Genomic DNA, 54744 nt, shown 5'->3' on the forward strand with positions numbered 1-54744 from the left:
CACTTCATCGTGGACGAGGCCAAGATGGCCCTGACCAACAATGGCGTGTTCTCGCACTGCCTGCCGCTGCGCCGCAACGTCAAGGCCACCGACGCGGTCATGGACTCGCCCCAGTGCATCGCCATCAACGAGGCCGAGAACCGGCTGCATGTGCAGAAGGCGATCATGGCCGCCCTGGTGGGCCAGGGCAGCCGGGATTCGTGATTCGGGATTGGGGATTCGCACTGGCGCATCCCGCTTCCACTCCTACTTAGTCAACCGCAGAGAGACACCCCCATGTCGCAGCAAACCGCTCCCACGAATCCCGACTCCCCAATCCCCAATTCCGGCACCAAGGACATCGTCCTCGCCTTCTCCGGCGGCCTGGACACCAGCTTCTGCATTCCCTATCTGCAGGAGAAGGGTTATGCCGTGCACACCGTGTTCGCCGATACCGGCGGCGTGGATGCGCAGGAACGCGATTTCATCGAGAAGCGCGCCGCCGAGCTGGGCGCGGCCAGCCACGTCACCGTCGATGGCGGCCCGGCGATCTGGAACGGCTTCGTCAAGCCCTTCGTCTGGGCCGGCGAGGGCTATCAGGGCCAGTATCCGCTGCTGGTCTCCGACCGCTACCTGATCGTCGATGCCGCGCTCAAGCGCGCCGCCGAGCTGGGCACCAAGGCGATCGCGCACGGCTGCACCGGCATGGGCAACGACCAGGTGCGCTTCGACCTGGCGGTCAAGGCGCTGGGCGATTACGAGATCGTCGCCCCGATCCGCGAGATCCAGAAGGAGCACACCCAGACCCGCGCCTACGAGCAGAAGTATCTGGAGGAGCGCGGCTTCGGCGTGCGCGCCAAGCAGCAGGCCTACACCATCAACGAGAACCTGCTCGGCCTGACCATGTCCGGCGGCGAGATCGATCGCTGGGAAGCCCCGGGCGAGGGCGCGCGCGGTTGGTGCGCGCCGCGCGCCGAGTGGCCGCAGGCGCCGCTGTCGGTGACCCTGACCTTCGTCGAGGGCGAGGCCGTCGCGCTGGATGGCGAAAAGCTGGCCGGCGAGAAGATCCTGGCCAAGCTCAACAAGCTCTTCGCCCCCTACGGCGTGGGCCGCGGCGTGTACACCGGCGACACCGTGATCGGCCTGAAGGGCCGCATCGTGTTCGAGGCGCCGGGCCTGGTGTCGCTGCTGGCCGCGCACCGCGCGCTGGAGGATGCCGTGCTGACCAAGCAGCAGAACCGCTTCAAGCCGGAAGTGGCGCGCAAGTGGGTCGAGCTGGTGTACGAAGGCTTCTACCACGACCCGCTCAAGACCGACATCGAGGCCTTCCTGAAGTCCTCGCAGGCCAAGGTCAACGGCGAGGTGGTGCTGCGCACCGACGGCGGCCGGGTCGAGGCCGTGGCGGTCAAGTCGCCGCACATCCTCAACGCCAAGGGCGCGACCTATGCGCAGTCGGCCGACTGGGGCGTGGAGGAGGCCGAAGGCTTCATCAAGCTGTTCGGCATGAGCTCGACGCTGTACGCGCAGGTCAACCCCTGAGTCGCGCCACGGGTGGCCGGGCTTCGGTCCGGTCATCCGTGGATGGATCGTCCGCACTCCACCTGGACCCTACCGCCATGTCCGCCGTGATCGATCCGGTCGCGCGGCAGTTCGAAGCCTACAACCGCCGCGACCTGACCGCCTTCCTTGCCTGCTTCGCCGAGGACTTCACGTCCTACCGGATGCCGGCTGTGTCGCCCGCTCTGCGGGGCAAGGACGCGCTCGCCGCGTTCTATGCCGAACATCGCTTCAACAACCCGGCCTTGCGGGCGGAGCTGGTGTCGCGAACGGTGCTGGGCCGGATGGTGTTCGATCACGAGCGGATCCACGGACTCGCTGCGCAGGCGCAGGTGACCATGGCGGTGTTCGAGGTCGAGGACAGCCTGATCCGTACGGCCTGGTTCTACGCCGCGTGAGCGGCGCCGGCCTGATCCCCACGCGTGTGGCAGCCGAGTCCATGCGCCCGATGCGTTCCATGAAGGATCCCGACACCATGCAGTCCCCATTGCGCATCAGCACCGACAAGGAGGAACTGGACGTGGCGCTGATCCACCGCTTCCTCTCGTCGGAGGCCTATTGGAGCCGGGACATCCCGCGCGACACCGTGCAACGCGCCATCGACGGGTCGCTGTGCTTCGGCGGCTATGTGGACGGGGCAGGGCAGGTGGCGTTCGCGCGGGTCATCACCGACGGTGCGACCTTCGCCTACCTGGCCGATGTGTTCGTGCTGGAAGACCAGCGCGGCAAGGGCTACAGCAAGCAGCTGATGCAGGCCGTCATGGCCCATCCGCGGCTGCAGGACCTGCGCCGCTTCATGCTGGCCACCTGGGATGCGCACGGCCTGTACGCCCAGTTCGGCTTCCAGCCGGCCGCCCGGCCGGACCGGCTGATGGAGAAGCTGGACATGGAGCTCTACAGCCGCAACGCCGCGCAGCTCGCCGCACCCTCACCTTGAGCCGAAGGGCAGGGCCGCGCGGCCCCGCTCACTCCTCACTTCTCGTCCCATCACTTACTGCCCGCCCCATGACGACCCTGCTCGAAACCACGCTGACGCATCTGGAGAAGCTGGTGTCCTTCGACACCCGCAACCCGCCGCGTGCGCTGACTACCGGCGGCATCTTCGACTACCTGCGCCAGCAGCTGCCGGGCTTCAAGGTCGAGGTGATCGATCACGGCGCCGGCGCGATCAGCTTCTACGCCGTGCGCGGGACGCCGAAGTACCTGTTCAACGTGCATCTGGACACCGTGCCGGATTCGCCGCACTGGAGCGCCGATCCGCACGTGATGCGGCGCCAGTCCGATCGCGTGATCGGTCTGGGCGTGTGCGACATCAAGGGCGCGGCGGCCGCGCTGGTCGCCGCGGCCAATGCCGGCGACGGCGACGCGGCCTTCCTGTTCTCCTCCGACGAGGAGGCCAACGACCCGCGCTGCATCGCCGCGTTCCTGGCCCGCCAGCTGCCCTACGAGGCGGTCCTGGTGGCCGAGCCGACCATGGGCGAGGCGGTGCTGGCCCATCGCGGCATCAGCTCGGTGCTGATGAAGTTCAGCGGCCGCGCCGGCCATGCCTCGGGCAAGCAGGATCCCTCGGCCAGCGCGCTGCACCAGGCCATGCGCTGGGGCGGCAGGGCGCTGGACCATGTCGAGTCGCTGGCCCACGCCCGCTTCGGCGGGCTGACCGGCCTGCGCTTCAACATCGGCCGGGTCGAGGGCGGCATCAAGGCCAACATGATCGCGCCGAGCGCCGAGCTGCGCTTCGGCTTCCGGCCGCTGCCCTCGATGGACATCGACGACCTGCTGTCCACGTTCGCCGGCTTCGCCGAGCCGGCCGCGGCGCACTTCGAGGAGACCTTCCGCGGCCCGAGCCTGCCTTCCGGCGATATCGCCCGCGCGGAGGAACGTCGCCTGGCCGCACGCGATGTCGCCGACGAACTCGGCCTGCCGATCGGCAATGCGGTGGACTTCTGGACCGAGGCCTCGCTGTTCTCCGCCGGCGGCTATACCGCGCTGGTCTTCGGGCCGGGCGACATCGCCCAGGCGCACACCGCCGACGAGTTCGTGACGCTGGAGCAGCTCGAGCGCTACGTGCAATCCGTCGATCGCATCATCAACGGCTGCTAACGCCGCGTCTTCTCCCTCCTTCCCAGACTTGCGCACACCGTGAACATCCCCGTCGCCAACGCCCAGACCCGCCAGACCATCGTGCGCCTGCTCTCCAGCATGGCCAGCGCGAAGGAGATCAGCCAGTACCTCAAGCGCTTCTCGCAGCTGGACGCCAAGCGCTTCGCGGTGGTGAAGGTCGGCGGCGCCGTCCTGCGCGACGAGCTGGACGACCTGACCTCCTCGCTGACCTTCCTGCAGGAGGTCGGCCTGACCCCGATCGTGCTGCACGGCGCCGGCCCGCAGCTGGACGCCGAGCTGGCCGCCGCCGGCATCGAGAAGCACACCATCAACGGCCTGCGCGTGACCTCGCCGCAGGGCCTGGCGATCGTGCGCCGCGTGTTCCAGGCCTCCAACCTCAAGCTGGTCGAGGCCCTGCAGGCCGCCGGCGCGCGGGCGACCTCCATCACCGGCGGCGTGTTCGAGGCCGATTACCTGGATCAGGCCACCTACGGCCTGGTGGGCGAGGTCAAGGCGGTGAACCTGGCGCCCATCGAGGCCAGCCTGCAGGCCGGCTCGATCCCGGTGATCACCAGCCTGGGCGAGACCCCGTCGGGCCAGATCCTCAACATCAACGCCGACTTCGCCGCCAACGAGCTGGTGCGCGAGCTGCAGCCGTACAAGATCATCTTCCTCACCGGCACCGGCGGGCTGCTGGACGAGCAGGGCAAGGTGATCGATTCGATCAACCTGTCCACCGAGTACGACCACCTGATCCAGCAGCCGTGGATCCATGGCGGCATGAAGGTCAAGATCGAGCAGATCAAGGACCTGCTGGACAAGCTGCCGCTGGAATCGTCGGTGTCGATCACCCGGCCGGCGGACCTGGCCAAGGAGCTGTTCACGCACAAGGGCTCTGGCACCCTGGTGCGCCGCGGTGAGCGCGTGCTCAAGGCCACCGGCTGGGACGAGCTGGACCTGCCGCGGCTGACCGCGCTGATCGAGTCCAGCTTCGGCCGCAAGCTGGTGCCGGATTACTACCGGAACACGCCGCTGCTGCGCGCCTACGTCAGCGAGAACTACCGCACCGCCATCCTGCTGACCGAAGGCGAGGGCATGGTCTACCTGGACAAGTTCGCCGTGTCCGACGATGCGCAGGGCGAGGGCCTGGGCCGCGCGGTGTGGAACGTGATGCGCGAGGAGACCCCGCAGCTGTTCTGGCGCTCGCGCCACAACAACCAGGTCAACATCTTCTACTACGCCGAGTCCGACGGCTGCTTCAAGCAGGAGAAGTGGAAGGTGTTCTGGTACGGCATGGACGACTTCGCCCAGATCCAGCGCTGCGTGGCCCACTGCGCCACGCGCCGGCCGACGCTGGAGGGCTGAGGACGATGCAGGCCGCAGCCAACCCCTGGCGGACCGTGCCGACCCTGCGCGGCGAACACGTCGCGCTGGAGCCGCTGTCGGGCGCGCATGCCGAGGGCCTGCGCGCGATCGTGGCCGACGGCGTGCTGCCGGCGCTGTGGTACACCGGCGTGCCCAAGGTCGAGGCGGTGGACGGCTATATCGCCGACGCGCTGGCGCAGCAGGCGCGCGGGGCGATGCTGTGCTTCGCCGTGCTGGACGCCCAGGGCAAGGTCGCCGGCAGCACGCGCTTCTACGATCTGGAGCCGGGCGTGCCTCGGCTGAGCATCGGCTACACCTGGTATGCGTCGCGCGCGCAGCGCACCGGCCTGAACACGCAGGCCAAGCAGCTGCTGCTGGGGCATGCGTTCGATGTGCTGGGCTGTGCCTCGGTGGTGTTCGAGACCAGCTGGTTCAACCATGCCTCGCGCGCGGCCATCGCGCGACTGGGCGCGCGCCAGGACGGCGTGCTGCGCAACCACAAGCGCCATGCCGACGGCACGCTGCGCGATACGGTGATCTTCTCCATCCTCGACCGCGAATGGCCCGCGGTCAGGGCTCATCTGCAGTTCCAGCTGGACAAACACGCATGACTTCCCCTGTTTTCACCGTCGGCATCGTCGGCGCCCGCGGGCATACCGGCACTGAGCTGATCAAGCTCATCGCCGCCCATCCGCAGCTGCGCCTGACCTTCGTGTCCTCGCGCGAGCTGGACGGCCAGCCGGTGCGCGAGCACAACGCCGCCTACGCCGGTGAGCTGCGCTTCGAGAACCTGGATGCCGACGCGGTCGCCGCCAAGGGCGCCGACGCGGTGATCCTGGCGCTGCCCAACGGCAAGGCGCAGGCCTATGCCGACGCGGTCGCCGCCGCGCGCCCCGAGACGGTGCTGGTCGACCTGTCGGCCGACTACCGCTTCGAGCCGAGCTGGTACTACGGCCTGCCCGAGCTGACCCGCGGCGCCTACGCCGGGCAGAAGCACATCAGCAATCCGGGTTGCTACGCCACCGCGATGCAGCTGGCGATCGCGCCACTGCTGGACCAGCTGGCCGGCCCGCCGCAGTGCTTCGGCGTGTCCGGCTATTCCGGCGCCGGCACCACGCCGTCGGACAAGAACAACCCGGCGCTGCTGGCCGACAACCTGATGCCGTACTCGCTGACCGACCACATGCACGAGCGCGAGGTGTCCGCGCATCTGGGCGTGCCGGTGGAGTTCATGCCGCATGTGGCGCCGCACTTCCGCGGCATCACCATGACAGTCAACCTGTGGCTGCAGCAGTCGATGACACGCGAGGCGGTCAAGGCCCGCTACCAGACGCGCTACGCCGGCGAACCGCTGATCGACGTGGTCGACGACGCGCCCTGGGTCAGCCGCATCGCGGGCCGGCATGGCGTGCAGATCGGCGGCTTCACCCTGGCGCCGGGCGGCAAGCGCGTGGTGGTGGTGTCCACCCTGGACAACCTGCTCAAGGGCGCGGCCACCCAGGCGATGCAGAACCTCAACCTGGCGCTCGGCCTGCCCGAACTCACCGCGATCCCGCACTGAGACCGCATTGTTGGTAGAGCGGAGCTTGCTCCGCTGCTTATCCCGGTGAAGCCCCAGCGGAGCGAGCTCCGCTCTACAAGGGGCCAAGCGCTAAAACCCAATCAAGGTCGGCTTGACCGCCGCCTTCGCAGGAGCAAGACCGATGACAGACCTGTTGTGGCAGAAACCCGGCGTTGCCGTCGATGCCAAGATCCAGACCTTCCTGGCCGGCGACGACGTCATCCTGGATCGCGAATTCTTCCTGCACGACATCGCCGCCAGCACGGCGCACGCCGAGGGCCTGCAGCACATCGGCATCCTCTCGGCCGAGGAGCTGGACGGACTCAAGCGCGAGCTGTCCGTCCTGGCCGACGACTTCCGCAGCGGCGCCTTCGTGCTGGACGCGCAGTACGAGGACGGGCACTCGGCCATCGAGGCGCGCCTGACCGAGCGCCTGGGCGATGCTGGCCGCCGCATCCACACCGGCCGCAGCCGCAACGACCAGATCCTGGTCGCCACGCGCCTGTGGCTGAAGGACAGGCTCGGCGCGCTGGCGCAGCTGAGCCGGCAGATCGCAGGCGTCGCCCTGGAGCGCGCGCAGGCCGAACAGGGCCTGCCGATCCCCGGCTATACCCACATCCAACGCGCCGTGGTGTCCTCGGCGGGCATGTGGTGGGCGGGCTGGGCCGAGGCCTTCATCGACGACGCGGTGCGCGCGGCCGATACGCTGAAGCTGATCGACGCCAATCCGCTGGGCACCGCCGCCGGTTATGGCGTCAACCTGCCGCTGGATCGCGCGCATACCACCGCCGCGCTGGGCTTCGCCCGCCTGCAGGTCTCGCCGATCTACGCGCAGCTCTCGCGCGGCAAGTTCGAACTGGCCGCGCTGGAGGCCCTGGGCAGCGCCACGCTTGACCTGCGCCGCATCGCCTGGGACTTGTCGCTGTTCACCAGCGGCGAGTTCGGCTTCGTCGCGCTGCCGGCGCAGTACACCACCGGCAGCTCGATCATGCCCAACAAGCGCAATCCGGACGTGATCGAGCTGATGCGCGCCACCCACGCCAGCGTCGCCGCGGCCCGCACCGAGATCGAGCAGCTGCTGTCGCTGCCGTCGGGCTACCACCGCGACCTTCAGGCCTCCAAGGGCGCGATCTTCCACGGCTTCGGTCGCGGTCTGGCCGCGCTGGAGCTGCTGCCGGCGCTGCTGGCCAATCTGGAATGGCGCGAGGACCGCATCCGCGCCGCGATCGATTCGGGCATGTACGCCACCGACGTGGCGGTGGAAGCCGCCGTGGCCGGCGTGCCGTTCCGCGAGGCCTACAAGGCCGCCGCGGCCAGCGCCGACACGGCCGGGCAGGGCCGCACGCCCGAAGGCAGCCTGGCCGCGCGCGTCTCGCCCGGCGCGGCGGCGGACCTGCAGCTGGAGGTGCTGCGCCAGCGCTGGGAGGCGCTGCGCGTTTGAAGGGCCGCCGCCTTTCCTGAAGAGGAGGGCGGCGTCAGTGCTCGCGATACGATCCGGCGATTGGATCGCGTTCCGATCACGAAGGGCGTCATCCCCGCGCAGGCGGGCATCCAGTGGCTTGCGCAGCGCACTCATCGCGCTCGGCCACGCAACGACAAGCAGGAGATGCATCGATGAAGTTGTATCTGGTGATGGCCATCCGCAAGGCCGACTTTCCCGCCGACGTGGTCGGCCCGCACAAGGACTGGCTGATCAATCTGAAGGTCGAAGGGCAGCTGCACATGGCCGGCGGCTTTACCGACGGCAGCGGCGGCGCCTACATCCTGAAGAACCTCGACAGCCTGGAGCAGGCCAAGGCCCTGGTCGCGACCGATCCGCTGGCGCTGCGCAACGCGTCCGAGCTGACCGTGTACGAGTGGAATACGCCCTAGCGCATCGTATGGATCCTGGGATGCGAGCAGCCACCAAAATCCGTCGTTCCGCGAAGGCGGGAATCCAAGGACGTTGGCCTTCACTCGCGAAGCCCCCTGGATTCCCGCCTTCGCGGGAATGACGATAGGGCGGGCGCCGCCGGCTTCGCCCCCCTCGCACGATCCACCACGCGCTCCAGCCCCTTCCATCCCCGAACCCCCATGAACGACGCCGCCACGACCACCGCCACCGCGTTCACCGAGCAGCTGCTGCCGCCGTGGCGTCGCGCGGTGCTCAAGGTGGGCAGCAGCCTGCTGGCCGCCGACGGGGGTGGTCTGTCGCCGAAGTTCGCGCTGGGGCTGGCGCAGTTCGTCTCGGCCAATGTGCTGGCCGGGCGCGAGGTGGTGATCGTGTCCTCCGGCGCAGTTGCCGCCGGGCGCGCGATCGTGCCGAAGGCGGCCGAGGCCGGGGCCGGCATCGCCGCGCGCCAGGCGCTGGCCGCGCTCGGCCAGGCGCAGCTGATCGGGCTGTGGCAGCGTTTCTTCGAGCGGCCGGTGGCGCAGGTGCTGCTGACCCATGACGACCTGCGCAACCGCCGCCGCTACCTCAATGCCCGCGCCACGCTGCTGGAGCTGCTGGCGCTGGGCACGCTGCCGGTGGTCAACGAGAACGACACCGTCTCCATCGACGAGCTCAAGCTCGGCGACAACGACAACCTGGCCGCGGTGGTGGCCGCGCTGGTCGACGCCGACGCCTTGTTCATCGCCACCGACATCGACGGCCTGTACACCGCCGACCCGCGCAGCGACCCGGCCGCACGCCCGCTGGACGAAGTCGCCGTGCTGACGCCGGAGGTGTTCGCCATGGCCGGCGGTAGCGGCAGCAGCGTGGGCACCGGCGGCATGCGCACCAAGCTGGAGGCGGCGGCCAAGGCCGGCGCGGCGGGCGTGGAGACCTACCTGTTCAACGGCCGCAGCGCCGAGGTCGTGCGCGGGCTGGCGCAGGACCGCCTGCGCGGCACGCGCCTGCATGCGGCGCAGACGCGCATCGCCGCGCGCAAGGGCTGGCTGCGGCACGCCCCGGTCGAACCCGGCGCGATCCTGGTCGATGCCGGCGCGGCTGGCGCCCTGGTCGAACGCGGCGCCTCGCTGCTGCCCGGCGGCGTGATCGGCGCCGAGGGCGACTTCCGCCGCGGCGACATGGTCGAGGTGCAGCTGCGCGGCGAGGACGGCCAGCGCCGGCTGGCGCGCGGCATCGCCCAGTATTCGGCCGCCGACATCCGCCGCATCGCCCACCGGCACTCGCGCGACATCGAGGCCGTGCTGGGGTATAGCTATGGCGAGAACGTGATCCACCGCGACGACCTGGTGCTGCTGTGACCCCCGTTTGTTGTCTCTTCCGCTCGCATCGTGGCCTCCCTGTAGAGCGGAGCTTGCTCCGCTGGGGCATTCCCCACGAACCGAACGAAGCGCAGCGGAGCAAGCTCCGCTCTACAGGGGGAGGCGCCCGTCCAATGGTGGCTTCCACCAGAACCCTCTTCATTCGAGTTGAGTCCCTGCCATGACCGACGACATCAAGACCCAGGCGCTGGCCTGCCGCGACGCCGCCCAGGTGCTGGCGCAGCTGTCTAGCGCGGACAAGGCCGCGCTGCTGGAGGCCATGGCCCAGGGCCTGCTGGACCACGCGCCGGAGATCCTGGAGGCCAACGCCAAGGACCTCGACGCGGCGCGCGCCAAGGGGATCGGTAGCGCCATGCTCGACCGGCTCACGCTCAACCCCGAGCGCATCGCCGGCATCGCCGCCGCGGTGCGCGAGGTGGCCGCGCTTCCCGATCCGGTCGGCCAGGTCACCCGCACCGACACGCGTCCCAACGGCATCCGCGTCAGCAAGGTGCGCGTGCCGCTGGGCGTGATCGCGATGATCTACGAGGCCCGTCCCAACGTCACCGCCGACGCGGCCGCGCTGTGCATCAAGGCCGGCAACGGCGTGATCCTGCGCGGCGGCTCGGAGGCCATCCACTCCAACACCGCCATCGCCACCGTGCTGCAGGCCGCGCTGGAGGCCGCGCACGTGCCGGCCGCCGCGCTGACCCTGGTCACCGACCTGCGCCGCGAGACCATGCTGGCGCTGCTGCAGCTGAGCGACATCGTCGACCTGGCCATCCCGCGCGGCGGCGAGGGCCTGATCCGCTTCGTCGCCGAGCACGCGCGCGTGCCGGTGATCAAGCACTACAAGGGCGTGTGCCACCTGTTCGTGGACGACAGTGCGGACCTGGACCTGGCGCTGAAGCTGCTGGTGGACGGCAAGGTCTCGCGGCCCAGCGCCTGCAATGCGCTGGAGACCCTGCTGGTCCACCGCGACATCGCCGACGCCTTCCTGCCCGCCGCGGCCAAGGCACTGCTCGCGCGCGGGGTGGAGCTGCGCGGCGACGAGGCCACGCGCATCCTGGTTGCCGAGGCCAAGCCGGCTTCGGACGAGGACTACGCCGCCGAATTCCTCGACCTGGTGCTGGCCGTGCGCGTGGTCGACGGGCTGGAGCCGGCCATCGCCCATATCCGTCACTACGGCTCGGACCACACCGAGGTCATCGCCACCGGCGATGAGGCGCATGCGACCGCCTTCGTGGCGGCGCTGCGCGCGGCGGTGGTGATGGTCAATGCGTCCTCGCGCTTCTCCGACGGCGGCGAGCTGGGTCTGGGCGCCGAGATCGGCATCTCGACCACGCGCCTGCATTCCTACGGCCCGATGGGGCTGGAAGCGCTGACGGTGGAGCGCTTCGTGGTGCAGGGCGAAGGGCAGACGCGGGTCCCGATCGCGATCGATTGAGGTCGTCGGGCATCCACACACGACCACCCCGACGCGGTGGCCATCAGCACCCAGGCCGGCAGCTGAGTGGGGAGTTGTTGGGAGCAACTGTCTCTCGGATCGCGTCGCAGCCTCCCTGTAGAGCGGAGCTTGCTCCGCTGCGTTTCGGCCGGATCATCGGCAAGCCCCAGCGGAGCAAGCTCCGCTCTACAGGGGGGAGATGCCCATGCGGCCTTCACAGCAGGCAAGCACGCTAGCCGTCGACGCGACGCGGGGCCCCACTGAGGTCGGGCGAGCGCTGAGGCGCAGCAGAAACTAAAGCGGGAGGTCAGGCGCGTGGCGTGGGCTCTATGCCATCAGTCACGGTGCCTTGTGGGTCGGCGCGCCCATAGACTGTCCGTTCAGTCACCCCGCCTGGAGCCCCACGATGCGCATCGCCGCGTTGCGTCCGACCCTGCTGTCCCTGCTCATGGCCGCCGCGCTGCCCGCGCTGGCCCAGACCTCGCCCATGACGCCGGACATCACCGGCAAGCCCTTCGTCGCACCGGACGCGGCCAACGACTACATCAAGCGCGTCGTGGAAATTCCCATGCGCGACGGGGTCAAGCTGCACACCGTCATCGTCATCCCCAAGGGCGCGCACAACGCGCCGATGCTGCTGACGCGCACGCCGTACAACGCCGATGGCCGCACCTCGCGCCTGGATTCGCCGCATATGCGCGATCTGCTAGGGCAGGGCGATGAGGTGTTCGTCGATGCCGGCTACATCCGCGTGATCCAGGACGTGCGCGGCAAGTACGGCTCGGAAGGCGACTACGTGATGACCCGGCCGCTGCGCGGTCCGCTCAACGACACCGCCGTGGATCACGCTACCGACGCCTGGGACACCATCGACTGGCTGGTCAAGAACGTGCACGAGTCCAACGGCAAGGTCGGCATGCTCGGCTCGTCCTACGAGGGCTTCACCGTGGTCATGGCGCTGACCAACCCGCATCCGGCGCTGAAGGTGGCCAACCCGATGAGCCCGATGGTCGATGGCTGGATGGGCGACGACTGGTTCAGCTATGGCGCGTTCCGCCAGGTCAACTTCGACTACTTCACCGGCCAGCTGAGCAAGCGCGGCAAGGGCAGCGCGATCGCGCGCGAGGGCTTCGACGACTACAGCAACTTCCTGCGCGCCGGCTCGGCCGGCGACTACGCAAAGGCCGCCGGCTTGGATCAGCTGCCGTGGTGGCACAAGCTGACCGAGCACCCAGCCTACGACGCCTTCTGGCAGGAGCAGGCGCTGGACAAGGTCATGGCCAAGACCCCGATCAAGGTGCCGACCATGTGGCTGCAGGGCCTGTGGGACCAGGAGGACATGTGGGGCGCCAACCACAGCTACGAGGCGATGGAGGCGCGCGACACCGGCAACGACAAGAACTACCTGGTGATGGGCCCGTGGCGCCACAGCCAGGTCAACTACGACGGCAGCAACCTGGGCGCGCTGCAGTGGGATGGCGACACCGCGCTGCAGTTCCGCCGCGACGTGCTGCTGCCGTTCTTCAACCAGTACCTCAAGGACGGCGCGCCCAAGGCCGACACCCCGCCGGTGCTGATCTACGACACCGGCGCCAACCACTGGGACCGCTACAAGGCCTGGCCGCAGGTGTGCGAGCAGGGCTGCAAGGCCAAGCCCAAGGCGCTGTACCTGCTGGCCGGCGGCAAGCTGGGCTTCCAGGCGCCGGCCGCGGAGGGCGCGCAGTACGACGAGTACGTGTCCGACCCGGCCAAGCCGGTGCCGTTCGTGCCGCGCCCGGTGGACTTCTCCGATCGCCAGATGTGGACCACCTGGCTGGTGCAGGACCAGCGCTTCGTCGACGGCCGCCCGGACGTGCTGACCTATGTCTCCGAGCCGCTGACCGAGCCGCTGACCATCGCCGGCCGCCCGCAGGTCAACCTGCAGGCCTCCACCAGCGGCAGCGACAGCGACTGGGTGGTCAAGCTGATCGACGTGCAGCCCGATGAGGTGGCCTCCAACCCGAAGATGGGCGGCTACGAGCTGCCGGTGGGCCTGACCATCTTCCGCGGCCGCTACCGCGAGAGCTTCGAACATCCCAAGGCGATCACGCCCAACCAGGCGCTGGCCTACGACTTCGACCTGCCCAACGCCAACCACACCTTCGGCAAGGGCCACCGGATCATGGTGCAGGTGCAGTCCACGCTGTTCCCGCTGTACGACCGCAACCCGCAGACGTACGTGGACAACATCTTCTTCGCCAAGCCGGGCGACTACCAGAAGGCCACCCAGCGCGTGTGGCATACGCCGCAGCAGCCGAGCTTCATCAGCCTGCCGGTGAAGTAAGGCGCACGAAAAACCCGCAGGCGGCGAGCGCCTGCGGGTCCGGGTTGAAGCGCTGATGCAGGCTTGCCTTACTGCGGCGAGAACTCCACCGGCACGCGCACCAGCTGGGCCACGGCCTTGCCATGGCGCATGGCCGGGCTGAAGCGCCAGTCGCTGGCGGCCTTCAGCGCGGCGCGGTCCAGGTCGCGGTTGCCGCTGCGCTGGGCGATGGTGATCTGCGAGGGCTCGCCACGCGCGTCGACCTGCACGTTGAGCAGCACCGTGCCGCCCTCACCGGCGCGCAGCGCCGACGGCGGATACTTCGGCTGTGTATTGCTGGCCAGCAGGGCCGGGGCGCGATCCGGCGCGACCTTCTTGGCCGGCGCGGCGCGGGTGGACTCGCTACGCTTGGCGACCAGCGGCTGATTCGGACGATCGGCCGCCGCGGAGTCGGCGGTCGGCTGCGTGGCAGGCACCGTGCCGTCGGTCGGCGCGGCCATCTCGGCGCGGCGATCGCCGCTCAGCCACCATGCGCCCGCGGCCAGCACGACCAGCAGCAGCAACCACAGCAGCGGGCGCGCCCCAGGGCGCTGCCCATCCGGCCGCGCGTCGGCGTGTGCGTCGCGCTGGGCCTGGGCATTGAATTCGGTCTGGGTCTGCGACATGTCAGGACTCCTTGCTAGGCGCCGTTGGCGGCGCGTAGGGGAGTGTCTGCAGCCATTCGTTGCTCACACGTGAGAGGCCGGTAAAGGCCCGCCATGCTGCACCTGCACGGTTCAGCGATGCGAAACGCGTGGCGTGGGCGCTCAGCGCTCCAGGTTGAACTCCACCGGAATGTCCACCGCGCCCGCCACCGGCTGACCATCGTCGATGGCCGGCTGGAACTTCCACTTGCGCACCGCCTCCATCGCCGCGCGGTCCAGATCGCGCGAGCCACTGCGCCGGATCAGCGCCACGCCGCCGGGATTGCCCTGCGCATCGACCTGGATGCGCACCATCACCGTGCCGGTCTCGCCCTTGCGCAGCGCGGACGGCGGATAGGTAGGCGGCGGGCTCTGGCCATCGATCGGCAGGGGCGTGGCGCGGTTCTGCGGCGGCGCGGGGGCGGCCGGCGCGGAGGCGACGGGCGGGGCGGTCTCGCCGCTGGAAGGGGCGGGGGCGTTCTCCACGACCGGCGCGGGGAACGCGCTGGCGCCGCTGGTGCCCGCGTCGGCCTGCGCCTGCGCGTCGGCCGAGGGCGCCTGCATGCCGCTGGCGCCCTGGTTGGCGGCCGCCGGCTCGGGCAGCGGCGCGGTGGCCGCCTCGGTGCCGCTCTGGTCGGCCGGCTGGACCGAATAGAAGCTCTCATCGCCGCGGTTGGACAGCCACACGATGCCGAACAGCAGCAGCCCGGCCACGAACGCCCCCAGGGCGATCCACAGCGCCTTGTGCGGCAGGCGGAAGGTGAAGGCACGATCGCGGGAGGTGGACATGGTGCGGGCAGGGCGTGAGGAGCAGGCCGCGATTCTTGCACAGGCCGGCCGCGCGCTCCCGACTGCACGCTGGCTGGCGGCGGGCGTGGCGCTGTGGAAAAGGCGATAATCCACGCCTTTCCCGCTCACCGCCGTACGACCGCCACGATGCTCGATCCCGCACTGCTCCGCACCCAGCCCGCCGAACTCGCCCAACGCCTGCGCCAGACGCGCGGTTTCGACTTGGACGTGTCCGCGCTGGAATCCCTGGAGGCGCGCCGCAAGCAGCTGCAGGTGCGCACGCAGGAGCTGCAGAACCTGCGCAACACCCGCTCCAAGGCGATCGGCCAGGCCAAGGCCAAGGGTGAGGACGTCGCGCCGCTGATGGCCGAGGTCGCCGGCTTCGGCGAGGAGCTCAAGGCCTCCGAGGTCGAACTGGACCAGCTGCGCGCGCAGATCGAGGCCATCGCCCTGGGCATTCCCAACCTGCCGCAGGCCAGCGTGCCGCCGGGCAGCGACGAGTCGGGCAATGTCGAGCAGCATCGCTGGGGCACACCGCGCGCGTTCGACTTCGCGGTCAAGGACCATGTGGAGCTGGGCGCGCGCAACGGCTGGCTCGACGGCGACACCGCGGCCAAGCTGTCTGGGGCGCGCTTCACCGTGCTGCGCGGGCCGATCGCGCGGCTGCACCGCGCGCTGGCGCAGTTCATGCTGGACCTGCACACCGGCGCGCACGGCTATCAGGAGACCAATGTCCCGGTGATCGTCAATGCCGAGAGCCTGATCGGCACCGGCCAGCTGCCCAAGTTCGAGGAAGACATGTTCGCCACCCAACTGGGCGAGCACCGTCGCTACCTGATCTCCACCGCCGAGATCTCGCTGACCAACATCGTGCGAGACAGCATCGTCGAGGACGCCGCGCTGCCGATGCGCATGACCGCCCACTCGCTGTGCTTCCGCTCCGAGGCCGGCAGCGGCGGGCGCGACGTGCGCGGCATGATCCGTCAGCACCAGTTCGAGAAGGTCGAGCTGGTCGCCATCGCGCGCCCGCAGGACAGCGACGAGGAACACGAGCGCATGACCCGCTGCGCCGAGGTGGTGCTGGAGAGCCTGGGCCTGCCGTACCGGCGCATGCTGCTGTGCTCGGGCGACATGGGCTTCTCGGCGTCCAAGACCTATGACCTGGAGGTCTGGCTGCCCTCGCAGGACACCTACCGCGAGATCTCCTCGGTCTCCAACTGCGAGGCCTTCCAGGCGCGCCGCATGCAGGCGCGCTGGCGCAACCCGGCCACCGGCAAGCCGGAGAGCGTGCACACGCTCAACGGCTCGGGCGTGGCCATCGGCCGCTGCCTGATCGCGGTCATGGAGAACTACCAGAACGCCGACGGCAGCATCGACGTGCCGCAGGCCCTGCGCCCGTACATGGGCGGCCTGGAACGCATCGCCTGAGCCCGCAGCGGCGGCCATGTCCGCGTGCGCGCCGCCATGTGCGGCCGCGCGCCAAGCTGTGTCAGCGCCGCCACGTGTGAACCCCCGGCAAGCGTCCGCCGCGCGCGGGCTTGCCTGACATTTCCGACAGGATTATCAAGCGCGGGCGTCCTCGGCCGCGCTCGATCCGGGCGCCTCGCCGCCGGCGCATTCGTCCTCAATCGGAAGGTCATTGTCATGAACACCAAGCAGCTGCTGCAGATCGCGACCCTCGGCGCCGCCCTGGCGCTGGGCACCACCGCCTTCGCCAAGACCCACACCGGCACCGCGCAGACCCATCACTGCAAGCTCGCCGACGGCAGCACCGACACCAGCAAGACCCACAAGCAGTGCACCGCGGCCAAGGGCACCTGGGCCAAGGACGCCGCCGCGCCCGCCGCCGCCCCGGCGCCCGCGCCCACCAGCACCAGCAACTGACGCCAGCTGAAGGCCACGCGTCGCGCCTGGCGGGCGCGTGGCCCTGGGGCAGGGGCGATTGGCCCACCGACGGGGCGAAGAATCCCACCCCATTTGGTCCGTTTTCGTTGCATGGGCAAAAATGCGGGTGTTAAATACCCTGAATCGTTCCAGATTCGGGATGGCGCCATGCAGGACCTCAACGACCTCTACTACTTCGCCATGGTCGTCGACCACGGCGGTTTCGCCGCTGCCGAGCGCGCGCTCGGCATCCCCAAGTCGCGTCTGAGCCGGCGCATCAGCCAGCTGGAGACCGACATGGGCGTGCGCCTGCTGCAGCGCTCCACGCGCCGCTTCGCGGTCACCGACGTGGGCATGAGCGTGCACCGCCACGCCCAGACCATGCTGGCCGAGGCCCAGGCCGCCCGCGAGGTGGTCGACCGCCTCTCGGCCGAGCCGCGCGGCGTGGTCCGCGTCAGCGTTCCGGTGGCGGTGGCGCAGATGCAGTTGCCCAAGATCCTGCCGGCCTTCCTGGACAAGTACCCCAAGGTGCGCCTGCAGCTGCACGTCAACAACCGCCGCGTGGACATCATCAACGAGGGCTACGACGTGGCCCTGCGCGTGCGCGCCAAGCTCGACGACGACGGCAGCCTGGTGATGCGCAGCTTCGGCCAGATCCAGGAACTGCTGGTGGCCAGCCCCAAGTACCTGCAGCGCGCCGGCCGCCCGCAGGCGCCGGAAGACCTGGCCCAGCACGTGACCATGTCGATGAGCGAGGACGAGGCGCGCCAGCGCTGGGAGCTGCACGGCCCCAACGGCGAGGTGCGCAAGATCGAGCTGCAGCCGCGCCTGGCCGGCTTCGACTTTCCCCTGCTCAAGGCGCTGGCCAAGGACGGCTACGGCATCACCATGCTGCCCGAGACCGTCTGCGCCGACGCGGTGCGCAGCGGCGAGCTGGAAGTGGTGCTGCCGGAATGGTCGCTGCCGCAGGGCATCTGCCACGCGGTGTTCGCCTCGCGCCGCGGCCTGCTGCCGGCCGTGCGCGTGTTCATCGACTACCTGGCCGAACACCTGCCGCAGCAGATTGAGGAGTCGCGCCTGGACTGCGGCGGCAAGTGCACCGAGCGCCTGGTCGAACTGGGCCTGCGCAAGGCCTCCTGACCCGCACGCCGCGCGCGGCTACACCTGCGCCCGCGGCCCATGCGAGAATGCGACGCCCGGCCCCCAGGCCGGGCGTTCTGCTGTCGGGCCAAGCCCGACACGCACCTGGAGAGATGGCCGAGCGGTTTAAGGCACCGGTCTTGAAAACCGGCGAAGGGTCAAACCTTCCGTGGGTTCGAATCCCACTCTCTCCGCCATTCCCCGCCGATTGCCGCACAAAATGAGAAGGATTTTCCTTAACCTGAGCTTGGAACTAGCTAAGTGCGTTCCGCACATGTAGTCAAAGGCCGCGACCGGCCATACGAGTAAGTGATGACTAGTACCGATCCCTTCACAATTCCCGGATGGAAAGCGTTGCATCGCGAGGCTTCGCTGGTCAGCCAGATAATAGGCTCCGGTGCCACCGCGTTGGGGCGTGCGAGTTATGGCAGCGGCTTTGGCGAATACTATACCGCATTTTTCGGGCTTTCGATCGGGATCGAACGCTTAGCGAAACTCATTTTGGTTGCGGACTACGCGCTTGATCATGGCGGAGCCCTACCGAGTCAGGCTGAGGTTCGGAAATACGGTCACCGATTGAAAGAGTTAATCAGCAAAGTCGCTCAGATCGCAACCAAACGCGGCATCTCTGTTCCCTATCTGCTGCCGACTAACTCAATCTGCTCTGCAGTGATAGAATGCCTAGACGCGTTTTCTGATGCATCGAAAGGGCGATACGCTAACTTTGAAGCACTCGGAAACCCCAACTTTAATGCTGTGAATGAGCCGGTCAACAAATGGTGGACAGAGGTCGTCGAGCCAATACTAGAAAAGCATTATCGCGGAAAACGTTCTGAGAACGAAGTGAAGCGTAGGGCCGCGATTATAAATGCTATGCTTGGTGACATGACCTTTGTTCTTCACACGAGCGAGACCGGGACGGTCATGTCGGACATGGAAACCGCTTCGGAGCGCACTGGACAGACGAAATGGGCGCAGAAGTATGGGCGCTTTTACACACTTTCGGTCGTCAGATGGCTCTCTCATATTTTTAACGAAATGACTCACGCGGCCGGTTACCAGCCGGGATTGGACAGTCTGTTTGGACACTATGAGTTTTTCCAAACGTACACGGTCGATGACCACTTTTTGCTGACACGAAAGGTCTGGCCCCTCATCTAATTCGCGCCCCGTTATCGTGGCCGCCACAGACAAGTCGGTAACTTGATGGCGAGCCGAGCAAAAATGGAGACGGAAGCTACCATAGCTGCATACTTGATGGAGCCCCAACTAAACTGGGATTGATTGCCCCTTGGGCACAGCGAAAAGCGGGGTCAGAGTGTATTTCCTAGGGGCAGTGCTAACGAATGCTCGGGGCGGGGACTGCACTCTGACTACGGTTTCTTAACCACATCACCATCTCGGCAAGGCTGGCGCAGCTGCGTATTGCAGCCGCGTATTGTTGAAAAGAAGAAGAGCGGCGCCGGTAAATCCGCGGCCGGCTGGCGGCGACTATATTGATGCGCTGTGATATGCGACGGCGCTGTGCCTCAACGAACAGGAATGTTGGCGAAATTGGTTCGTTCGCGCTCCGCGCGCCCGACGGCCATGGCGCGTCGCACGGCCGGCCTTGCCATCACGGTGTCGAACCAGGCTTTCAGGCGGGGGAAGTGTGCGAGGTCCTGGCCCTGCTTGGCGTGCGGCACGATCCAGCCCACGCACGCCATGTCGGCGATCGAGTATTCGCCGGCGAGGTAGTCGCGATCCGCCAGGCGGCGCTCGAGCACGCCGTAAAGGCGTGCGACCTCGCGGGTGTAGCGTGCGATCGCGTAATCGATGGCTTCGGGCGCGTACTGTCGGAAGTGATGGGCTTGGCCGGCCATCGGGCCGAGCCCGCCGACCTGCCAGAACAGCCATTGGTCGACCTCCACACGCTGCCGCTCGTCGCCTGGATAGAAGCGCCGGAACTTGCGGCCCAGGTACTGCAGGATGGCGCCGGACTCGAAGATCGAGAGCGGTGCTCCGTCCGGCCCTTGGGGGTCGACCAGCGCCGGAATGCGGTTGTTGGGCGAGATCCGCAGGAACGCGGGCGCGAACTGCTCGCCCTTGGTGATGTCGACGAAGTTCACCCGATAGGGGACGCCAAGCTCCTCCAGCATGAGGGTGATCTTCCAGCCGTTGGGCGTCGGCCAGTAGTGCAGTTCAAGCGCATCGCTCATCCGCGCGCTCCACGCCGTCACGCATAGGGAAAGGCGGTGAAGGCCTCGGTGGCCTCCGCGTGGGCGGAGAGACGCGAGAGCGCAGGATAGGCCTCCGCGTCGATGATCTCGGGCAGCATCTCGCGCGAGAAGCGGAAGGCGACGGCGCTGGTGACATCCGCCTGGAGCGGCCGGCCATCGAACAGCCAGGGATCGGCGCGATCCACTTCGGCTTCGAGCAGGCGATAGGCGGCCACCAGCTGACCCTGGACGCGATCGACCCAGGGTTGATGCTGCTTCTCGGCCGGACGCAGGTTGCGCTCGTAGACGATCTGCACGGTCTTCTCGCAGGCCGCGAGCGCCAGGCCGATGACGCGCTGCGAGCGGACGTAGGCGTCCATTGCATTCGGGATGAGCCGCAGGTCGGGGGCTGCCAGCCGCTCGCCGAGATCGAGGATCAGGCCGGAGTCGATCAGGATGGTTCCGTCGTCGGTGACCAGCGTCGGCGCCTTCACGATCGGATTGATCGAGGCAAAGGCGTCGAAGGTCGAGAACACCGACAGCGGCTGATGGTCGAAACGCAGTCCCTGGAAAGAGAAGGAGATCGCGACGCGGCGCACGTAGGGAGAATCCAGCAATCCGATCAGCTGCATGGGGGCGTGTTCCTTTTCCGGGTTGGCGTCGTGGGGCGTGACCTCTTCGATATCGGCAAGGTAGCGAGCGGGCAACCGCGTTGTAAGTGGCCGGATTCGCCACTATCGTAAGGATCATGCCAAATGATGCCGGGCCGCTTGTCGTCATCCCCGTCCACGACGCGCTGTGCACGTTCGAGTTCGGCTGCGCCTTCGAGGTGTTCGGCCTGTCGCGCCCGGAGATGGGGCCGGGCTGGTATCGCTGCCGCACCGCGGCGGTCGAGCCGTCACCGATCCGCGGCGCGGGTGGCCTGCGGCTCGAGGCGGACGGCGGACTGGAGCTGCTCGAGGCCGCCGATACGATCGTGATCCCGGGTTGGCGTGGCGCGGATGCGGCCGCGCCTCCCGCGTTTCTCGAAGGGCTGCGCCGGGCGAGCGCGGCGGGCACCCGGATCGTCTCGATCTGTGGCGCGGCCTTCGTGCTGGCGCAGGCGGGCCTGCTCGCGGGCAGGCGGGCGACGACCCATTGGCATCACCTCACCACGCTGGCATCGCGCTATCCGGACATCGTGGTCGAGCCGGATGCGCTTTACGTCGATGAGGGCGACATCCTCACCTCGGCCGGAAGCGCCGCCGGCCTGGACCTGTGCATCCACATCGTGCGCAAGGATTTTGGCGCCAAGGTCGCCAACAGCGTCGCGCGCCGCCTGGTCGTCGCCGCGCACAGGGACGGTGGCCAAGCGCAATTCATCGAGCGGCCGCTTCCGCCGCCCTCGGGCGCAAGGCTGTCGGAGCTGCTCGAAACGATCCAGCGTCGGCTCGACGAGAAATGGACGGTCGAGCGCATGGCGGCCGAAGCGCTCGTCAGCAGCCGCACCCTGCAACGCCATCTGCGTGAGGCGACCGGGCTTGCCCCGGGGGAGTGGCTGCAGCGCCAGCGCGTGCACTACGCCCGCGATCTGCTGGAGGAGACGAGCCTGTCGGTCGAGGAGATCGCCATGCGCGCCGGTTTCGGGACGGCCACCAATTTTCGCCAGCACTTCCGCGCCGCCACCGGCCTGCCGCCGGCCACCTATCGAAGCCGCTTCCATCGCGATGCGGAGGCACGCGCTCGATAGGTCGGGACGCGGCCGTAGAAACAGGAAAGCCCTTGGCGGCCAAGGGCTTTGTCTTGCATCACTGCTCGCGAGCCTGATCCGACCCGCCACGCGCGGTGCGTGGCGGGTCGGTCCGCAGCGTTACGGAGTCTGCGTCGGCGGCGTTGGCGCCTCCGGCGGCGGCGGTGCCATCTCGGGCGGCGGCGGGGGCGGCTGTCGGTCGCCGTGGGCGTGCGGCGGGGGCGGCGGCGGGCCGTCAGGGCGGGGGTGGGGGGCGCAGGCGGCCAGCGCGAGACACGCTGCGGCCATGAACACGGACGAGCGAACGAGGCGCATATCGGTTCCTTGGGTGGTCGGGCGCATCGACCCTATCGGCGGTTCCGTGTACGCGGGGTCAGCACGGTTTGCCGGGCTGTGTCAGCCCGCATGCCGACTGGCTTTCAGGAAAGTGCCTCAGTTCCGCGCGATGGACCGATCGCCTGGCGCACCTGGGCCGGGGTTCTGCCGCAGACGCGCCTGATCGCCTCGATGAAGCCGGCATAGCTGCTGAAGCCTGCCGCGTCCGCCACCTGCACCAGCGTCGCGTTGCTGTCGTGCAGCAGGGCAAGCGCGCATTGCGCCCGGGCGCGCAGCACGTACTGCCAGATCGAGCAGCCGAGCGCGGCGCGGAAGGCGCGGTTGAGGTAGTAGGGGCTGGTCGCGGTCGCATCGGCGATCTGCGCGATGTCCAGTTCCTCGCCCAGGTGCGCATGGATGAAGGCCAGGGCCGTGCGCACGCGCCAGGGCTCGCCGCCACGGCTGGCGTGCGCGGGGCGCGCGGCGCGGGGCACCAACTGGGCGGCCACGGCGAGGAAGATGGCGTCGCCGATCAGCGTGCCGTGCGGCTGGCCGGCCGAGGCGTCGGCCAGCAGGGCGCGCAGCAGCCGCGCCATGCCGGGCGCGCGATAGTGCAACCGACTGCGGATCGCCTGGCGGACGCCTTCGGGCGCCACGCCCAGCGCGCCGGCCATGGCCCCGTCGGTGAAGTAGAGACAGGCCGATTCCATCGGCGCATCCCAGCGCGCCGATCCGGTCACGCCGGCCTGGATCATGGTCAGCGTCTCGGGCGGGGCGCGCCCGTGTTCATGGCCGCTGTCCACCTTCAGGACCACGCGCGGCCGCGTCGGGCCCAGCGGCAGGGCGAGGTGATGGAAGGCCCAGCCCGGCTCCTCCAGCTCGATCGCGGGGATCAGCGAGTGCTCCATGGCGCAGGACGACCACTGGCCGCGTGCGCGCAGCAGCTCGGGGCGGTCGTCGGGGAGCTTGCGCAGCAGCGTCACGGGCGGGTCGGACGTCATGGTGGTCCCTTGGCAGGCCAGGAGGGCACGAATTCGCAATACGCCGGATCCTCGGCGCTCCACGATGCGTTTTCAAGCGGTATCCCACACCACACGGAGGCACCATGGTCCCCTTGCTGCTTGCGCTCGCGCTGTCGTCCGCGCCCACGTGCGTGGCCGGCGTCGAGCCGGTCATCGACATCCACATCCACAGCTACGAGCGCGATGGGCGCTTCGAGGCGCGCGTGCCCAACCTAGGCGATGGCCAGCCCATGCGGGTGTTCAACGGTGCGGACCACGCCCGGGCCACCGCCGCGGCCCTGCGCGAGGCCGGGGTGGTGCGGGCGATCGTGGGCGGCGCCAGCACGGCGACGGACGATCGCATCATCGCCCTCGATCCGGCGCGCCTGCGCGGCGGGTTCGAGATCGACGACATCCCCGATGCCGCCATGCTCGACCAGATCCGGGCGCGGCATGCGGCGGGCAAGCTGACGATGATCGGCGAGGTCGAATACCAGTACCACGGCATCGCCCATGACGATCCGCGCCTGGAGCCGCTGTGGGCGCTGGCCGAGGCGCTGGACGTCCCGATCGCGGTGCACTCGGGCGCCGGGCCGGCGGGCATCGTCTACCGCGGCCAGCCGCTGCACCGCGAGCGCCTGGGCAACCCGTCCTCGTTCGAGGAGGTGCTGGTGCGTCACCCGCGCATGAAGCTGATCATCATGCATGCCGGCTGGCCCTTTCTCGACGACACGGTGGCGCTGCTGCATGCCTATCCGCAGGTCTACGTCGACCTGGGCGCGATCGACTGGGCCGAGCCGCGTCCCTTTATGGATCATTATCTGCAGCAGCTCATGATCTACGGCTTCGGCAAGCGCATCCTGTTCGGCTCGGACCAGATGGTGTGGCCCGAGGCCACGGCGCAGGCGATCGCGCGGTTCCGCACGGCGCCTTACCTCTCCGAGGCGCAACGCCGCGACATCCTCTTCAACAACGCCGTGCGGCTGTTCGGCTGGACGGATCTGGCCGATTGCGGCAAGGCGGACGGGTGAGTTGCGCCTGCAGGCGCTGCGAACGGGCCACGCAGCGCACTGCAACGAACGCGTCGGCATGACAGACCGCACAGCTTGGCGTTAACAAAGACTGACGCTGGATCGTGCCTGCGGTGCTACTGCGCTAACGGCACGGCGAGGAGGGTGGAAGGCCCGACTCACCGGAGATCCGAAGATGAAAGCGTTGACCTACCATGGTTCCAAGGACGTGCGCGTCGAGACCGTTCCCGATCCGCAGCTGGTGGAGGCCGACGACATCCTCCTTCGTGTGACGGCGACCGCGATCTGCGGATCGGACCTGCATCTGTTCCACGGCAAGATCCCGGAGACCCGACACGGCGACATCTTCGGCCACGAGTTCATGGGTGTGGTGGAAGACGCGGGCTCGGCGGTGACCGAGGTGAGCGTGGGAGATCGGGTGGTCATCCCGTTCGTGATCGCCTGCGGCAAGTGCTTCTTCTGCGAGAACGAACTGTTCGCCGCCTGCGAGACGACCAACCCCGACGAGGGCGCCAGCGTGCGCAAGCGCTCGAAGATGACGCCGCCGGCGGCCCTGTTCGGCTACTCGCATCTGTATGGCGGCGTTCCGGGCGGGCAGGCCGAATATGTGCGCGTGCCCAAGGCGAACGTGGGGCCGTTCGCGGTGCCCGGCAGTCTGGCCGATGAGAAGGTGCTGTTCCTGTCCGACATCCTGCCGACCGGCTATCAGGCCGTGCTCAACGCCAGGGTCGAACCGGGCTCCACGGTCGCCATCTTCGGCGCGGGTCCCGTGGGCCTGATGGCCGCGGCATGCGCACGCATGCTGGGCGCCGAGCGGATCTTCATGGTGGATTCGGAGCAGTACCGGCTGAACTTCGCGGTGAGCGCCTATGGCGTGATCCCGATCGACTTCAGCGAGGGCGACGCGTCGGAGCGGATCCTGGAGGCGACCAACGGAAGAGGCGTCTCCGCGTCCATCGATGCGGTGGGCTTCGAGGCCAAGGGCAGCACCACCGAGACCGTGTTGAGCACGCTGAAGATCGAGACCAGCTCCGGCGAGGTGATCCGCCAGTGCATCTCGGCCACGCAGCGCGGCGGCGTGGTGAGCGTGCCCGGCGTCTATGCGGGCTTCATCCATGGCTTCCTGATCGGCGACGCCTTCGACAAGGGGCTCTCCTTCGCCATGGGCCAGACCCATGTGCACAAGTATCTGCCGGAGCTGCTGGGCTTCATCGAGGATGGCGATCTGGACCCGGACATCATCATCTCCCATCGCATGAAGCTGGCCGATGCGGCGCAGGGCTACAAGATCTTCGATGAGAAGCGGGAAGAGTGCCGCAAGGTCGTGATGACGCCGTAGCAGGGGAGCAGAACGCGCCGCTCGCGAGCGGTGCGTCTGCGAAAGCAGGCGGCAATCAACGCGCGAGCTGCGGTAGTGCGCTGATCGGATCACTCAAGGAAGCAAGGCGGCACCTTGCTTCCTTCTTCTTTGCACGAACCGGATCGCGCAGCCCTAGCGCGCCAGCCAGCCGAACATGCGCCGCGCCAGCCCTGTCCACGGCGGACCGATTCGCTGGAACACGTTGACCGGCCCGACCTTGAACACCGCGCGCGCATGGCTGAAGCGCTTGAAGCCTTCCCGCCCGTGGTAGGCGCCCATGCCGCTGGGACCGATGCCGCCGAAGGGCAGGCTGTCCTGGGCGATATGCAGCAGCGTGCCGTTGAGCGTGACGCCGCCGGAGGTCACGCCGTCCAGCACGCGTCGCTGCACCGCGCGCTCGCCGCTGAAGCAATACAGCGCAAGCGGCCGCTCGCGCGCGGCGGCGAAGGCGATGGCTTCGTCCAGATGGTCGTAGCCGATCAGCGGCAGCACCGGGCCGAAGATCTCCTCGCGCATCAGCAGGCTGTCCTGCGGCGGGTCGAGTACCAGCGTGGGGGCGATCTTCTCCGTCGCGCCGCCCGCATCGAGCGCCTGCACGCGCGCGCCGGCCGCGCGCGCCTGGTCCAGCGCCGATGCCAGCCGCTGCCGATGGCGTGGCGTGATCATCGCCGAATAGTCCGCATTGCCCGCCACCGTCGGATAGCGCCGTCGCGCCGCGTCCAGCACGGCGGCGGCAAAGTCGTCCAGCTTCGCGCGCGGCACCAGCACGTAGTCCGGCGCGATGCAGGTCTGCCCGGCGTTGAGGAACTTGCCGAAGGCGATCGCATCGGCCGCCTTGGCCAGCGGATAGTCCGCCGCAACGAAGGCCGGCGACTTGCCGCCCAGTTCCAGCGTCACCGGGGTGAGATGGTCGGCGGCGGCGCGCATCACCTCGCGCCCGACCGCGGTCGAGCCGGTGAACAGCAGATGGTCGAAGGGCAGGGACGAGAACGCCCTGGCCGTGTCCACGCCGCCGGTCGCCACGGTCACCAGGTCGGGCGCGAAGTAGCGCGCGACCAGCTGCGCCAGCAGTTCGGAAAATCGCGGGGTCAGCTCGGACGGCTTGAGCATCGCCCGATTGCCGGCGGCCAGCGCATCGGTCAGCGGGCCGATCGACAGCAGCAGCGGATAGTTCCAGGGCGCGATGATGCCGATCACGCCCAGCGGCTCGTAGCGCAGCCAGGCGCTGGCCGGCTGGAACACCACGTCCACCGGCCGGCGCACCTGGCGCATCCAGCGCTGCACATGGCGCTGGGCGTGGCGGATGCCGCGCAGGGCCGGCAGCACTTCCAGCATGCGCGTCTCATCGTGCGAGCGTCCGCCGAAATCCGCATCGATGGCCTGCACGATCTGCTCGACATTCTCGCGCACCAGCCGTGCCAGCGTTTCCAGCCATGCGCGCCGCGTCCGCGCATCCGCCGCGGGCGTGGCGCGCGAGGCCCGGTGCAATGGCGCGAACAGCGTCTGCAGGTCGTCGTGATTCATGCGGCGCTCCTGCCGAGGATGAGGTCGGCGGCCTTCTCGCCGATCATGGCCGACGGCGCCTGGGTATTGCCGCTGATCAGCGTCGGCATGATCGAGGCGTCCGCCACGCGCAGGCCCTGCAGGCCATGCACGGTCAGGTCCGGGGCGACCACCGCGCCGACGCCGCGGCCCATGCGGCAGGTGCCGACCGGATGGTAGATGGTGTCGGCGTGATCGCGGATCAGGCGCAGCAGTTCGGCATCGTCCGGGCGCGGGCTGGCGTAGAGCAGCTTGCCGCCGTAGCGCGCCAGCGGCGCGGCATCGAGGATGCGGTGCACGGCGCGTGCGCCCTTGAGCGTCAGCGCCACATCGTCTGGCGCGGAAAGGAAGTTCGGATCGATCAGCGGCGCCTGCGCCGGGTCCGGCGAGGCCAGGCGGATCCAGCCGCGGCTCTGCGGGCGCAGCGCGCACACGTGCAGGGTCACGCCGCGCACCAGATGCGTATGCCGCGCGTGGTCGTCGACCAGCGCCGCGCAGAAGTGGAACTGCAGATCGGGGCGGTCCACTTCCGGCGCGCTGCGGACGAAACCGCCGGCCTCGGCCAGGTTGCTGGTGAGCATGCCGTGGCCGCGCCGCCACGCCGGGAACGCCGCCGCGCCGCGCAGCAGCGTGTCCGGGCCGAAGCCGAGCAGGCCCGGGCCCTTCATTCGCTTGAGGCCCACATAGTCCAGGTGATCCTGCAGATTGGCGCCCACGCCGGGTGCGTCGTGGACCACACCGATGCCGTGTTCGGCCAGGTGCGTCCCCGGTCCGATTCCGGAGAGCATCAGCAGCTGCGGCGAGCCGATCGCCCCGGCCGAGAGGATCACCTCGCGGTGGGCGCGGATCGTCTCGCGCCCGTGCCGGGTCATCACTTCCACGCCCGTGGCGCGGCGGCCTTCGCAGACGACGCGCTCGGCACGGGTGTCGCTGAGGATGCGCAGGTGCGGCCAGCGTGCGGCGTCGGCCAGGTAGGCCGAGCCGGCGTCCAGCCGCGCGCCGTTGCGCTGGAAGACCTGGTACAGGCCGATGCCTTCCTGGCTGGGGCCGTTGAAATCCGGGTTGGCCGCATAGCCCGACTGCAGCGCCGCCTCGATGAAGGCCTGCGAGACCGGGCTGGGCGAGGCCAGGTCGGACACCACCAGCGGCCCGCGCTCACCATGCAGCGCATCGGCGCCGCGCTGGTTGGCCTCCGATCGCCGGAACAGCGGCAGCACGTCCTGCCAGCCCCAGCCCGGGCAGCCGGCGGCGGCCCAGCCGTCGTAGTCCTGCGGCTGGCCGCGCATGTAGATCATCGCGTTGATCAGGCTCGAACCGCCCACGCCGCGCCCGCGCGGCACGTAGCCGCGGCGCCCGCCGAGCCCGGCCTGGGGCACGGTCTGGAAGGCGTAGTTGCGCGCCGACTTGAACGGCACCAGCGCGGCGATGCCGGCCGGGATGCGCGAGAGCAGTGACGGGCCGGGCGGGCCGGCTTCGATCAGCGCGACGCTGGGCTTTTCCGCCGCGGCCGCCAGGCGCGCGGCCAGGGCGCAGCCGGCCGGTCCCGCCCCGACGATGACGTAGTCCGCTTCGCGCATGGTGTGGTCCTCCCGGCGCGGAGCATGGACATACTTGAGGAAGTCGTCAAATTTGTTGCGCTGCAGCCAGACTGCCGATGCCGCCGGTCACCAGGCGCGTCATCAGCCCGGCCACCTCGTCGATGTCGATGCGCTCGCGGCCCTCGAGCAGCAGCAGCGTCTCGATGCCGTTGGACACGATCAGGCTGGCGACCAGCGAGACCTGCCACGGCGCCAGCGCCAGTCCCGGCATGCCGCGCACCACGTCGCGCCGGATGTCGCCCAGCAGCGAATCGATGCCGTCCAGGTCGTACAGCCGGGTGCGGATGTGGTGCTGGTTGCGCGCGATGAAGGGCAGGGCCGCCTCGATGCCCAGGATCAGCACCAGCAGGTCGCGGTAGGACAGCTGCAGCATGGTCTCCAGGTCGTCGGCGCGGGCGCGGGCCTGCGCGGTGACCGCGCGCACCTGCGCCAGCAGGTCGGCCAGCAGTTCGTCGAACACCGCCTGCTTGGTGCGGTAGTCGTTGTAGAAGCTGCCGGTCGACGCGCCGCTGGCGGCGACGATGCCGGAGATCGTCGCCGCATCCAGCCCCTGCTGGGCGAACACCGACCACGCGGCCTGCTTGATGCGCTGGCGGCGCTGTTCGGAGGTCGCTTCGCGGCGTTTGGACGGCTTGTAGCGGCGCGGGGTGGTCATGGACTTCGGTGCATCGATCGGGCGCGGGCAGGCGGGCAGGGCGGCCCGGTCAGGATAGCCAGCCGCTCGTTGAACCCGCAGGCAGGCGCGCAGCGCTTCATGGTGCGATCGCTTCCTTGAGCAGCCGCTCGACCCAGTCGGCGAACACCTGCACCCGCCGCGACAGGTGCTGGCGATGCGGATACAGCAGGGTCATCGGCAGCGGCGCGGCGCGATGCCCGGGCATCACCTCCACCAGCGTGCCGGCGCGCAGCGCGTCGCGCACGTCGTAAGCCGGGATCTGGATCAGCCCCAGGCCGGCCAGGCAGCAGGCGATGCAGGCCTCGGCGTTGTTGACCGTGACCCGGCCGGGCACGTGCAAGGTCTTCGGCGTGTCGCCTTCCATCCATTCCCAGGGTTCGACCCGGGCGCTGGACGGCGAGGCGTAGTGGATCGCCCAGTGGCTGCCCAGGTCTTCGGGCGCGTGCGGCGTGCCGTGCCGGGCCAGATAGGCGGGGCTGGCGACATTGATCAGCGGCAGCGTGCCGAGCGTGCGGGCGATCAGCCCCGAATCGCTCAGCGGCCCGACCCGGACCACGCAGTCCACGCGCTCCTCGACCAGGTCGACCGCGCGGTCGGTGACGCCCAGGCTGATGTCGATCTCCGGGTATTCGTCGAGGAAGCCACCCAGCGCCGGGGCGATGATCAGCCGCCCGATGCGCCCGGGCACGTCCACGCGCAGCTTGCCCGAGGGCTTGGTCTTGCCTTGGCGGAACAGCGCCTCGGTCTCCTCGACGTCGGCGATCACCCGCAGGCAGCGCTCGTAGAAGGCCGCACCGTCCTGGGTCGGGGCGACCTTGCGCGTGGTCCGGTGCAGCAGGCGCACGCCGATGCGACCTTCCAGCTCGGCCACGGCGGCCGAGACCGAGGAGCGCGGCATGCCGAGCGTGTCGGCCGCGCGGGTGAAGCTGGCCACCTCGACCACGCGGACGAAGATGCGGAACAGGTCGATCCGGTCCACGGCGCTGCGTCCCTCGATTGGTCAGGATCCACGACATGTGAAGTCACACATGCCGGCTTTATGTTCTTGGCCTGGATTATATGGTATGAGGCACGCCCGCAAGCGGGGGAGGCGGTCTTCGTATCGCGTTCTTCCGAAGCTGGCCGACGTGGTTCCCGTCTTCCACAGCAAAGGATCTTCCAATGACCGACCATTCCCTCCAGGGCAAGACCGTCCTCATCGCCGGTGGCGCCAAGAATCTCGGCGGCCTGCTCGCCACCGACCTGGCCAGGCACGGGGCCAAGGCCGTGGCGATCCACTACAACAGCGCGTCCACCAAGGCCGACGCCGACAAGACCGTGGCAGAGATCAAGGCCACGGGCGCCAAGGCCTTCGCCTTCCAGGCCGACCTCACCACCGCCGCGGCGATGGAGCAGCTGTTCGCCGATGCCAAGGCCGCGATGGGCGCGATCGACATCGCGGTCAACACAGTGGGCAAGGTGCTGAAGAAGCCGATGACCGAGATCAGCGAGGACGAGTTCGACCAGATGAGCGCGGTCAACTCCAAGTCGGCGTTCTTCTTCATCAAGGAAGCCGGCAAGGCGCTGAGCGACCACGGCAAGATCTGCACGCTGGTGACCTCGCTGCTGGGCGCCTACACGCCGTTCTATTCCAGCTATGCCGGCACCAAGGCCCCGGTGGAGCACTACACCCGCGCCGCCTCGAAGGAGCTGGGCGACCGCGGCATCTCGGTGACCGCGATCGGCCCGGGCCCGATGGACACGCCGTTCTTCTATCCCGCCGAAGGCGCCGACGCGGTGGCCTACCACAAGACCGCCGCGGCGCTGTCGCCCTCGTCCAAGACCGGCCTGACCGACATCGAGGACATCGTGCCGTGGATCCGCTTCCTGGTGAGCGACGGCTGGTGGATGACCGGTCAGACAATCCTGGTCAACGGCGGCTACACCACCAAGTAAGCGCAGCATCGCGGCCGGCTTCCAGGCATCCGGCGTTAAAGCCTCCACCTGAAGCCGCCGCGAACCTTCCTACCGTCATTCCCGCGAAAGCGGGAATCCAGGGACTTTGGGGCTTGCGCGCGGAGCCGCAGCAGGCGCCCAGGCCTCCACCGGAAGTCGCCGCTAACCCTCTACCGTCATTCCCGCGAACGCGGGAATCCAGGGACTTTGGGGCTTACGCGCGCACGTCCATGGATTCCCGCTTTCGCGGGAATGACCGGGGGTTTGTTTGCTGGTAGGCGGGAATCTCTGGACGCTCCCGCCGCTGAGGTCGTTCCCATCCGGGCAACGACACCTGTTGATCCAACTCCCCGGTGTACCCGGGGCCGGTGACACCCCGCGCACTTCGCCACCGCAACCAGCCCGCGCCCTTGCCCAGTTTCACCCGCCGCGAGTAGGCTGACCACGGGAGCGGCATATGCCTACAAGGGGATGGCAAGGATGACGATCCGGGTATTTCTGGTGGACGATCATGCGCTGGTGCGGACTGGCCTGAAGCTGATCCTCGCCGGCCAGGTGGATATCGAGGTGGTCGGCGAGGCCGAGAGCGGCGAGGAAGCGCTGCCGGCCATCCGCAAGCTCAAGCCCGATGTGGTGTTGTGCGATCTGCACCTGCCCGGGCTCAGCGGCTTCGACGTGACCGAGCGCATCGTGCGCGGCGACTATGGCAGCCGCGTGATCATCGTCTCGGTGCTCGAGGATGGACCGCTGCCCAAGCGGCTGCTCGAGGCCGGTGCCTCGGGCTATGTCGGCAAGGGCGGCGATGCGGCCGAGCTGCTGCGCGCGGTGCGCGATGTCTCGCGCGGCAAGCGCTACCTGGGCAGCAACGTGGCGCAGAACCTGGCGCTGTCGAGCATGAGCGAGGAGGCCTCGCCGTTCGACGCTCTGAGCGCGCGCGAGCTGGAGGTGGTGATGATGCTGGTGCAGGGCCTGCGCCAGAGCGAGATCGCCAAGCGCCTCAACCTCAGCCCCAAGACCGTCAGCACGCACAAGACGCGCCTGCTGGAAAAGGTGCAGGTGCAGGACACGATGGCGCTGGCGCGCCTGGCGGCGCAGTACGGGCTGATCGATCCGTCGAAGAGCCTTTGATGGTGCGAGGGCGGCACGTTCGAGGGCGGTAGATGCCGGTGTGGTGTCGGCGTTTGATTGCTCTGCGTGTGCGGCTTAGGCTGGGGTAGGGCGCTGGCAGAGCGCGCTTGCCAAGTGTCCCCCTGATCCGATCAATCGTCGCTCGTCATTCCCGCGAAAGCGGGAATCCATGGACGTTCGCACGCAAGCCCCAAAGTCCCTCGATTCCCGCCTTCGCGGGAATGACGGGTTGTTGGTCCGTTCGCACGGACTGTTCGTCCCTTCGCAGGGACACGCAAAAGGTCACTTAAAGCCCGCGCAAAGCAACACGGGCAGCTGGGTCCCCGCCGCAGCGAAACCTCTACCGTCGTTCCCGCGAACGCGGGAACCCAGGGACTTTTGTTCCGGACTGCAACAGGCACTGGATGGTCAGACATTCGTCTGCCAGGAAGCACTCCCCGCGTTCGCGGGAATGACGGAGTGTTGTTCCAGTCGTACGGACTGTCGGTTGCCTCATACGGGCTGGTCGTCCCCTCGCAGGGACGCGAGAACGTAAAGGCAAAGAGCCACTCAAAAAGGTCACGCAAAGCGAAACGGGCGCCTGAGGGCGCCCGTTCCGTTTCATCCCGATGCCGGGCCTGGCGATGAAGCCGGGCCCGGTCCGCGTCGCTGGCTCAGGCGCTGCGCTCGCTGTCGGTCGTGTCGCCGTGGCTGTCGTTCTGCGCGGGCGCCTGTTCGTCGGACACGCGCGGAGCGGGCGCCGGCTCGAACAGGTGGCGCGTCACCGAGCGCGGGGTCTGCGCGTCGGCGGCGAAGAACAGCGAGCCCGAGGCCGCCGCAGGCTTGGACGCCGGGGCATCGGCCGGCGTCTCGTCCTCGGTGGCCTGCGCCGTTGCCGGGGCTTCCTCGGCGGGCGGGGTCACTTCGGCCTGCGCGGACAGCTCGGGTTCGGGCGCGGTGCTGGCCACGGGGGCCTGCACCTCGGACGGCGCCTCCGCCGACGCATCGGCGGTCGGTGCGGCCGTGGTCACCGGAAGCTGCTCGGGCGCGATCTCGGCCACGACCGGAGACGGCTCGGGCTGCACTTCGACGCTGACGTGCACTTCGGGACCTGCGGGAACCGACTCAGCGGCCACCGGCTCGGTCGCCGGAACAGGAGCAGGCGTTGCCGCTTCGACGACCGGGGCGGCGCCCTCGTGGGCCGGCGCCGGCGCATCGAACGACGACGCGACCTGCGGCTCCTCGGCAGGCGCCGACGGCTTGCTGTCCGGCGCGACGGCGGCGACCACGGCAGTGGCGCTGGCCGCGGCGACCGCAGCGGTGGCGGCCTCGGTGCGCACGCGCGGCTTGGCCGCCGGCGCGGCCGGGGCGGGCGTCTCGGCGTCGTCGAAGTCGAACTCCGGCTGCGAGGACGACGGCACGACCACCGGCTCTTCCTCGCCGGCGGCATCCTGCTCGAACGCATCGCCAGCGGCCTGCTCGCCATTGCCACGACGGCGGCGGCGACCGCCGCGACGGCCGCGACGACGGCGCGGCGTGCCGTTGTCGTCGCCGGACTCGGCGCCGTCGGCGTTCAGTTCGTCCTGCTCGTCGCGCGCGTTGTCCTCGGTCTCGGCATCGGCATCGGCGGCCAGCGGCGCGGCCGGTGCGGGCTTGGGCGCTTCGGCGACCGGTTCGGTCGTCGCTGCCGGCACGGGCTGGGGCGCCTCGGCGTTCAGGCCGGCGGTCACCGCCGTGGCGGCCAGCAGCTCGGGCGTGGCCTCGACCAGCTTGGCCGGCTCGCGCGGCGGCCTGGGCGCACGCGGCTGCGCGGGCTGGGCCTGCTGCGCCGGGGCGTCCTGCTGCGGCTTGTCCTGCTGGGGCTTGGGCTGCTTGGGCGGGTTCTGGTTCTGCGCGGCCTTGGGCTGCTGCTGGGGCTGCTTGTTCTGCTGACCCTCGCCCTTGTTGCGCGGCGCCTGACCGTTGCCGGCCTGCGCCTGGCCGCCGTCCCGGTTGCCACGCGCCTCGCGGTTGTCGCGACGCGCCTGGCCGTTGCCGTTCTGCTGGCCGCCGCGGACGTTGTTGCCGCCCTGGCCGCGGTTGCCTTCATTGCCGTTGCGGCGCTGCTGACCGGTGTTGCCGCGCTCGTTGCGCGCCGGACGCGCCTCGCGCGCCGGCTGCGGCTGCGCGGCGACCGGCGCCGGGGCGCTGGCGGCGCCGAACACGCGCTTGAGCCAGCCGACCACACCGCCGGTGGCGGCGGCGACCGGCTGCGGCGCCGGGGCGACCGGCGCGGGGGCCGGTTCGACCGGAGCCGGCGCCTCGCGCTCCTGGCGGATCGGCGCGGGCTGGGCGTGCTTGACCGTGGTCACCGCCGGGGCGGCGGGGATGTTGAGCTGGGCCTTGGTCAGCGCATGCACCGGCAGCTTGCGCGGGGTGCCGCGCTGGTAGCTGGGCTTGCTCGACTCTTCGCCCAGTTCGTTCTCGCGCAGGCGGGTCACTTCGTAGTGCGGGGTGTGCAGCTGCTCGTCGGCGACGATGATGATCGGCGCATCGTGGCGCTGTTCGATCTCGCGCAGCGCGTTGCGCTTCTCGTTGAGCAGGTAGTTGGCGATCTCCAGCGGCGCCTGCACCAGGACCTGCCCGGTGTTGTCCTTCATCGCGTGCTCTTCGGCCACGCGGATGATCGACAGCGACAGCGACTCGACGCTGCGCATGCGGCCATGGCCGTCGCAGCGCGGACACACGATCTGGCTGGATTCGCCCAGGCTCGGGCGCAGGCGCTGGCGGCTCATTTCCATCAGGCCGAAGCGCGAGATGCGGCCCAGCTGGACGCGGGCGCGGTCGTACTTGAGCGCGTTCTGCAGGCGGTTCTCGACCTCGCGCTGGTGCTTGGAGGAGGACATGTCGATGAAGTCGATCACCACCAGGCCGCCCAGGTCGCGCAGGCGCAGCTGGCGGGCCACTTCCTCGGCCGCTTCGCAGTTGGTGTGGAACGCGGTCTCCTCGATGTCGCCGCCCTTGGTGGCGCGCGCCGAGTTGACGTCGATGGCGGTCAGCGCCTCGGTCTGGTCGACCACGATCGAACCGCCCGAGGGCAGGCGCACGTTGCGCTCGTAGGCGGCCTCGATCTGCGACTCGATCTGGAAGCGGTTGAACAGCGGGATGTCGTCGGTGTAGTGCTTGAGCTTGCGCAGGTTGTGCGGCATCACCTGCTGCATGAACTCCTTGGCCGTCTCGTACAGCTCGGCGGTGTCGACCAGGATCTCACCCACGTCCGAGCGCAGGTAGTCGCGCAGGGCGCGCACGATCAGGCGCGACTCCTGGTAGATCAGGAACGGCGCCGGCTTGGCCAGCGCGGCCTCGGCCACGGCCTTCCACACGCTCAGCAGGTAGTCCAGGTCCCACTGCAGCTCTTCGGCATCGCGGCCCACGCCGGCGGTGCGGATGATTACGCCCATGTCGTCGGGGATGGTCAGCGCGTCCATGGCCGCCTTCAGCGCGGCGCGGTCGTCGCCCTCGATCCGGCGCGAGACGCCGCCGGCGGTGGGCGAGTTGGGCATCAGCACCATGTAGCGGCCGGCCAGGGAGATGAACGTGGTCAGGGCCGCGCCCTTGTTGCCACGCTCGTCCTTGTCGACCTGGACCACCACTTCCTGGCCCTCGCGCAGCAGTTCGCGCAGGCCGGCCTTGTGGTGGTCGACCCCGGACTGGAAGTAGTCGCGGGAGATTTCCTTCAGCGGCAGGAAGCCGTGACGCTCGGCGCCGTAATCGACGAAGGCCGCTTCCAGGGAGGGTTCGAGCCGGGTGATGCGGCCCTTGTAGATGTTGGACTTCTTCTGTTCCTTGGAGGGCTGCTCGATATCGATGTCGTACAGCGTCTGCCCGTCCACGATCGCCACGCGCAGTTCTTCCGCCTGCGTGGCATTGATCAACATACGTTTCATTGTTGCGTTCCTCGCGCTGCTACCGCGCGGGGCGCCATGGCGTTTTGCCTCTGGAACGTTCGGCCGCCCCTCGCGCGCTGCGCGGGTGGGGCGGGTTGGAGCTTCCAGCGCTTCGACACCACGGCGGGCCGCGGGAGCGCTTTGTCATGTGTCGGTGTTGCGGGACCGTCGGCGACCGCCCGGGAAGGGCCGTTACCGCGCGGGACGTGTTCAGCTTCGGATGTCTGACGCATCCGGCGGGTGTCGGGGCCTGCCGGCGAGCCGCTAACATGGCCGCCCCGGGGGCGGTGGTCGCGCACTGTGCCGGGCTTTCGCGAGGGAAGCTGGGCTTCTGGCCCGTGTAGAACTTTCCTGCGAAATCAAACCCTTATCTCGCATCGCCGAGTGTAACAGAGAAGCTGCCGGAAATGACCGTACCGCCACGCCCCGACTCGCCGCCCGCCCGCAGTGCCGTGCGCACGGTGGTCGTGCCCGCCGACCGCGATGGCCAGCGGCTGGATAATTTCCTGCTCGGCCAGCTCAAGGGCGCCCCACGCAGCCTGGTTTACAAGCTGGTGCGCAGCGGCCAGGTCCGCGTGAACGGGGGCCGGGCCAAGGCCGAGCGCAAGCTCGCCGCCGGCGACGAGGTGCGGGTGCCCCCGGTCAGCCTGGAGGAGGTCGGGCCCAAATCGGCGCCGCCGGCCGGCTTCCTGGCGCGGATGGAGGCGGCGATCGTGTTCGAGGACGCCCGCCTGCTGGTCATCAACAAGCCCACCGGGGTGGCCAGCCACGGCGGCAGCGGCATCAGCCATGGCGCCATCGAGACCATGCGCGCCCTGCGCCCCGACCAGCCGCTGGAGCTGGTCCACCGCCTGGACCGCGACACCTCCGGCCTGCTGGTGCTGGCCAAGAAGCGCTCCGCCCTGACCGAGCTGCAGGCGCTGCTGCGCGAGGACGCCGGCCCGGCCAAGGGCATCCGCAAGCGCTACCTGACCCTGCTGACCGGGCGCCTGCCCGACGGCACCATGACCGTCGACGCACCCCTGCTGGTCGGCCTGCGCCAGGGCGGCGAGCGCCACGTTCAGGTCAACGACGGCGGCAAGCCCAGCGTCAGCCACTTCAAGGTGCTCGAGCGCCGCGGCGGCCAGTCCTACTGCGAAGTCCTGATCGAAACCGGCCGCACTCACCAGATCCGCGTCCACGCCCAGCACATCGGCCACCCGGTCGCCGGCGACGACAAGTACGGCAATCCGGAGGCGAACAAGCGCCTGCGCGAGCAGATCGGCCTCAAACGCCTGTTCTTGCACGCCGCCTCGCTGGAGTTCTCCCTCGACGGCGGCCGCACCCCGTACCTGCTCAACGCCCCGCTGGCCGACGATCTGGCCGCGGCGCTGGACGCGTTGGGCTAAGAGCAGGAGCGAGCGCAGAGCAGTGAGAAGGGAGTCAGGGCGAAAGCAATCCGCTTCTGCTCGCTCCTCACTCCTCTTCACTCACTCCTGTCGTTTCGCCAGCCGCCGCAGCCGCGGCGTGGCCATCGGGATCGAGAGCATGGTGCTCATCACGGCCATCAGCAGCAGGGCGGTGAAGGTGGCGCTGGTGATGATCGCCTTGTCCAGCAGGATGTTGGCGAAGATGATCATGATCAGGGCCTTGGTCTGCAGCAGCCAGCCGATCAGGCTGGCCTCGCCGGGCTTCCACTTCAGCAGGCGGCCGGCCAGGTGCACGCCGGCCAGCTTGCCGGCGACGGCGGCCACCAGCAGCACCAGCGCGGCCAGGAACACGGTCGCGCCACCGACGCTCCAGGCGGTGCGCAGGCCGGTGCTCAGGAAGAACACCGGCATCATTACCAGCAGCACGTTGTGGCGCAGGCGGTCCATGTCGGCCTGGTCGAACCAGTGCGCGTCGATCACCACGCCGGCCAGGAACGCGCCGACCATGAAGTGCAGGCCCGACCAGTCCGCGCCGAAGGCGCACAGCGCCAGCCAGATCAGCATGACGTACCAGCGGTCGCGCTCGCCGATCGCGCGCATCAGCCTGCGGAACAGCACGCAGGCCACGGCGAAGCTGACCAGGAAGCCGATCTGCCGGCCGATCCGCTCCCAGTCCAGCAGGACCAGGGCCAGCACGCCCCAGATGGCGATGTCGTCCAGGCTGGCATAGCGCAGGATGCGCTGGCCAATGGGCTGGCGCAGGATCGCCAGCTTCTCCATCAGCAGGATCAGGATCGGCAGGGCGGTCACCGCGCAGGCCATGCCCACGCCGGCGACGAACTGCCAGGACTGGCCCTGCGCACCGATCCAGCCCGGAAAGCGCAGCAGCCCGACCGCCGCCAGCCCGCCGAACAGCAGCGGTACGCCCAGCGCCAGGCCGGCGGTGATGCCGCTCTCGCGGCGGTTGGCCCAGGCCTGGCTGAGGTCCAGTTCGATCCCGGCGATCAGCACGAACAGCATCACCGCCCAGCCGCCCAGGCCGGTCAGGATCTGCACCACCTGCGGGGTGAACACGAATGTGTAGTAGCCCGGCAGCGCCGCGCCCAGGATGCCCGGCCCGAGCAGGATGCCGGTGATGATCTGCACCACCACCAGCGGTGCGAAGTACTCGGTACGGCCCAGCCGCCAGATCAGGAAGGGAACGCAGAAGATGATCGCCATGGCGATCAGGAACACTTCCATGGTGCTGACCGGATGCATCGGCGCTGTCGTCCCTTTGGCAGATGCCGCGAGGGCGCGGCGGTGCGCGACTGTAGGGCCAGCCTGGCCGCTGCGACAAGCCCGAGGCAGGCCGCCGGCTGTGAATCGCGATGGGATCTTCAACACCGCTCGCCCCGGGGATGCGACACTGGCACGCCCGCAACGGACCTGCGACGCAAGTCCCCTGGCATGACGCGATGAAGACTCCCCCCGGCCTGCTGGCCTTGATCGACGATGGTGTGATCGACGAGGTGCTGCGACCGCTCAAGAGCGGCAAGGAAGCCTCGGTGTACGTGGTGCGTGCCGGCGACGAGGTGCGCTGCGCCAAGGTCTACAAGGACATGGCCCAGCGCAGCTTCCAGCAGCGCGTGCAGTACCAGGAAGGGCGCAAGGTGCGCGGCAGCCGCGAGGCCCGCGCCATGGGCAAGGCGACCAAGTACGGCCGCAAGCAGGCCGAGGTCGCCTGGAAGAACACCGAGGTCGATGCGCTCTACCAGCTGCGCGACGCCGGTGTGCGCGTGCCCGAACCCTTCGGCTACTTCCACGGCGTGCTGGTGATGGAGCTGGTGACCGATGCCGAGGGCTTCAGCGCCCCGCGCCTGGGCGAGGTCGAACTGGAAGCCGACCAGGCGCGCGCGTTCCACGCCGTGCTGATGCGCCAGGTGGTGCGCATGCTGTGCTGCGGCCTGATCCACGGCGATCTGTCCGAGTACAACGTGCTGGTCGGCCCCGACGGCCCGGTGGTGATCGATTTCCCGCAGGTGGTCAGCGCCGGCGGCAACAACGCGGCGCGGCGCATGCTGCTGCGCGACGTCAACAATCTCACCGCCAGCCTGGGACGCTGGGCGCCGGAGCTGCTGGACACCTGGTATGGCGAGGAGATGTGGGCGCTGTTCGAGGCCGGTGCGCTGCAGCCGGACACGGTGCTGACCGGCGAGTTCACGCCCGATACGCGCACCGCCGATCTGGACGGCGTGCGCGAGGCGATCAACGAGGCGCGGATGGAGGCCATGATCCGCCAGCAGGGGCGCGAGGCCGCGGCCGAAGACGATTGAGCCGGGCATCCCGGCGGGCATGACTTCGGATGGATGCAGTGGCGGCGGTTTGCTGGCACGCTGCGCCGGTTTCCCTTTCCGCCAGGCCTGCCATGTCCCGTTCCCGTCTGCTCGTCTCCACCCTGGCGCTTGCGCTGGCCTGCGTGTCCCAGGCGCACGGCGCCGAGCTCAGTCCCGTGACCAAGCAGACCGGCCTGCCGCGCACGCCGGAGCAGCTGGCGGTGAGCTTCGAGCACGCCGACCTGGGCTTCAAGGTGATTCCCGACCAGCGCCGGATCGAGGGCGATGCGACGCTGACCTTCAAGGCGATCTCCCCGCGGCAGGCGCTGGTGGTCGATCTGGATCCGGAATATGCGGTCAGCCGGGTCGAGGTGGACGGCAAGCCGGTGGCCCGCGAGGCCTGGCAGAACCCCGAAGGCCGCATGCGCGTGACCCTGCCGCGGCAGGTGCCGGCCGGGGGCAGCGTCCAGCTGCGCGTGGTCTATGCGGGCCAGCCGCACGTGGCCAAGCGCGCGCCGTGGGACGGCGGCTTCGTCTGGGCGACCGCGCCCACCGGTGAGCCGTGGGTGGCCTCGGCCATCCAGGGCGAAGGCTGCGATTTGCTGTGGCCGTGCATCGACCATCCGCAGGGCGAGCCCGCGCTGGTGGACGAGCACATCACCGTGCCCGCGCCGCTGGTGGCGCCGGGCAACGGCGTGTTCATCGGCATGCAGGAGCGCAACGGCTGGCGCACCTACCACTGGCGCGCCAAGAACCCGGACACCTACGCCATCGCCCTGGACGTGGGCCCGTACGAGCAGCTCAGCGGCAGCTACAAGAGCCGCTATGGCAACACCATCCCGCTGGCCTACTGGTATCTGAAGGGCGACAAGGACGCGCAGGCCAAGGCGCTGTTCGATGAGCTGCCCAAGATGCTGGACTTCTTCGAGAGCCAGATCGGCCCGTATCCGTTCGGCGACGAGAAGGTCGGTGTGGTGCAGACCCCGCACCTGGGCATGGAACACCAGACCATCAACGCCTACGGCAACGACTACAAGAAGGACAAGTACGGCTACGACTGGCTGATGCAGCACGAGTTCTCGCACGAGTGGTTCGGCAACCAGCTGACCAACGCCGACTGGGACGACATGTGGCTGCACGAGGGCTTCGGCAGCTATATGCAGCCGCTGTACCTGCAGTACCTGCGCGGCGAGATGGACTACCACGCCGCGCTGCTGGACCAGCGCGCCGCGGTGACCAACCGCGTGCCGATCGTCAGCGGCAAGTCGCAGACCGAGGAGGCGGTCTACAACCGCGAGCACGGCGCAGGCCTGGACATCTATTACAAGGGCTCGCTGATGCTGCACACGCTGCGCTCGCTGATCGGCGACGAGGCGTTCTTCACCTCGATCCGTCTGGCGGTGTACGGCAGCGCGCATCCGCGCCCGGGCCATTTCAAGCCGCGCTATGTCTCGACCAGGGATTACATCGACATCGTCAACAAGGTCACCGGCAAGGACTACAGCTGGTTCTTCGACGTGTACCTGTATCGCGCCGCGCTGCCGGAGCTGATCGCCGAGCGCGATGCCGGCGGCCTGTCGCTGAGCTGGAAGACGCCGGACGACCTGCCGTTCCCGATGCCGGTGGACGTGCGCATCGGCCCCAACAGCGGGCGCACCGTCACCGTGCCGATGACCGACGGCCGCGGCCATGTCGCGCTGCAGGACAACGACCTCTACACGCTGGACCCGCAGTCCAAGCTGCTGCGCGAGGAACCGCGCTTCGCTGCGGCGGTCAAGGATGCGGCCGAGCGCAAGGCGGCGGCGGACAAGGCCGCGGCCGACAAGAAGACGGACAAGCCCAAGCCCTGATCGGACGCGCCGGCACGAGGCGATAGACTGGTCCGCATGACATGCCTGGGAGGGACTCATGTTCAAGCGCGTATTGCCTCGTGCCGGCCTGCCGGTGTTCCTGTTGATCGCCGCGATGAGCGGTAACGTCTACGCGCAGACGCCCAGCGCCGAGCAGGTGCAGGCCATGCAGCGGCAACTGGCCGACTGGCCGCAGCTGTCGCGCTATCGCGATGAGAATGCGGCGCTGGCCGCGCCCGGTAAGCGGCGCGTGGTGTTCTTCGGCGATTCGATCACCGAAGGCTGGGGAAAGACCGGAAGCGAGACGTTCTTCCCGGGCAAGCCCTACGTGAACCGCGGCATCTCCGGGCAGACCACGCCGCAGATGCTGGTGCGCTTCCGCCAGGACGTGATCGATCTCAAGCCCGCCGTGGTGGTGATCCTGGCCGGTACCAACGATATCGCCGGCAATACCGGGCCGGCCACGCCGCAGATGATCCAGGACAACCTGGCCTCGATGGCGCAGCTGGCCAAGGCCAACGGCATCGCCGTGGTGCTGGCCTCGGTGCTGCCGGCCAGCGACTACCCGTGGAAGCCCGGCCTGCAGCCGGCGCCGAAGATCCGCGCGCTCAACGACTGGATCAGGCAGTACGCCCAGCGCACCGGCGCGGTGTATCTGGACTACTACAGAGCGCTGGACAACGGGCAGGGTGGCCTGGATGCGAAGGTCTCCGGCGACGGCGTGCATCCCAACGCGGCCGGCTATGCGGTGATGGCGCCGCTGGCCCAGGCGGCCGTGCAGCGCGCGCTGCAGCACGCGCGCTGACCCAGGCTGCGGTCCGTCAGCGCTGTGGCGCTTCCGGCGGGAGTGCCGTGCAGGTCTTGTCGTGGGGGTCCTGGGCGAGCGTCAGCGTCGCCCGGTCCATGCCCTTGGCCCAGAAGGCGTTGCCGGCATCGTCGGCGTAGCGCGCGCCATCGGCGGCGAGGGCGGGCTTGAGCACCAGCAGACGTGCGTCCAGCGTCACTTCAGCACGTGCCTGGCCAAAGAAGGCCACGGCGATGTGGGTGCCCTCGCAGTCGTAGTCGGCGTGCTGGATCGGCGTGTCGGGCGGTGAGGCGTCCGGCGCTGTCTGCGGCGATGGAGCGGGAGCGGCGACTTCCGGGGTCTTTGTTGGCGTGCAGGCGGCCAGGGCCGCGGACAAGGCGATGGGTGCCTGCAGGATCAGGGATCGCAACGCGGAGCGCTCCTGCCGCCGTTGCGGCATATCGAACCAGGGTCCAGCCTAGCCGGGCCTGCCTGGCGCAGGATGATTGGTGGATGAAGCGGGCTGGATCGTGCGCGGGGCTGAAGTTCGGGCGGCAAACAGGCTTCTGTCTTGCTTCACCCGCTGATCCGCCGCTTCTTCAGGTCGTCATTCCCGCGAAGGCGGGAATCCAGCTGTTGCCTTTGCCGTTGTTTCGCGCGCCTCGCACCAAGCAACCCGCGACCTGATCCAACCCCCTCCCGGCCTCCCCCTGCTGCGCAAGGGGAGGGGCGGAGCGCGCGGGCTCAGGTGTAGGCGATCATCCGGCCGGCGACCAGGATGGTCGGCCACCCCAGCAACGAGAGCGCGGCCATCGCGCGTCCCAGCGGCGGCGGGCGATAGCGCCAGGCTTGCAACCTTCCGCCGAAGCACAGGCGGAAGGCCAGCGCGTTGATCACCGCCACGGCGATGGCGATCAGCTTGAACTGCATCATGCGGTTGCCGAGCAGGGCGGTGGCGTCGGCGCTGAACAGCATCACCCCGGTGACCACCAGCACCAGCAGCCCGACGATGCCCAGCGGCGTGAGCAGGCGCGAGACATGTTCCACCTCCAGCCGCCGGCCGAAGCCCAGCAGGCGCAGATCGAGCAGGCCGATGCTGCCGAGCAGCAGCACCAGCCCGCCCAGATGCAGCACATTGGCGAAGGGGTAGCCCCAGCCGGCCCGCATCCACTGGCCCAGCGCGGAGGCTTCCAGCTGCTGGGCCCAGGCCATCACGTCCATGGCGCTGCGAGATCAGCGCAGTTCGATGGTCTTGCCGTCCACGGTGATGCGTTCGGCGCGCAACTCGGCCGTGCCGTCCAGGCGCGGATAGCCTTCGATCATGACGGTCTTGCCGACCACGAGCGCGCCGTCCGGCAGGCCGCGCGAGGTCATGCGGCTGATCGGCGCCAGCACCGCGTTCCAGCGCTTGCCCTGGTAGTCGACGCCGACTTCGGCGTGCGGGTTGCGGTACTGCACCTGGGCGAGCGGTGCGGAGATCTTCAAGGTCTTGTTGGCGTCATAGCTGCTCCAGCCGTGGTGGGCCAGGGCGGGCAGGGCGATGAGCGCGGCGAGCAACACGGGCAGACGACGCATGGCGCAACTCCGGGCGGTGTCGGGTGTGTGCCGGTGATAGCACGCGTGCGCTTGGGTTCCTGGCAAATGCGCCGCTGCGGGCATGACAATCAGGTCAGGCCCGGATCGCCTGAGGATTCAGGCCTCGGGCGTGGCGTGCAGGGCGACATTGAGCTGGTCGACCACCACCGCCCAGTCGGCATCGTCGATGCGTTCCTCGCGCAGCAGCTGGGCCTGGGCCGGCGACCAGAACGGGGCCTCCTCCAGACGCATCGCATCGGGCAGCGGCGCGTGTTCGGCGATGAAGGCGCGGATGCTGCGCTCGTCCGAGGCCAGGCCGAGCTGAGCGAACAGTTCGGAAAAGGGATGGACGGTCTGTTCCATGGTCAAGCTCCGCAAGGTGAAAGGAGAGGGTGACGGCGCCGGCGTCAACGCGGGATCAGCGCCCGGGGCCTAGAGCGAATTGGCGATGCGCTGGCGCAAGGCCGCCAGGGCCTGCGCATCAAGCGCGCCCAGCACGCCGCGCCTGGCTTCCGGGATATGCGCGGCCGGGTCTTCCTCGCCGAAGACGTAGTGCTCCAGCAGCGCCCGCCAGGCCTGACGCTCGTGCGTGGGCAGGCCGGCGAAGGCCAGGCGCGCATGCAGCAGCGCCACGATCCCGGGGCTCGGCGCACGGCCATCGGCCAGGGGCGGCTGCCACCAGAAGTTCACCAGCGCGTTCAGGCGCTCCAGCGAGGCGACGTGGTGCCACCACAGCGGCGGCAGGTACAGCGCATCGCCGGGCGCCAGTTCGGCGACCAAGGCGTGTTCGCGCGCCTGGGCCAGGCGCGGGAACTGCGCCGTGTCATCGTCCAGGTCGGCCAGACTGATCGCCGCGCCGGTCGGCGCGAAGTCCAGCGGGCCGATGTAGAGATTGCGCACCTGCTCGGGCGCGAACACGCTGAAACGCCGCCGCCCGCAGACCACCACGGCGATGTTGTGGAAGGCGTCGAAGTGCGCCGGCGTGGTGACCCGGTTACCCAGCCACAGCCGCGGCGCGATGGTGGCCGGCAGGCCCTCGATCGCATGGTCGGCCAGCAGGCCGGGCAGGCAGCCGGCGATCGGTGCGCTCTGCAGGGCCACGCCGTGTACCGGGCCTTCGCAGCGGCTGTACTGCGCCAGCCGGGTCAGCACATCGGTCACCGACACCTTGAAGTGCTGGTAGTTGAAGCCCTCCAGCGTGGCGTCGTAGCCGACCAGGCCGTTGGCCTCCGGCGGCATCAGCAGCGTGTCCACCGCCGCGCCGCTGTCGTGCGCGGCCAGCAATTTGGCGAACTCGGTGTCCGAGCGCCGCGCCGCCTGCACCATCGGCCAGTGCGCGCACAGGCCGCGCAGGACCAGCGGCGTGCCGCGCTCGACCAGCATCGCCGGGTCGACTGCGCCGGCGTCGCGGACTTCTTCGATGGCAGACGACATGCGCGGGCGGCCCGGCGGCGGTGGAGCCGTGCATGCTAGCGAAACCGCACCGATCCGGCCGGGCGCGGGCGTCTGGCCCGCGCGGCTCGCTGCGGATTCATCTGGATCGGCGTAGGGTCGGGGACTCGTCCACAGGCAGGAGACGGCCATGGCCACCGGTTGGGCCAACGATGGCGCGGTGCAGGACCAGATCGATGCGACGGTGAAGGACGCGATCCAGCGCGCCCGCAGCCAGTTGCCCAGCGGTCCCGGGCTGACCCATTGCGAAGAATGCGATGCCCCGATCCCGAAGGCGCGGCGCGACGCCATTCCCGGCGTGCGCCTGTGCGTGCAATGCCAGGCGGCGCACGATGCCGAACAGAAGTCCGCCAGCGGCTACAACCGCCGCGGCAGCAAGGACAGCCAGCTGCGCTGAGTCAGCTGCCGGCGATGCGCTGCGCGTCGCGCCAGCGGCGGATGCCGCGCTGGAAGAACCAGTTGTTGGGCACCTGCACGGACGTGGCCGGTGCGCCGTCGCCGGCCGCTTCCTCCTGCAACGTGGTGTAGAGCAGGTTGACGTCGATCACCTTGCCCTTGATGCCGGGCTTCTCGCCGTTCTCGAGCAGTTCCACCGTTTCGTACAGGCGGAACGGACGCACGATGAAGATCAGGAACGTGCAGAAGATATTGGACAGCACGCTCCACGCGGCGAAGAAGGCCACCGCGCCCACCGTCGCAAAGCCGGTGAACGCCGTCCACAGCACGGTGCCCGACACGCCAAGACGCTCCAGGATCAGCAGCGTGGCCGCCATCAGCAGCACGGTGTTGAGCACCCGGCGCACGCCCATGGCCAGTTCGGGCGGCAGGTCGTAGCGTGCCGCGGCGCGGCCGATCAGGCGCTTGAGCAGCAGCTGCAGCAGCCGCGTCAGCAGCAGGATCAGCAGGACCTGCGCGACGGGCAGGATCACGCCCAGCCAGTCCTGCAGCAGCGGGGGAAACGGGATCTTCATCTTCGGCACAACGGATCGCACAAGCGGTCGACCATGATGCCAACCCTGCACAGGGCCGGCAAAGCTGGCGATCGCGGGTCCGCTGCGCACACCGGCGCGAGGCTGCGCCGGTGTGCCAGCATGAAGCTCACTCGGTGATCGGTGTGCCGATCGGGCCCTAGCGCCGTCCCCACGCCCACGCAGCGCCCATCACGAAGACGCGGCGTTGCAGGCCGATGGCCTTGTGTGAACGCAAGGCCGACCCGCGCTGCAGCCGGGCGCGGCGACGGGCACAATCGGACGATGCGCCACGTGCTCCCCCTGTTCTGCAATGCCCTGGCCCTGCTGCTGTTCGGCATCGGATTGACCGGGCCTCTGGTGCCCAAGGGCGGCACGCCCGGCTGGTGGGTCCTGATGTGCTTCGGCGCCGCGCCGATCGCGCTGCTGTTCGTCTGCGGCTATGCCGCGCGCGGCTGGCCGGCGCGGATCGCCTTCGTGCTGCAGGGCGCGGTGCTGCTGGCGGTACTGCTGGCGATCCTGTCGATCCAGGCCGGCGCGTTTGGACTGCCGCCGCCGCGCTGACGGCGGCGGGCGCCTCACGGCATCTGCGGCTGCAGGCCCACGCCGAGCCGGTTCCAGGCGTTGATGGTGGCCACGGCCATGGTCAGGGTGGCGATGGCTTCCTCGTCGAAGTGCGCCTGCAGCGCCTGGTACGCGGCCTCTTCCGCTTGGCCCGAGGGCAGGGTGGTCAGGCCCTCGGCCCAGGCCAGCGCGGCGCGCTCGCGGGCGTCGAACAGGCGGCTGTCGCGCCAGGCCGCCACGGTGTCGAGCTTGCGCGGCTCCACGCCGGCCTTGCGCAGCGCCGTGGCATGCATGTCCAGGCAATAGGCGCAGCCGTTGAGCTGCGAGACGCGCAGGAACACCAGCTCCACCAGCGTGTGTTCGAGCACGCCCGCGTGGACGTGCTGGCTGAGCGTCAGCAGCGCCTGGGTGGCCTTGGGCAGATGGCGGGTGTAGTCGATGCGGGCGAAGGTGGTAGCGCTCATGCGCAAGATCCTTTCAGCGTGGCGACCGACAGGGCCGCCTTCGCTGCAAGGACGCGCCAGAGGTGGCTCGCGTGACAGCTCCCGCATCTCCTTCCGCACAGGGAGGTCGAACAAGATCATCGCCCGGTTTGAACTCGGACGCGCGCAGTGGGCGCTACGGGCGGCCCGCCTGGACCGCCACGGCGGCCAGCTTGTCCGGATTCATCAGGGTCAGGATGTCGCTGATGCGCTCGCCGTCGCTGACCAGCATGGTCAATGAATGCAGCCGGCCGTCCGCGAAGCGCAGGATCGCCGGCTCGCCATCGACCCAGCCCACGCGCGCCTCCACCTGCGCGCCGCGCCGGGCGATGGCCCCATACAGCCGCGCGATGCGCTCGGCGCCCAGCAGCGGGCGCAGCGCGGCGGTGACCTTGCCGCCGCCGTCGGACACCAGCCGCGCATCGGCGCGCAGCAACGCGGCGATGGCCGCCTGGTCGCCGGACTGCGAGGCGGCCATGAACTTTTCCAGCAGGCGGCGATGGCGTTTGGCCGGCACCTCGAACCGCGCGCGCCCGGCCTGCAGCCGCGCGCGGGCCCGGTGCACCAGTTGCCGGCAGTTGGCCTGGCTGTGGCCCAGCAGCGCGGCGATCGCCTCGTAGTCGTAGTCGAACACTTCCTTGAGCAGGAAGGCCGCGCGCTCGTCCGGCCCCAGCCGCTCCAGCAGCGCCATCAGGGCCCAGGACACCGATTCGGCCTGCTCGGCGCGTTCGGCCGGGTCGGGCGCCAGCGCCACCTGCAGCGGCTCGGGCAGCCATGGGCCGACGTAGTCGATGCGGGCGTTGCGCACCGCGCGCAGCCGGTCCAGCGCCAGGCGGGTGGTGGCGGTGACCAGCCAGGCCTCCTCGTCGCGGATCTCCTTCTGCGCCGCGCCCTGCCAGCGCAGCCAGGCCTCCTGGACCACGTCCTCGGCCTCGGCGCGGCTGCCCAGCAGGCGATGGGCCAGCGCCAACAGGCGGGAACGGTGCGTTTCGAAACGGATGGCGGGTCGCATGAGTCCCAGGACGCGGGAGCGGGCGCCGGTGTGACAGCGGGGCCGGCGCGGCAGTTTGGCCTAAAATGTCCCGATTCCTCACTCCCCACCGCTAGCGTCGAGCCAGCCATGAACCTCCACACCCATGCCGCCCCGCCGGCGTCCACCGCGCCGGTGTCGATCCGGCAGGAAGACCTGATCCAGTCCGTGGCCGATGCGCTGCAGTACATCAGCTACTACCACCCGGTGGACTACATCAAGAACCTCGCCGCCGCCTACGAGCGCGAGGAGTCGCCGGCCGCCAAGGACGCCATCGCCCAGATCCTGATCAACTCGCGCATGTGCGCCGAAGGCCACCGCCCGATCTGCCAAGACACCGGCATCGTCACCGTGTTCCTCGAGATCGGCATGAACGTGCGCTGGGACGACGCCACGATGGGCGTGGAGGACATGGTCCACGAGGGCGTGCGCCGCGCCTACAACGACCCGGACAACAAGCTGCGCGCCAGCGTGCTGGCCGATCCGGCCGGCAAGCGCATCAACACCCGCGACAACACGCCGGGCGTGGTCAACGTCAAGGTGGTGCCGGGCAACAAGGTGGAGGTGATCGTGGCGGCCAAGGGCGGCGGCTCGGAGGCCAAGTCCAAGTTCGCCATGCTCAACCCGTCCGACTCGATCGTGGACTGGGTGCTCAAAACCGTGCCCACCATGGGCGCCGGCTGGTGCCCGCCGGGCATGCTGGGCATCGGCATCGGCGGCACCGCCGAGAAGGCGATGCTGCTGGCCAAGGAAGCGCTGATGGAGCCCATCGACATCGTCGACCTGCAGGCCCGCGGTGCCTCCAACCGCGCCGAGGAGCTGCGCCTGGAGCTGTACGAGAAGGTCAACGCGCTGGGGATCGGCGCCCAGGGCCTGGGCGGCCTGACCACGGTGCTGGACATCAAGGTCAAGGACTATCCGACCCACGCGGCCAACCTGCCGGTGGCCTTGATCCCCAACTGCGCCGCCACCCGCCACGCCCACTTCACCCTGGACGGCAGCGGTCCGGTGATGCTCGACCCGCCCTCGCTGGAGGACTGGCCGACGCTGACCTACAACCCGCAGGGCGCGCGTCGCGTGGACCTGGACACCATCACCGCCGAGGAGGTCACCACCTTCAAGCCCGGCGAGGTGCTGCTGCTCAACGGCAAGCTGCTCACCGGCCGCGATGCCGCGCACAAGCGCATGGTGGACATGCTCAACCGCGGCGAGACGCTGCCGGTGAACCTCAAGGGCCGCTTCATCTACTACGTCGGACCCGTAGACCCGGTGCGCGATGAGGTCGTCGGCCCGGCCGGCCCGACCACGGCCACGCGCATGGACAAGTTCACCCGGCAGATGCTTGAGCAGACCGGCCTGCTGGGCATGGTCGGCAAGGCCGAGCGCGGCCCGGCGGCGATCGAGGCCATCCGCGACAACAAGGCCGTCTATCTGATGGCGGTCGGCGGCTCGGCCTATCTGGTGTCCAAGGCGATCAAGGCCGCGCGCGTGCTGGCCTTCGAGGACCTGGGCATGGAGGCGATCTACGAATTCGAGGTCAAGGACATGCCGGTCACCGTGGCGGTGGACGCCACCGGCGAGTCGGTGCACAAGACCGGGCCGCGCCAGTGGCAGGCAAGGATCGGCAAGATTCCTGTGGTGGTCGAACCGGCGTAAGCGCTGCGGCGCCAACGCGTGCAGGACAGCAGGGCCGGCGTGCATACTCCGGCCCTGTTCGTTTGCGGCAGGAGGGGTGGTGAAAGCATGGATCCTGGCGGCGTGTCTGCCGCTGCTCGCCGCCTGCGCCAGCACTGATCCCGGCGTGTCCGAGACCACGTTGCTGCGCCCGGCCACCCCGCAAGGCCAGGCCTGCGCGCGCCAGTGCGACACGCTGCGCGCGGCCTGCACCGGCGCGCCGATGCACAGCGCGCCCGCCACGCTCGGCGGCGCCCGCTCCGATCCCAAGCCGACGGCGGCCTCCTGCGCCACCACGCACCGCGACTGCGTGCTGGACTGCGGCGGCCGCCTGGTCGGCGACTGACCATCCCAGCCAGACCATCCCATGACCGACGCCGTTCTCTACTACAGCCCCAGCACCGCCAGCCTGGTCGTGCATTGGCTCCTGATCGAACTGGACATCCCTCACCGGCTGGAGCTGGTCGATTTCGACACCCGCGCGCAGCGATCGCCCGAATACCTCCGGCTCAACCCGCAGGGCCGCGTGCCCACGCTGGTGCTGGACGGGCAGGTCCTGACCGAGTCGGCCGCCATCGTCATGCACCTGGCCGAGCTGCATCCGCAGGCCGGGCTGGCCCCGGCCGTGGGCACCCCGGAGCGGGCCGCGTACTACCGCTGGCTGTTCTTCTGCGCCTACACGCTGATGCCGGCGTATCGCAGCTGGTTCTACCCGGACGAACCGGCGGGCGAGGTCAACATCGAACCGGTCAAGGCCGCCGCGCGCGTTGCGCTTGAGTACGCCTGGCAGCAGGTGGCCGACCATCTGGAAGCCAACGGCCCCTACCTGCTGGGCGAGCAGCGCAGCGCGGCCGATTTCGTGCTGACCATGCTGATGCGCTGGTCGCGCTATATGCCGCGGCCCACCGACGAGTGGCCGGCGCTCAAGGCCTATGCGGCGCGGATGAAGGCCTTGCCGTCCTTCCACGAGACCTACCGCCGCGAAGGCATCACCGACTGGCAATAGATCCGGTCCGTTGCCACAGGGAGGGTGACGATGGGAAACGGTCTGTCGATTCGTGCCGTGGCGATCCTGCTGTGCGCCGCGACGCTGAGCGGTTGCTGGGCCGACAAGGTGCATCGGCCGGCCAGTGCGGCCGGTGCCCTCTGTGCCGAGCAGTGCGACCAGCAGCGCCTGCAGTGCAATAACGCGGCAGAGTCCTCGGCGCTGAGCGCGCGGGGCAGTTGCCAGGCGCAGCGGGATCACGTCGAGCAACGGTGCTCGCCGTGGGTGAAGGATGCCGACAAACAGCGCTGCCAGCGAGCGAACAATCCGGGCGGCCCGACATGCATTGATCCCAGTCCCGATTACGCCAGCTGCACCAGCACCTGGCGCGGCTGCATCACCTCGTGCGGCGGCTGGTTCGAATAACCCTCAGTCAGTCAACAGCGTCAGCACCTGCTCCGGCGGTCGGCACAGCCGCGTCCCGCGTCCGGTGATCACGATGGGGCGGTTGATCAGCACCGGATGGCGCAGCATGGCCTCGATCAGCCCCGCGTCGTCGATGCCCGGATCGTCCAGGCCCAGCTGCGCGTACTCGGGCTCCTTGCGGCGCATGAGTTCGCGCAGGGGCTGGCCGGTGGCCGCCAGCGTCGCGGTCAGCGTGGCCCGATCCGGCGGGTCGTTGAGGTAGTCGACGATATGCGGCTCGATGCCGGCCTGGCGGATCAACTCCAGCGCCCCGCGCGAATTGCCGCAGCGCGGGTTGTGCCAGATCACCACGGTCTGCGGATCATGGCTCGGCGTCTGGCTCATCGCGCGCCGCCCCCGCGCAGCCGTGCGGAACGCGGTGGCTCGGTGCCGGGATCGTGCATCGCGGAGTTCCTTGAGAAAGCCTGGGACGGCCGACCATTCTACGTGCGGCCAGGGAGAGGTCCGCGCCGAACGGGCGCGCGACCAGTCCGGTCTTCCTGACGCCATGTTTCCAGTCGCTGCGCGACAGTGGGTCACATCCGGTCGACAGGAGCGCTGCCATGTCCGCCTCAGACAGTTCCGACGCCATTCTCCCGGCCGGCACGCAGGCGCCGGATTTCAGTCTCAATGCCACACCCGACCAGGCGCTCGCGCTGCATGAGCTGCGCGGCCGGCCGGTCGTGCTGGTGTTCTATCCGGCGGACTGGAGCCCGGTCTGCGGCGACGAGCTGGCGCTGTTCAACGCCGCCCTCCCGTTGATCGCCAAGTCCAGGGCCACGGTGCTCGGCATCTCGGTGGACAGTGTCTGGTGCCACCAGGCCTTCATCGCCGACCGCAAGCTGGGGTTCGAGCTGCTGTCGGACTTCGAACCCAAGGGCGCCGTCGCCCGACGCTACGGCGCCTACGATGCCGAGCACGGCTACTGCAAGCGCGCCCTGTTCGTGATCGATGCACAGGGCACGATCGCCTGGAGCTATCTCTCGCCCACCGCAATCAATCCCGGCGTGGACGGCGTCCTGGACGCGCTCGACGCCCTGCCCAGAGGCTGAAGGCCGAGCCGGCCGCACAAGGAGACTCCCATGTCCACGCTTCGCATCCCGGTCGGCCCCGACGACCACGCCCAGGGTCCGGCCGATGCGCCGGTCACGCTGGTCGAGTACGCCGACTACCAGTGTCCGTACTGCGCCCAGGCCTTCCCGATCGTGCGGCAGCTGCAGGCCCGCTTCGGCCACGACCTGCGGCTGGTGTTCCGCAATTTCCCGCTGAGCCAGGCCCATCCCCAGGCCTTGCCGGCTGCGCTGGTGGCCGAATTCGCCGGCCAGCATCGCAAGTTCTGGCCGGCCCACGACGCGCTGTTCGAAAACCAGGACCGCCTCGGCGGATCGCTATACGCCGAACTCCTGGAAGCCCTGGGGCTGGGGGCCGATGCGCTCGAATCGGCGCTGCAGTCGCGCCCGCTGCTCGAACGCGTCCAGGCCGACCTGGACGGCGGTCTGCGCAGCGGCGTGAACGGCACGCCGGCCTTCTTCCTCAACGGCCAGCGCTACGACGTGCGCAGCGGCTTCGACGAGTTGGCGGCGCCGATCGAAGCGCTGATCGCCCAGTCGAGGGCTTGAAGCGCGCTGGCGCGCCGCTGCGCGCCAGCGCCGGGCCTCAGTACCACTCCAGCAGCGAGATGCCCAGGCCGATGTAGGTGGCCTTGTGGTTGTAGTCGATCAGGCTCTCGCCATAGCCGTGGAAGATCTCGATATGCCCGCGCACATTGCGGTCGATCGGGAAGCCCCAGGAGGCCTGCAGCGCGCCATGCGACTGGTCGCCGCCGCGCAGCGAATGCCGGCCCATCAGCGAGAACTCGTGGCCATCGTGGCTATAGGTCAGCGTGGCGTCGCCACGGCCCATATAGTTCTCGATGTCCGGATTGTCGTCGTCGTGGCCCTCCGGGATGCGGTACCAGGGCCGCACCACCAGCGCCCAGTTGTCGCGGTCGAAGCCGATCATGCCGATCACCCGGTTCCAGCTGCGCGAGAGCGGATCGCCGCGGCCGTTGGACTGGTGGTTGAGGCTCAGCCCGGCCAGGCGGCCGTGCCAGTCGCCGAGTGAATAGTTGGTGCGGAACACCATCATCACTTCCGGCTCGTAGTTGGTCTCGCGGAACGGGCGCGAGGCCTCGCTGTTGTAGGTCTGCCAGCGCGAACTCTGCGTATAGCCGCCCCAGATGTCGCCGTTGTCGCCGAACAGGTTCTCCACGAACTTGGTCTTGAAGCTCAGCTGGAACTTGGTCTCGATGCTCTGCAGGTCCTGCGCCACGGTCACCGTATTGTCCGGGTTGGGCGAGGAGGGCATCTCGTTCTTCTTCGACGTCCAGAACGCCGGCAGCAGGTACACCGGCTTGTAGGCGCGCATCTGGAACACGCCCAGCTTGGAGGCGGCCGCCAGCTCCCAGCGCGAGTCCAGCAGCGAGCCCTTGCCGGCATTGGCCAGCACCGCATCGTAGTCGTCGTCGGCGTACATCGAGCCGCCGCGGCGCTTGGCCTTGGCGCTGCTGGCGTCCAGATCCTTCTGCTCCTTGGCGATGCTGGCCGCCGCATCGGCCTGCGCGGTGCTGGGCGCCACGCGCTTGATCGCCGTGTCGTAGCAGGCCAGGCGCTGGGCGTCGACGGTGATCAAGCCGCAGGCCTCGACCGAGGCCGGGGTGATGGTGGTGGTGCCGTCCTGGGCAGCCGCCACGCCAG

General features: G+C 69.1%; 54 protein-coding genes, 1 tRNA gene and 1 pseudogene (2 of these 56 only partly in view). 35 read left to right on the top strand and 21 right to left on the bottom strand.

Annotated features, from left to right (window positions below):
• From EAT51_RS11055 to EAT51_RS11115, 13 genes are all read left to right on the top strand, one after another.
• Positions 1-204, top strand: the 3' end of a protein-coding gene (locus tag EAT51_RS11055) for an N-acetylornithine carbamoyltransferase (RefSeq protein ID WP_130517927.1). Its footprint begins 822 nt before the window's first position; 204 of the gene's 1026 nt are visible here — the last part of the coding sequence; its start codon lies off the left edge, out of view; the stop codon is at positions 202-204.
• 72 nt (positions 205-276) lie between these two features.
• Positions 277-1518, top strand: a complete 1242-nt coding sequence (locus tag EAT51_RS11060; RefSeq protein ID WP_130517929.1) for an argininosuccinate synthase — start codon at positions 277-279, stop codon at positions 1516-1518.
• A gap of 77 nt (positions 1519-1595) precedes the next feature.
• Positions 1596-1934 (top strand): nuclear transport factor 2 family protein, encoded by a 339-nt coding sequence (locus tag EAT51_RS11065; RefSeq protein ID WP_130517930.1) that lies wholly within the window; start codon positions 1596-1598, stop codon positions 1932-1934.
• A gap of 77 nt (positions 1935-2011) precedes the next feature.
• Complete coding sequence (locus EAT51_RS11070; RefSeq protein WP_130518747.1) at positions 2012-2473, top strand: GNAT family N-acetyltransferase; 462 nt, start codon at positions 2012-2014, stop codon at positions 2471-2473.
• 68 nt (positions 2474-2541) lie between these two features.
• The gene (locus tag EAT51_RS11075; RefSeq protein WP_130517932.1) at positions 2542-3636 is read left to right on the top strand and encodes an acetylornithine deacetylase; all 1095 of its coding nucleotides are present in this window, start codon (positions 2542-2544) and stop codon (positions 3634-3636) included.
• A 99-nt stretch (positions 3637-3735) separates the two neighbouring features.
• The gene (locus EAT51_RS11080; RefSeq protein WP_235872383.1) at positions 3736-5001 is read left to right on the top strand and encodes an acetylglutamate kinase; all 1266 of its coding nucleotides are present in this window, start codon (positions 3736-3738) and stop codon (positions 4999-5001) included.
• 5 nt (positions 5002-5006) lie between these two features.
• Positions 5007-5612: a GNAT family N-acetyltransferase gene (locus EAT51_RS11085; protein ID WP_130517936.1), complete on the top strand. Its 606-nt coding sequence runs from the start codon at positions 5007-5009 to the stop codon at positions 5610-5612.
• A complete protein-coding gene (argC, locus tag EAT51_RS11090) occupies positions 5609-6562 on the top strand; it encodes an N-acetyl-gamma-glutamyl-phosphate reductase (protein ID WP_130517938.1) in 954 nt (317 codons plus the stop codon). The genes EAT51_RS11085 and argC overlap by 4 nt, the downstream gene beginning before the upstream one ends.
• A 142-nt stretch (positions 6563-6704) precedes the next feature.
• Positions 6705-8003, top strand: coding sequence for an argininosuccinate lyase (gene argH / locus EAT51_RS11095; RefSeq protein WP_130517940.1), 1299 nt, complete (start codon positions 6705-6707; stop codon positions 8001-8003).
• A gap of 173 nt (positions 8004-8176) precedes the next feature.
• A complete protein-coding gene (locus tag EAT51_RS11100) occupies positions 8177-8434 on the top strand; it encodes a YciI family protein (RefSeq protein WP_130517942.1) in 258 nt (85 codons plus the stop codon).
• A gap of 201 nt (positions 8435-8635) precedes the next feature.
• Positions 8636-9793, top strand: a complete 1158-nt coding sequence (gene proB, locus EAT51_RS11105) for a glutamate 5-kinase (RefSeq protein WP_130517944.1) — start codon at positions 8636-8638, stop codon at positions 9791-9793.
• Positions 9794-9974: 181 nt separating this feature from the next.
• Positions 9975-11240 carry a glutamate-5-semialdehyde dehydrogenase gene (locus EAT51_RS11110; protein ID WP_130517946.1) on the top strand — a complete coding sequence of 422 codons (1266 nt, stop codon included), beginning with the start codon at positions 9975-9977 and terminating at the stop codon, positions 11238-11240.
• A gap of 448 nt (positions 11241-11688) precedes the next feature.
• The gene (locus tag EAT51_RS11115; RefSeq protein WP_425478210.1) at positions 11689-13563 is read left to right on the top strand and encodes a CocE/NonD family hydrolase; all 1875 of its coding nucleotides are present in this window, start codon (positions 11689-11691) and stop codon (positions 13561-13563) included.
• Between the two features lie 68 nt (positions 13564-13631).
• Here EAT51_RS11115 and EAT51_RS11120 read toward each other — a convergent pair whose 3' ends face one another.
• Positions 13632-14207 carry an energy transducer TonB gene (locus tag EAT51_RS11120; RefSeq protein WP_130517950.1) on the bottom strand — a complete coding sequence of 192 codons (576 nt, stop codon included), beginning with the start codon at positions 14205-14207 and terminating at the stop codon, positions 13632-13634.
• A 141-nt stretch (positions 14208-14348) separates the two neighbouring features.
• A pseudogene (locus EAT51_RS11125) lies at positions 14349-15025 on the bottom strand (energy transducer TonB).
• Between the two features lie 136 nt (positions 15026-15161).
• Between EAT51_RS11125 and serS the strand changes: the two are divergent.
• From serS to EAT51_RS11150, 5 genes are all read left to right on the top strand, one after another.
• Entirely contained in the window at positions 15162-16442 is a 1281-nt protein-coding gene (gene serS, locus EAT51_RS11130) for a serine--tRNA ligase (protein WP_130517954.1), read from the top strand.
• A 216-nt stretch (positions 16443-16658) separates the two neighbouring features.
• Positions 16659-16898, top strand: coding sequence for a hypothetical protein (locus EAT51_RS20780; RefSeq protein WP_130517956.1), 240 nt, complete (start codon positions 16659-16661; stop codon positions 16896-16898).
• A 168-nt stretch (positions 16899-17066) separates the two neighbouring features.
• Positions 17067-18038, top strand: coding sequence for a LysR substrate-binding domain-containing protein (locus EAT51_RS11140; RefSeq protein ID WP_165394514.1), 972 nt, complete (start codon positions 17067-17069; stop codon positions 18036-18038).
• 107 nt (positions 18039-18145) lie between these two features.
• Positions 18146-18235 (top strand) — tRNA-Ser (locus EAT51_RS11145).
• A 115-nt stretch (positions 18236-18350) separates the two neighbouring features.
• A complete protein-coding gene (locus tag EAT51_RS11150; protein ID WP_130517958.1) occupies positions 18351-19199 on the top strand; it encodes a hypothetical protein in 849 nt (282 codons plus the stop codon).
• Between the two features lie 368 nt (positions 19200-19567).
• Here the strand turns inward: EAT51_RS11150 and EAT51_RS11155 are convergent, their stop codons facing one another.
• A complete protein-coding gene (locus EAT51_RS11155) occupies positions 19568-20236 on the bottom strand; it encodes a glutathione S-transferase N-terminal domain-containing protein (RefSeq protein ID WP_130517960.1) in 669 nt (222 codons plus the stop codon).
• 17 nt (positions 20237-20253) lie between these two features.
• Positions 20254-20868 (bottom strand): glutathione S-transferase, encoded by a 615-nt coding sequence (locus EAT51_RS11160; protein WP_130517962.1) that lies wholly within the window; start codon positions 20866-20868, stop codon positions 20254-20256.
• A gap of 116 nt (positions 20869-20984) precedes the next feature.
• On the opposite strand from EAT51_RS11160, the gene ftrA reads away from it, so the two are divergent.
• Positions 20985-21965, top strand: coding sequence for a transcriptional regulator FtrA (ftrA, locus tag EAT51_RS11165; protein WP_130517964.1), 981 nt, complete (start codon positions 20985-20987; stop codon positions 21963-21965).
• 419 nt (positions 21966-22384) lie between these two features.
• Here ftrA and EAT51_RS11175 read toward each other — a convergent pair whose 3' ends face one another.
• Positions 22385-23281: an AraC family transcriptional regulator gene (locus tag EAT51_RS11175; protein ID WP_130517968.1), complete on the bottom strand. Its 897-nt coding sequence runs from the start codon at positions 23279-23281 to the stop codon at positions 22385-22387.
• A 104-nt stretch (positions 23282-23385) separates the two neighbouring features.
• On the opposite strand from EAT51_RS11175, the gene EAT51_RS11180 reads away from it, so the two are divergent.
• Positions 23386-24312, top strand: a complete 927-nt coding sequence (locus EAT51_RS11180; RefSeq protein WP_130517970.1) for an amidohydrolase family protein — start codon at positions 23386-23388, stop codon at positions 24310-24312.
• A 175-nt stretch (positions 24313-24487) separates the two neighbouring features.
• Positions 24488-25651, top strand: a complete 1164-nt coding sequence (locus EAT51_RS11185; protein WP_130517972.1) for a zinc-dependent alcohol dehydrogenase — start codon at positions 24488-24490, stop codon at positions 25649-25651.
• A gap of 153 nt (positions 25652-25804) precedes the next feature.
• On the opposite strand, the gene EAT51_RS11190 is transcribed toward EAT51_RS11185, so the two are convergent.
• From EAT51_RS11190 to EAT51_RS11205, 4 genes are all read right to left on the bottom strand, one after another.
• Positions 25805-27196 (bottom strand): coniferyl aldehyde dehydrogenase, encoded by a 1392-nt coding sequence (locus tag EAT51_RS11190; protein ID WP_130517974.1) that lies wholly within the window; start codon positions 27194-27196, stop codon positions 25805-25807.
• Entirely contained in the window at positions 27193-28791 is a 1599-nt protein-coding gene (locus EAT51_RS11195; RefSeq protein ID WP_130517976.1) for a GMC family oxidoreductase, read from the bottom strand. The genes EAT51_RS11190 and EAT51_RS11195 overlap by 4 nt, the downstream gene beginning before the upstream one ends.
• A 46-nt stretch (positions 28792-28837) precedes the next feature.
• Positions 28838-29467: a TetR/AcrR family transcriptional regulator gene (locus EAT51_RS11200; RefSeq protein WP_130517978.1), complete on the bottom strand. Its 630-nt coding sequence runs from the start codon at positions 29465-29467 to the stop codon at positions 28838-28840.
• Positions 29468-29564: 97 nt separating this feature from the next.
• Positions 29565-30467: a LysR family transcriptional regulator gene (locus tag EAT51_RS11205; RefSeq protein ID WP_130517980.1), complete on the bottom strand. Its 903-nt coding sequence runs from the start codon at positions 30465-30467 to the stop codon at positions 29565-29567.
• Positions 30468-30649: 182 nt separating this feature from the next.
• Between EAT51_RS11205 and EAT51_RS11210 the strand changes: the two genes are divergently transcribed.
• Positions 30650-31423 (top strand): SDR family oxidoreductase, encoded by a 774-nt coding sequence (locus EAT51_RS11210; protein ID WP_130517982.1) that lies wholly within the window; start codon positions 30650-30652, stop codon positions 31421-31423.
• A 480-nt stretch (positions 31424-31903) separates the two neighbouring features.
• Positions 31904-32551, top strand: coding sequence for a response regulator (locus EAT51_RS11215; protein WP_130517984.1), 648 nt, complete (start codon positions 31904-31906; stop codon positions 32549-32551).
• Positions 32552-33204: 653 nt separating this feature from the next.
• On the opposite strand, the gene rne is transcribed toward EAT51_RS11215, so the two are convergent.
• Complete coding sequence (rne, locus tag EAT51_RS11220) at positions 33205-36447, bottom strand: ribonuclease E (RefSeq protein ID WP_130518752.1); 3243 nt, start codon at positions 36445-36447, stop codon at positions 33205-33207.
• A 416-nt stretch (positions 36448-36863) separates the two neighbouring features.
• Here rne and EAT51_RS11225 point away from each other — a divergent pair, with 416 nt between their 5' ends.
• Complete coding sequence (locus tag EAT51_RS11225; RefSeq protein ID WP_130517986.1) at positions 36864-37844, top strand: RluA family pseudouridine synthase; 981 nt, start codon at positions 36864-36866, stop codon at positions 37842-37844.
• Between the two features lie 81 nt (positions 37845-37925).
• Here EAT51_RS11225 and EAT51_RS11230 read toward each other — a convergent pair whose 3' ends face one another.
• Positions 37926-39125, bottom strand: a complete 1200-nt coding sequence (locus EAT51_RS11230) for a cation:proton antiporter (RefSeq protein WP_130561618.1) — start codon at positions 39123-39125, stop codon at positions 37926-37928.
• Positions 39126-39322: 197 nt separating this feature from the next.
• Between EAT51_RS11230 and EAT51_RS11235 the strand changes: the two genes are divergently transcribed.
• From EAT51_RS11235 to EAT51_RS11245, 3 genes are all read left to right on the top strand, one after another.
• A complete protein-coding gene (locus EAT51_RS11235; protein WP_130517991.1) occupies positions 39323-40180 on the top strand; it encodes a PA4780 family RIO1-like protein kinase in 858 nt (285 codons plus the stop codon).
• Between the two features lie 92 nt (positions 40181-40272).
• On the top strand, positions 40273-42030 hold the full coding sequence (locus EAT51_RS11240) for a M1 family metallopeptidase (protein ID WP_130561619.1): 1758 nt from the start codon (positions 40273-40275) through the stop codon (positions 42028-42030).
• Positions 42031-42145: 115 nt separating this feature from the next.
• Positions 42146-42835, top strand: a complete 690-nt coding sequence (locus EAT51_RS11245) for an SGNH/GDSL hydrolase family protein (RefSeq protein WP_228257918.1) — start codon at positions 42146-42148, stop codon at positions 42833-42835.
• A gap of 16 nt (positions 42836-42851) precedes the next feature.
• Here the strand turns inward: EAT51_RS11245 and EAT51_RS11250 are convergent, their stop codons facing one another.
• The 5 genes from EAT51_RS11250 to EAT51_RS11270 all read right to left on the bottom strand — a co-directional run bounded on the left by EAT51_RS11250 (position 42852) and on the right by EAT51_RS11270 (position 45823).
• On the bottom strand, positions 42852-43244 hold the full coding sequence (locus tag EAT51_RS11250) for an MliC family protein (protein ID WP_165422706.1): 393 nt from the start codon (positions 43242-43244) through the stop codon (positions 42852-42854).
• Between the two features lie 314 nt (positions 43245-43558).
• On the bottom strand, positions 43559-44035 hold the full coding sequence (locus EAT51_RS11255; protein ID WP_130561622.1) for a hypothetical protein: 477 nt from the start codon (positions 44033-44035) through the stop codon (positions 43559-43561).
• Positions 44036-44047: 12 nt separating this feature from the next.
• A complete protein-coding gene (locus EAT51_RS11260) occupies positions 44048-44389 on the bottom strand; it encodes a DUF6152 family protein (RefSeq protein ID WP_130561623.1) in 342 nt (113 codons plus the stop codon).
• Between the two features lie 117 nt (positions 44390-44506).
• On the bottom strand, positions 44507-44752 hold the full coding sequence (locus EAT51_RS11265; protein WP_130518002.1) for a DUF2789 domain-containing protein: 246 nt from the start codon (positions 44750-44752) through the stop codon (positions 44507-44509).
• 69 nt (positions 44753-44821) lie between these two features.
• Positions 44822-45823 (bottom strand): cupin-like domain-containing protein, encoded by a 1002-nt coding sequence (locus tag EAT51_RS11270; protein ID WP_130561624.1) that lies wholly within the window; start codon positions 45821-45823, stop codon positions 44822-44824.
• 148 nt (positions 45824-45971) lie between these two features.
• On the opposite strand from EAT51_RS11270, the gene EAT51_RS11275 reads away from it, so the two are divergent.
• Positions 45972-46238 carry a DksA/TraR family C4-type zinc finger protein gene (locus tag EAT51_RS11275; protein WP_130518006.1) on the top strand — a complete coding sequence of 89 codons (267 nt, stop codon included), beginning with the start codon at positions 45972-45974 and terminating at the stop codon, positions 46236-46238.
• Between the two features lies 1 nt (position 46239).
• On the opposite strand, the gene EAT51_RS11280 is transcribed toward EAT51_RS11275, so the two are convergent.
• Positions 46240-46812 carry a mechanosensitive ion channel domain-containing protein gene (locus EAT51_RS11280; protein ID WP_130518009.1) on the bottom strand — a complete coding sequence of 191 codons (573 nt, stop codon included), beginning with the start codon at positions 46810-46812 and terminating at the stop codon, positions 46240-46242.
• 282 nt (positions 46813-47094) lie between these two features.
• On the opposite strand from EAT51_RS11280, the gene EAT51_RS11285 reads away from it, so the two are divergent.
• Complete coding sequence (locus EAT51_RS11285; protein ID WP_130561625.1) at positions 47095-47373, top strand: hypothetical protein; 279 nt, start codon at positions 47095-47097, stop codon at positions 47371-47373.
• A gap of 14 nt (positions 47374-47387) precedes the next feature.
• Here the strand turns inward: EAT51_RS11285 and EAT51_RS11290 are convergent, their stop codons facing one another.
• Together EAT51_RS11290 and EAT51_RS11295 are read right to left on the bottom strand one after the other, a co-directional pair.
• Positions 47388-47837 carry a carboxymuconolactone decarboxylase family protein gene (locus tag EAT51_RS11290; protein ID WP_130561626.1) on the bottom strand — a complete coding sequence of 150 codons (450 nt, stop codon included), beginning with the start codon at positions 47835-47837 and terminating at the stop codon, positions 47388-47390.
• A gap of 154 nt (positions 47838-47991) precedes the next feature.
• Positions 47992-48867, bottom strand: coding sequence for an RNA polymerase sigma-70 factor (locus EAT51_RS11295; RefSeq protein ID WP_130561627.1), 876 nt, complete (start codon positions 48865-48867; stop codon positions 47992-47994).
• A 108-nt stretch (positions 48868-48975) separates the two neighbouring features.
• On the opposite strand from EAT51_RS11295, the gene EAT51_RS11300 reads away from it, so the two are divergent.
• The 4 genes from EAT51_RS11300 to EAT51_RS11315 all read left to right on the top strand — a co-directional run bounded on the left by EAT51_RS11300 (position 48976) and on the right by EAT51_RS11315 (position 51970).
• Positions 48976-50541, top strand: a complete 1566-nt coding sequence (locus EAT51_RS11300; protein ID WP_130561628.1) for a fumarate hydratase — start codon at positions 48976-48978, stop codon at positions 50539-50541.
• A 79-nt stretch (positions 50542-50620) separates the two neighbouring features.
• On the top strand, positions 50621-50905 hold the full coding sequence (locus tag EAT51_RS11305) for a hypothetical protein (RefSeq protein ID WP_130533213.1): 285 nt from the start codon (positions 50621-50623) through the stop codon (positions 50903-50905).
• A gap of 21 nt (positions 50906-50926) precedes the next feature.
• On the top strand, positions 50927-51565 hold the full coding sequence (locus EAT51_RS11310; RefSeq protein WP_130561629.1) for a glutathione S-transferase family protein: 639 nt from the start codon (positions 50927-50929) through the stop codon (positions 51563-51565).
• Positions 51566-51595: 30 nt separating this feature from the next.
• Positions 51596-51970, top strand: a complete 375-nt coding sequence (locus tag EAT51_RS11315; protein WP_130561630.1) for a hypothetical protein — start codon at positions 51596-51598, stop codon at positions 51968-51970.
• Positions 51971-51973: 3 nt separating this feature from the next.
• Here EAT51_RS11315 and arsC read toward each other — a convergent pair whose 3' ends face one another.
• Positions 51974-52354: an arsenate reductase (glutaredoxin) gene (gene arsC / locus EAT51_RS11320; RefSeq protein WP_130561631.1), complete on the bottom strand. Its 381-nt coding sequence runs from the start codon at positions 52352-52354 to the stop codon at positions 51974-51976.
• A 218-nt stretch (positions 52355-52572) separates the two neighbouring features.
• Between arsC and EAT51_RS11325 the strand changes: the two genes are divergently transcribed.
• Both EAT51_RS11325 and EAT51_RS11330 read left to right on the top strand, forming a co-directional pair.
• Positions 52573-53061 carry a redoxin domain-containing protein gene (locus EAT51_RS11325; protein WP_130561632.1) on the top strand — a complete coding sequence of 163 codons (489 nt, stop codon included), beginning with the start codon at positions 52573-52575 and terminating at the stop codon, positions 53059-53061.
• 30 nt (positions 53062-53091) lie between these two features.
• Positions 53092-53628, top strand: coding sequence for a DsbA family protein (locus tag EAT51_RS11330; protein ID WP_130561633.1), 537 nt, complete (start codon positions 53092-53094; stop codon positions 53626-53628).
• A 37-nt stretch (positions 53629-53665) separates the two neighbouring features.
• Here EAT51_RS11330 and EAT51_RS11335 read toward each other — a convergent pair whose 3' ends face one another.
• Positions 53666-54744, bottom strand: the 3' portion of a protein-coding gene (locus EAT51_RS11335) for a phospholipase A (protein WP_130561634.1). 58 nt of this gene lie beyond the right edge of the window; the window shows 1079 of its 1137 coding nt (coding positions 59-1137); its start codon lies beyond the right edge, outside the window; its stop codon occupies positions 53666-53668.

The organism is Pseudoxanthomonas winnipegensis (genome assembly GCF_004283755.1).
GTDB classification, from domain to species: domain Bacteria; phylum Pseudomonadota; class Gammaproteobacteria; order Xanthomonadales; family Xanthomonadaceae; genus Pseudoxanthomonas_A; species Pseudoxanthomonas_A winnipegensis.

Bases quoted from the DNA above. Each gene is read 5' to 3' on its own strand.
- EAT51_RS11060 (WP_130517929.1), top strand. From the start codon at position 277: ATGTCGCAGCAAACCGCTCCCACGAATCCCGACTCCCCAATCCCCAAT.
- EAT51_RS11065 (WP_130517930.1), top strand. From the start codon at position 1,596: ATGTCCGCCGTGATCGATCCGGTCGCGCGGCAGTTCGAAGCCTACAAC.
- EAT51_RS11070 (WP_130518747.1), top strand. From the start codon at position 2,012: ATGCAGTCCCCATTGCGCATCAGCACCGACAAGGAGGAACTGGACGTG.
- EAT51_RS11075 (WP_130517932.1), top strand. From the start codon at position 2,542: ATGACGACCCTGCTCGAAACCACGCTGACGCATCTGGAGAAGCTGGTG.
- EAT51_RS11080 (WP_235872383.1), top strand. From the start codon at position 3,736: ATGGCCAGCGCGAAGGAGATCAGCCAGTACCTCAAGCGCTTCTCGCAG.
- EAT51_RS11085 (WP_130517936.1), top strand. From the start codon at position 5,007: ATGCAGGCCGCAGCCAACCCCTGGCGGACCGTGCCGACCCTGCGCGGC.
- argC (WP_130517938.1), top strand. From the start codon at position 5,609: ATGACTTCCCCTGTTTTCACCGTCGGCATCGTCGGCGCCCGCGGGCAT.
- argH (WP_130517940.1), top strand. From the start codon at position 6,705: ATGACAGACCTGTTGTGGCAGAAACCCGGCGTTGCCGTCGATGCCAAG.
- EAT51_RS11100 (WP_130517942.1), top strand. From the start codon at position 8,177: ATGAAGTTGTATCTGGTGATGGCCATCCGCAAGGCCGACTTTCCCGCC.
- proB (WP_130517944.1), top strand. From the start codon at position 8,636: ATGAACGACGCCGCCACGACCACCGCCACCGCGTTCACCGAGCAGCTG.
- EAT51_RS11110 (WP_130517946.1), top strand. From the start codon at position 9,975: ATGACCGACGACATCAAGACCCAGGCGCTGGCCTGCCGCGACGCCGCC.
- EAT51_RS11115 (WP_425478210.1), top strand. From the start codon at position 11,689: ATGGCCGCCGCGCTGCCCGCGCTGGCCCAGACCTCGCCCATGACGCCG.
- EAT51_RS11120 (WP_130517950.1), bottom strand. From the start codon at position 14,207: ATGTCGCAGACCCAGACCGAATTCAATGCCCAGGCCCAGCGCGACGCA.
- serS (WP_130517954.1), top strand. From the start codon at position 15,162: ATGCTCGATCCCGCACTGCTCCGCACCCAGCCCGCCGAACTCGCCCAA.
- EAT51_RS20780 (WP_130517956.1), top strand. From the start codon at position 16,659: ATGAACACCAAGCAGCTGCTGCAGATCGCGACCCTCGGCGCCGCCCTG.
- EAT51_RS11140 (WP_165394514.1), top strand. From the start codon at position 17,067: ATGCAGGACCTCAACGACCTCTACTACTTCGCCATGGTCGTCGACCAC.
- EAT51_RS11150 (WP_130517958.1), top strand. From the start codon at position 18,351: ATGACTAGTACCGATCCCTTCACAATTCCCGGATGGAAAGCGTTGCAT.
- EAT51_RS11155 (WP_130517960.1), bottom strand. From the start codon at position 20,236: ATGAGCGATGCGCTTGAACTGCACTACTGGCCGACGCCCAACGGCTGG.
- EAT51_RS11160 (WP_130517962.1), bottom strand. From the start codon at position 20,868: ATGCAGCTGATCGGATTGCTGGATTCTCCCTACGTGCGCCGCGTCGCG.
- ftrA (WP_130517964.1), top strand. From the start codon at position 20,985: ATGCCAAATGATGCCGGGCCGCTTGTCGTCATCCCCGTCCACGACGCG.
- EAT51_RS11175 (WP_130517968.1), bottom strand. From the start codon at position 23,281: ATGACGTCCGACCCGCCCGTGACGCTGCTGCGCAAGCTCCCCGACGAC.
- EAT51_RS11180 (WP_130517970.1), top strand. From the start codon at position 23,386: ATGGTCCCCTTGCTGCTTGCGCTCGCGCTGTCGTCCGCGCCCACGTGC.
- EAT51_RS11185 (WP_130517972.1), top strand. From the start codon at position 24,488: ATGAAAGCGTTGACCTACCATGGTTCCAAGGACGTGCGCGTCGAGACC.
- EAT51_RS11190 (WP_130517974.1), bottom strand. From the start codon at position 27,196: ATGAATCACGACGACCTGCAGACGCTGTTCGCGCCATTGCACCGGGCC.
- EAT51_RS11195 (WP_130517976.1), bottom strand. From the start codon at position 28,791: ATGCGCGAAGCGGACTACGTCATCGTCGGGGCGGGACCGGCCGGCTGC.
- EAT51_RS11200 (WP_130517978.1), bottom strand. From the start codon at position 29,467: ATGACCACCCCGCGCCGCTACAAGCCGTCCAAACGCCGCGAAGCGACC.
- EAT51_RS11210 (WP_130517982.1), top strand. From the start codon at position 30,650: ATGACCGACCATTCCCTCCAGGGCAAGACCGTCCTCATCGCCGGTGGC.
- EAT51_RS11215 (WP_130517984.1), top strand. From the start codon at position 31,904: ATGACGATCCGGGTATTTCTGGTGGACGATCATGCGCTGGTGCGGACT.
- rne (WP_130518752.1), bottom strand. From the start codon at position 36,447: ATGTTGATCAATGCCACGCAGGCGGAAGAACTGCGCGTGGCGATCGTG.
- EAT51_RS11225 (WP_130517986.1), top strand. From the start codon at position 36,864: ATGACCGTACCGCCACGCCCCGACTCGCCGCCCGCCCGCAGTGCCGTG.
- EAT51_RS11230 (WP_130561618.1), bottom strand. From the start codon at position 39,125: ATGCATCCGGTCAGCACCATGGAAGTGTTCCTGATCGCCATGGCGATC.
- EAT51_RS11235 (WP_130517991.1), top strand. From the start codon at position 39,323: ATGAAGACTCCCCCCGGCCTGCTGGCCTTGATCGACGATGGTGTGATC.
- EAT51_RS11240 (WP_130561619.1), top strand. From the start codon at position 40,273: ATGTCCCGTTCCCGTCTGCTCGTCTCCACCCTGGCGCTTGCGCTGGCC.
- EAT51_RS11245 (WP_228257918.1), top strand. From the start codon at position 42,146: ATGAGCGGTAACGTCTACGCGCAGACGCCCAGCGCCGAGCAGGTGCAG.
- EAT51_RS11255 (WP_130561622.1), bottom strand. From the start codon at position 44,035: ATGGACGTGATGGCCTGGGCCCAGCAGCTGGAAGCCTCCGCGCTGGGC.
- EAT51_RS11260 (WP_130561623.1), bottom strand. From the start codon at position 44,389: ATGCGTCGTCTGCCCGTGTTGCTCGCCGCGCTCATCGCCCTGCCCGCC.
- EAT51_RS11265 (WP_130518002.1), bottom strand. From the start codon at position 44,752: ATGGAACAGACCGTCCATCCCTTTTCCGAACTGTTCGCTCAGCTCGGC.
- EAT51_RS11270 (WP_130561624.1), bottom strand. From the start codon at position 45,823: ATGTCGTCTGCCATCGAAGAAGTCCGCGACGCCGGCGCAGTCGACCCG.
- EAT51_RS11275 (WP_130518006.1), top strand. From the start codon at position 45,972: ATGGCCACCGGTTGGGCCAACGATGGCGCGGTGCAGGACCAGATCGAT.
- EAT51_RS11280 (WP_130518009.1), bottom strand. From the start codon at position 46,812: ATGAAGATCCCGTTTCCCCCGCTGCTGCAGGACTGGCTGGGCGTGATC.
- EAT51_RS11285 (WP_130561625.1), top strand. From the start codon at position 47,095: ATGCGCCACGTGCTCCCCCTGTTCTGCAATGCCCTGGCCCTGCTGCTG.
- EAT51_RS11290 (WP_130561626.1), bottom strand. From the start codon at position 47,837: ATGAGCGCTACCACCTTCGCCCGCATCGACTACACCCGCCATCTGCCC.
- EAT51_RS11295 (WP_130561627.1), bottom strand. From the start codon at position 48,867: ATGCGACCCGCCATCCGTTTCGAAACGCACCGTTCCCGCCTGTTGGCG.
- EAT51_RS11300 (WP_130561628.1), top strand. From the start codon at position 48,976: ATGAACCTCCACACCCATGCCGCCCCGCCGGCGTCCACCGCGCCGGTG.
- EAT51_RS11310 (WP_130561629.1), top strand. From the start codon at position 50,927: ATGACCGACGCCGTTCTCTACTACAGCCCCAGCACCGCCAGCCTGGTC.
- EAT51_RS11315 (WP_130561630.1), top strand. From the start codon at position 51,596: ATGGGAAACGGTCTGTCGATTCGTGCCGTGGCGATCCTGCTGTGCGCC.
- arsC (WP_130561631.1), bottom strand. From the start codon at position 52,354: ATGAGCCAGACGCCGAGCCATGATCCGCAGACCGTGGTGATCTGGCAC.
- EAT51_RS11325 (WP_130561632.1), top strand. From the start codon at position 52,573: ATGTCCGCCTCAGACAGTTCCGACGCCATTCTCCCGGCCGGCACGCAG.
- EAT51_RS11330 (WP_130561633.1), top strand. From the start codon at position 53,092: ATGTCCACGCTTCGCATCCCGGTCGGCCCCGACGACCACGCCCAGGGT.